52 protein-coding genes and 1 tRNA gene (1 of these 53 only partly in view) are annotated in these 56,844 nt (G+C 54.6%); 21 read left to right on the top strand and 32 right to left on the bottom strand.

What is annotated here, in order from left to right:
- The 4 genes in view from prfA to B5D39_RS04500 are tightly spaced (at most 7 nt apart) and all read left to right on the top strand, a layout consistent with a single transcriptional unit that may run on beyond the window.
- Window positions 1-649, top strand: the 3' portion of a protein-coding gene (gene prfA, locus B5D39_RS04515; protein WP_078789210.1) for a peptide chain release factor 1. It extends 419 nt beyond the left edge of the window; only the last 649 of its 1,068 coding nucleotides appear in the window; its start codon lies off the left edge, out of view; its stop codon occupies window positions 647-649.
- 7 nt (window positions 650-656) lie between these two features.
- On the top strand, window positions 657-1,517 hold the full coding sequence (prmC, locus tag B5D39_RS04510; protein WP_078789209.1) for a peptide chain release factor N(5)-glutamine methyltransferase: 861 nt from the start codon (window positions 657-659) through the stop codon (window positions 1,515-1,517).
- A complete protein-coding gene (locus B5D39_RS04505; RefSeq protein WP_078789208.1) occupies window positions 1,507-2,058 on the top strand; it encodes a hypoxanthine-guanine phosphoribosyltransferase in 552 nt (183 codons plus the stop codon). Before prmC ends, B5D39_RS04505 begins: the two co-directional genes overlap by 11 nt.
- Window positions 2,059-2,061: 3 nt before the next feature.
- Window positions 2,062-3,363: an NCS2 family permease gene (locus tag B5D39_RS04500; RefSeq protein ID WP_078789207.1), complete on the top strand. Its 1,302-nt coding sequence runs from the start codon at window positions 2,062-2,064 to the stop codon at window positions 3,361-3,363.
- Between the two features lie 102 nt (window positions 3,364-3,465).
- Here the strand turns inward: B5D39_RS04500 and B5D39_RS04495 are convergent, their stop codons facing one another.
- Window positions 3,466-4,722, bottom strand: coding sequence for an NAD(P)/FAD-dependent oxidoreductase (locus tag B5D39_RS04495; RefSeq protein ID WP_078789206.1), 1,257 nt, complete (start codon window positions 4,720-4,722; stop codon window positions 3,466-3,468).
- Between the two features lie 163 nt (window positions 4,723-4,885).
- Here B5D39_RS04495 and B5D39_RS04490 point away from each other — a divergent pair, with 163 nt between their 5' ends.
- The 6 genes from B5D39_RS04490 to B5D39_RS04465 all read left to right on the top strand — a co-directional run bounded on the left by B5D39_RS04490 (window position 4,886) and on the right by B5D39_RS04465 (window position 10,122).
- Window positions 4,886-6,118, top strand: a complete 1,233-nt coding sequence (locus B5D39_RS04490; RefSeq protein WP_078789205.1) for an ABC transporter substrate-binding protein — start codon at window positions 4,886-4,888, stop codon at window positions 6,116-6,118.
- A 195-nt stretch (window positions 6,119-6,313) separates the two neighbouring features.
- Window positions 6,314-6,997, top strand: a complete 684-nt coding sequence (locus B5D39_RS04485) for a GTP-binding protein (RefSeq protein ID WP_078789204.1) — start codon at window positions 6,314-6,316, stop codon at window positions 6,995-6,997.
- Between the two features lie 2 nt (window positions 6,998-6,999).
- Window positions 7,000-7,998 (top strand): ATP-binding cassette domain-containing protein, encoded by a 999-nt coding sequence (locus tag B5D39_RS04480; protein WP_078789203.1) that lies wholly within the window; start codon window positions 7,000-7,002, stop codon window positions 7,996-7,998.
- Window positions 7,999-8,021: 23 nt separating this feature from the next.
- Window positions 8,022-8,264 (top strand): hypothetical protein, encoded by a 243-nt coding sequence (locus B5D39_RS04475; protein WP_078789202.1) that lies wholly within the window; start codon window positions 8,022-8,024, stop codon window positions 8,262-8,264.
- 266 nt (window positions 8,265-8,530) lie between these two features.
- A complete protein-coding gene (locus B5D39_RS04470; RefSeq protein WP_078789201.1) occupies window positions 8,531-9,352 on the top strand; it encodes an HDOD domain-containing protein in 822 nt (273 codons plus the stop codon).
- 59 nt (window positions 9,353-9,411) lie between these two features.
- Window positions 9,412-10,122, top strand: coding sequence for a PilZ domain-containing protein (locus tag B5D39_RS04465; protein WP_078789200.1), 711 nt, complete (start codon window positions 9,412-9,414; stop codon window positions 10,120-10,122).
- A 120-nt stretch (window positions 10,123-10,242) separates the two neighbouring features.
- On the opposite strand, the gene B5D39_RS04460 is transcribed toward B5D39_RS04465, so the two are convergent.
- The 12 genes from B5D39_RS04460 to B5D39_RS04405 form a co-directional block, all read right to left on the bottom strand.
- The gene (locus B5D39_RS04460; RefSeq protein ID WP_078789199.1) at window positions 10,243-11,685 is read right to left on the bottom strand and encodes an ammonia-forming cytochrome c nitrite reductase subunit c552; all 1,443 of its coding nucleotides are present in this window, start codon (window positions 11,683-11,685) and stop codon (window positions 10,243-10,245) included.
- Window positions 11,686-11,727: 42 nt separating this feature from the next.
- Complete coding sequence (gene nrfH / locus B5D39_RS04455) at window positions 11,728-12,192, bottom strand: cytochrome c nitrite reductase small subunit (protein WP_078789198.1); 465 nt, start codon at window positions 12,190-12,192, stop codon at window positions 11,728-11,730.
- 105 nt (window positions 12,193-12,297) lie between these two features.
- A complete protein-coding gene (locus B5D39_RS04450; RefSeq protein ID WP_078789197.1) occupies window positions 12,298-12,603 on the bottom strand; it encodes a hypothetical protein in 306 nt (101 codons plus the stop codon).
- Window positions 12,603-13,421: a quinol dehydrogenase ferredoxin subunit NapH gene (napH, locus tag B5D39_RS04445; protein WP_078789196.1), complete on the bottom strand. Its 819-nt coding sequence runs from the start codon at window positions 13,419-13,421 to the stop codon at window positions 12,603-12,605. Before napH ends, B5D39_RS04450 begins: the two co-directional genes overlap by 1 nt.
- Complete coding sequence (locus tag B5D39_RS04440; protein WP_078789195.1) at window positions 13,411-14,073, bottom strand: MauM/NapG family ferredoxin-type protein; 663 nt, start codon at window positions 14,071-14,073, stop codon at window positions 13,411-13,413. The genes napH and B5D39_RS04440 overlap by 11 nt, the downstream gene beginning before the upstream one ends.
- Window positions 14,074-14,179: 106 nt before the next feature.
- Window positions 14,180-16,492 (bottom strand): molybdopterin-dependent oxidoreductase, encoded by a 2,313-nt coding sequence (locus B5D39_RS04435; protein ID WP_078789194.1) that lies wholly within the window; start codon window positions 16,490-16,492, stop codon window positions 14,180-14,182.
- Window positions 16,473-16,742: a chaperone NapD gene (locus tag B5D39_RS04430; protein ID WP_078789193.1), complete on the bottom strand. Its 270-nt coding sequence runs from the start codon at window positions 16,740-16,742 to the stop codon at window positions 16,473-16,475. The genes B5D39_RS04435 and B5D39_RS04430 overlap by 20 nt, the downstream gene beginning before the upstream one ends.
- 222 nt (window positions 16,743-16,964) lie before the next feature.
- Window positions 16,965-18,356 carry a sigma-54 interaction domain-containing protein gene (locus B5D39_RS04425; RefSeq protein ID WP_078789192.1) on the bottom strand — a complete coding sequence of 464 codons (1,392 nt, stop codon included), beginning with the start codon at window positions 18,354-18,356 and terminating at the stop codon, window positions 16,965-16,967.
- A gap of 51 nt (window positions 18,357-18,407) precedes the next feature.
- A complete protein-coding gene (locus tag B5D39_RS04420; protein WP_078789191.1) occupies window positions 18,408-18,839 on the bottom strand; it encodes a PAS domain-containing protein in 432 nt (143 codons plus the stop codon).
- A gap of 44 nt (window positions 18,840-18,883) precedes the next feature.
- A complete protein-coding gene (locus tag B5D39_RS04415; protein WP_078789190.1) occupies window positions 18,884-20,872 on the bottom strand; it encodes a methyl-accepting chemotaxis protein in 1,989 nt (662 codons plus the stop codon).
- A gap of 159 nt (window positions 20,873-21,031) precedes the next feature.
- Window positions 21,032-21,484, bottom strand: coding sequence for a ferritin-like domain-containing protein (locus tag B5D39_RS04410; RefSeq protein WP_078789189.1), 453 nt, complete (start codon window positions 21,482-21,484; stop codon window positions 21,032-21,034).
- 9 nt (window positions 21,485-21,493) lie between these two features.
- Window positions 21,494-21,967 (bottom strand): peroxiredoxin, encoded by a 474-nt coding sequence (locus B5D39_RS04405; RefSeq protein ID WP_078789188.1) that lies wholly within the window; start codon window positions 21,965-21,967, stop codon window positions 21,494-21,496.
- A gap of 239 nt (window positions 21,968-22,206) precedes the next feature.
- Here B5D39_RS04405 and B5D39_RS04400 point away from each other — a divergent pair, with 239 nt between their 5' ends.
- The 3 genes from B5D39_RS04400 to B5D39_RS04390 all read left to right on the top strand — a co-directional run bounded on the left by B5D39_RS04400 (window position 22,207) and on the right by B5D39_RS04390 (window position 27,528).
- Complete coding sequence (locus tag B5D39_RS04400; protein WP_078789187.1) at window positions 22,207-22,569, top strand: ATP-binding protein; 363 nt, start codon at window positions 22,207-22,209, stop codon at window positions 22,567-22,569.
- 34 nt (window positions 22,570-22,603) lie between these two features.
- Window positions 22,604-24,229, top strand: coding sequence for an ammonia-forming cytochrome c nitrite reductase subunit c552 (locus B5D39_RS04395; RefSeq protein WP_078789186.1), 1,626 nt, complete (start codon window positions 22,604-22,606; stop codon window positions 24,227-24,229).
- Between the two features lie 224 nt (window positions 24,230-24,453).
- Window positions 24,454-27,528 carry an EAL domain-containing protein gene (locus B5D39_RS04390; RefSeq protein WP_244161357.1) on the top strand — a complete coding sequence of 1,025 codons (3,075 nt, stop codon included), beginning with the start codon at window positions 24,454-24,456 and terminating at the stop codon, window positions 27,526-27,528.
- Between the two features lie 159 nt (window positions 27,529-27,687).
- Here B5D39_RS04390 and B5D39_RS04385 read toward each other — a convergent pair whose 3' ends face one another.
- The 3 genes from B5D39_RS04385 to B5D39_RS04375 are packed head-to-tail and all read right to left on the bottom strand — an operon-like array spanning window position 27,688 to window position 31,365.
- Complete coding sequence (locus tag B5D39_RS04385; RefSeq protein ID WP_078789184.1) at window positions 27,688-28,371, bottom strand: type 1 glutamine amidotransferase; 684 nt, start codon at window positions 28,369-28,371, stop codon at window positions 27,688-27,690.
- A gap of 6 nt (window positions 28,372-28,377) precedes the next feature.
- Window positions 28,378-29,169 (bottom strand): polysaccharide deacetylase family protein, encoded by a 792-nt coding sequence (locus tag B5D39_RS04380; protein ID WP_078789183.1) that lies wholly within the window; start codon window positions 29,167-29,169, stop codon window positions 28,378-28,380.
- A gap of 15 nt (window positions 29,170-29,184) precedes the next feature.
- Window positions 29,185-31,365 (bottom strand): transglycosylase SLT domain-containing protein, encoded by a 2,181-nt coding sequence (locus tag B5D39_RS04375; RefSeq protein ID WP_208610548.1) that lies wholly within the window; start codon window positions 31,363-31,365, stop codon window positions 29,185-29,187.
- A gap of 114 nt (window positions 31,366-31,479) precedes the next feature.
- On the opposite strand from B5D39_RS04375, the gene B5D39_RS04370 reads away from it, so the two are divergent.
- Window positions 31,480-32,190 (top strand): Fic family protein, encoded by a 711-nt coding sequence (locus B5D39_RS04370; protein WP_078789181.1) that lies wholly within the window; start codon window positions 31,480-31,482, stop codon window positions 32,188-32,190.
- Window positions 32,191-32,357: 167 nt separating this feature from the next.
- Window positions 32,358-35,507, top strand: a complete 3,150-nt coding sequence (locus B5D39_RS04365; RefSeq protein ID WP_078789180.1) for an ATP-dependent helicase — start codon at window positions 32,358-32,360, stop codon at window positions 35,505-35,507.
- Here the strand turns inward: B5D39_RS04365 and dinB are convergent.
- The 8 genes from dinB to surE all read right to left on the bottom strand — a co-directional run bounded on the left by dinB (window position 35,428) and on the right by surE (window position 42,048).
- Entirely contained in the window at window positions 35,428-36,714 is a 1,287-nt protein-coding gene (gene dinB / locus B5D39_RS04360) for a DNA polymerase IV (RefSeq protein ID WP_078789179.1), read from the bottom strand. The genes B5D39_RS04365 and dinB overlap by 80 nt on opposite strands.
- 69 nt (window positions 36,715-36,783) lie before the next feature.
- Entirely contained in the window at window positions 36,784-37,518 is a 735-nt protein-coding gene (locus B5D39_RS04355) for a DUF4197 domain-containing protein (RefSeq protein ID WP_078789178.1), read from the bottom strand.
- A 74-nt stretch (window positions 37,519-37,592) separates the two neighbouring features.
- Complete coding sequence (locus tag B5D39_RS04350) at window positions 37,593-38,864, bottom strand: Hsp70 family protein (RefSeq protein ID WP_078789177.1); 1,272 nt, start codon at window positions 38,862-38,864, stop codon at window positions 37,593-37,595.
- A gap of 111 nt (window positions 38,865-38,975) precedes the next feature.
- Window positions 38,976-39,052, bottom strand: a tRNA-Arg gene (locus B5D39_RS04345).
- Between the two features lie 21 nt (window positions 39,053-39,073).
- The gene (locus B5D39_RS04340) at window positions 39,074-39,589 is read right to left on the bottom strand and encodes an adenine phosphoribosyltransferase (protein ID WP_078789176.1); all 516 of its coding nucleotides are present in this window, start codon (window positions 39,587-39,589) and stop codon (window positions 39,074-39,076) included.
- A gap of 22 nt (window positions 39,590-39,611) precedes the next feature.
- Window positions 39,612-40,574 carry a sigma-70 family RNA polymerase sigma factor gene (locus B5D39_RS04335; RefSeq protein WP_078789175.1) on the bottom strand — a complete coding sequence of 321 codons (963 nt, stop codon included), beginning with the start codon at window positions 40,572-40,574 and terminating at the stop codon, window positions 39,612-39,614.
- Window positions 40,575-40,583: 9 nt separating this feature from the next.
- On the bottom strand, window positions 40,584-41,207 hold the full coding sequence (locus tag B5D39_RS04330) for a protein-L-isoaspartate(D-aspartate) O-methyltransferase (protein ID WP_078789317.1): 624 nt from the start codon (window positions 41,205-41,207) through the stop codon (window positions 40,584-40,586).
- 94 nt (window positions 41,208-41,301) lie between these two features.
- Window positions 41,302-42,048, bottom strand: coding sequence for a 5'/3'-nucleotidase SurE (gene surE / locus B5D39_RS04325; RefSeq protein WP_078789174.1), 747 nt, complete (start codon window positions 42,046-42,048; stop codon window positions 41,302-41,304).
- Between the two features lie 169 nt (window positions 42,049-42,217).
- On the opposite strand from surE, the gene B5D39_RS04320 reads away from it, so the two are divergent.
- Genes B5D39_RS04320 through B5D39_RS04310 form a run of 3 tightly spaced genes read left to right on the top strand, consistent with a single transcriptional unit; the run spans window position 42,218 to window position 44,901 of the window.
- Entirely contained in the window at window positions 42,218-43,204 is a 987-nt protein-coding gene (locus B5D39_RS04320; RefSeq protein ID WP_078789173.1) for an NAD(P)H-quinone oxidoreductase, read from the top strand.
- A 3-nt stretch (window positions 43,205-43,207) separates the two neighbouring features.
- The gene (locus B5D39_RS04315; protein ID WP_078789172.1) at window positions 43,208-43,729 is read left to right on the top strand and encodes a YkgJ family cysteine cluster protein; all 522 of its coding nucleotides are present in this window, start codon (window positions 43,208-43,210) and stop codon (window positions 43,727-43,729) included.
- Window positions 43,726-44,901, top strand: coding sequence for a class I SAM-dependent rRNA methyltransferase (locus tag B5D39_RS04310; protein ID WP_078789171.1), 1,176 nt, complete (start codon window positions 43,726-43,728; stop codon window positions 44,899-44,901). Before B5D39_RS04315 ends, B5D39_RS04310 begins: the two co-directional genes overlap by 4 nt.
- A gap of 131 nt (window positions 44,902-45,032) precedes the next feature.
- Here B5D39_RS04310 and B5D39_RS04305 read toward each other — a convergent pair whose 3' ends face one another.
- Complete coding sequence (locus tag B5D39_RS04305) at window positions 45,033-46,691, bottom strand: mucoidy inhibitor MuiA family protein (RefSeq protein ID WP_078789170.1); 1,659 nt, start codon at window positions 46,689-46,691, stop codon at window positions 45,033-45,035.
- A gap of 261 nt (window positions 46,692-46,952) precedes the next feature.
- Between B5D39_RS04305 and B5D39_RS04300 the strand changes: the two genes are divergently transcribed.
- Entirely contained in the window at window positions 46,953-47,129 is a 177-nt protein-coding gene (locus B5D39_RS04300; RefSeq protein ID WP_078789169.1) for a zinc-ribbon domain-containing protein, read from the top strand.
- An 88-nt stretch (window positions 47,130-47,217) separates the two neighbouring features.
- Here B5D39_RS04300 and B5D39_RS04295 read toward each other — a convergent pair whose 3' ends face one another.
- Genes B5D39_RS04295 through B5D39_RS04285 form a run of 3 tightly spaced genes read right to left on the bottom strand, consistent with a single transcriptional unit; the run spans window position 47,218 to window position 51,735 of the window.
- A complete protein-coding gene (locus B5D39_RS04295) occupies window positions 47,218-48,789 on the bottom strand; it encodes a YiiX/YebB-like N1pC/P60 family cysteine hydrolase (RefSeq protein ID WP_078789168.1) in 1,572 nt (523 codons plus the stop codon).
- A 30-nt stretch (window positions 48,790-48,819) separates the two neighbouring features.
- On the bottom strand, window positions 48,820-51,531 hold the full coding sequence (locus B5D39_RS04290; RefSeq protein WP_078789167.1) for a DUF2339 domain-containing protein: 2,712 nt from the start codon (window positions 51,529-51,531) through the stop codon (window positions 48,820-48,822).
- Window positions 51,532-51,534: 3 nt separating this feature from the next.
- Window positions 51,535-51,735, bottom strand: a complete 201-nt coding sequence (locus B5D39_RS04285) for a hypothetical protein (RefSeq protein WP_078789166.1) — start codon at window positions 51,733-51,735, stop codon at window positions 51,535-51,537.
- 170 nt (window positions 51,736-51,905) lie between these two features.
- On the opposite strand from B5D39_RS04285, the gene B5D39_RS04280 reads away from it, so the two are divergent.
- Window positions 51,906-53,405 carry a sigma 54-interacting transcriptional regulator gene (locus tag B5D39_RS04280; RefSeq protein ID WP_078789165.1) on the top strand — a complete coding sequence of 500 codons (1,500 nt, stop codon included), beginning with the start codon at window positions 51,906-51,908 and terminating at the stop codon, window positions 53,403-53,405.
- On the opposite strand, the gene B5D39_RS04275 is transcribed toward B5D39_RS04280, so the two are convergent.
- The 4 genes from B5D39_RS04275 to B5D39_RS04260 all read right to left on the bottom strand — a co-directional run bounded on the left by B5D39_RS04275 (window position 53,381) and on the right by B5D39_RS04260 (window position 56,361).
- Window positions 53,381-54,019 (bottom strand): lysophospholipid acyltransferase family protein, encoded by a 639-nt coding sequence (locus tag B5D39_RS04275; RefSeq protein WP_078789164.1) that lies wholly within the window; start codon window positions 54,017-54,019, stop codon window positions 53,381-53,383. The genes B5D39_RS04280 and B5D39_RS04275 overlap by 25 nt on opposite strands.
- Window positions 54,016-54,657, bottom strand: a complete 642-nt coding sequence (locus B5D39_RS04270) for a lytic transglycosylase domain-containing protein (protein WP_078789316.1) — start codon at window positions 54,655-54,657, stop codon at window positions 54,016-54,018. Before B5D39_RS04270 ends, B5D39_RS04275 begins: the two co-directional genes overlap by 4 nt.
- Window positions 54,658-54,793: 136 nt before the next feature.
- The gene (locus B5D39_RS04265) at window positions 54,794-55,729 is read right to left on the bottom strand and encodes a phosphatidate cytidylyltransferase (RefSeq protein ID WP_078789163.1); all 936 of its coding nucleotides are present in this window, start codon (window positions 55,727-55,729) and stop codon (window positions 54,794-54,796) included.
- Window positions 55,726-56,361: a CDP-alcohol phosphatidyltransferase family protein gene (locus B5D39_RS04260; protein ID WP_078789162.1), complete on the bottom strand. Its 636-nt coding sequence runs from the start codon at window positions 56,359-56,361 to the stop codon at window positions 55,726-55,728. Before B5D39_RS04260 ends, B5D39_RS04265 begins: the two co-directional genes overlap by 4 nt.
- 247 nt (window positions 56,362-56,608) lie before the next feature.
- Here B5D39_RS04260 and tnpA point away from each other — a divergent pair.
- A partial coding sequence (tnpA, locus tag B5D39_RS04255; protein WP_139366673.1) for an IS200/IS605 family transposase occupies window positions 56,609-56,844 on the top strand: 236 nt, incomplete at its 3' end.

The following is a 56,844-nucleotide window of genomic DNA, read 5'->3' as shown; positions in this document are numbered from 1 at the left end:
GAAGGTGGAGATGCTCTCCTGTTCCGAGTCAGAGCGGGGCGGCTACAAAGAGGTGATCGCCTCCATTGAGGGGCAGGATGTCTTTGCCAAGCTCAAGTATGAATCCGGTACCCACCGAGTTCAACGGGTGCCTGAAACCGAGGCCCAGGGCAGGATTCATACCTCTGCCTGTACCGTGGCGATTATGGCTGAGGCTGAGGATGTTGATATTGATATCAGGCCGGATGACCTGAAGATCGACGTCTACCGCTCCTCCGGCGCCGGTGGCCAGCACGTTAACACCACCGATTCCGCGGTGCGGATTACCCATATCCCCACCGGCACCGTGGTGGCCTGTCAGGAAGAACGTAGCCAGATCAAGAACCGGGCCAAGGCGATGAAGGTCCTGAAAACCCGCATTCTGGACAACATCCTGCAGGAGCAGAATTCCAAAATGGCGGCAGACCGTAAACAGCAGGTTGGTTCTGGTGACCGCTCAGAGCGGATTCGTACCTACAACTTCCCCCAGGGCAGGATGACCGATCACCGGATCGGCCTGACCCTCTATCGGCTGGATTCCATCATGGCCGGTGATATTGAAGAGATCACCGATGCCCTGCGTACCTTCTACCAGATGGAAGCACTGAAGGCTCAATCAGAGGGAGCATAACTCCCCCATGTCTACTGAGGCAGAGACCTGGACCACCCTTAAGGTCCTGACCTGGACGGTCGGTTACCTGACCGAAAAAGGGGTGGAGAATGCCCGCCGTGAGGCAGAGTGGCTGCTGTGTGAGGCCACCGGTCTGGACCGGATCGGGCTCTACCTGAACTTTGACAAGCCGCTGCAGGATGGTGAACTGGCCGCTTACCGCAGCATGGTGGCCCGCCGTGGTAAGCGTGAACCGCTGCAGCATATCCTGGGCAACCAGGAGTTTGACGGACGTGAGTTTGTTGTTACCAAAGATGTCCTGATCCCCCGCTATGATACTGAAACCCTGCTGGAAGAAGCGGTCCGGCAGGCCCCCCAGGCCCGCACGGTGCTGGATATCGGCACCGGTTCCGGCTGTATTGCTATCTCACTGGCCCATCGTCTGCCCCAGGCGCAGATCACCGCCGTAGACCTCTCCTCTGATGCACTGGCCATTGCCCGACTCAATGCTGAACGGAATAATGCAGCGGTAGAGTTTCTGCTGGGCTCGTTTTTCCAGCCGGTTACCGGTCGACGTTTCGATCTGATTGTCTCAAATCCCCCTTACATTACCCGTGCTGATCTGGACACCCTCCAGCCAGAGGTGCGTGATTTTGAGCCCCGTCTTGCCCTTGATGGTGGTGTTGATGGCCTTGATGCCTATCGGGCGCTTGTCTCAGAGGCTCCAGGCTACCTGGAACCCGGCGGCTGGCTGCTGTTTGAGATAGGGGCAGGTCAGGACAAAGATCTGGCAGGACTGCTTGCAGATGCCGGATTTGGTGCTATCGTAACCGTACCGGACAGCGCCGGTATTATCAGGGTCGTGGGAGGACAATGGCATGCAGTATGATCAGGCGTTAAAGGTGCTTGAGGAGGCTGATTGTCTGGCTGACCGGACAGCGGTTGAGGCGGCTCTTGACCGGATGGCCGATGCAATTACGGCCAGTATCGGCAAAAAGAATCCGATGGTCTTCTGCATCATGAACGGCGGTTTGATTGTCACCGGCCAGCTTCTAACCCGGCTCACCTTTCCACTTGAACTTGGCTACCTGCATGCCACCCGCTATGGCCATCAAACCAGTGGCGGCGATCTGGAATGGAAGGCTCTGTTTCATGCAGATGTTGAAGGTCGTACGGTACTGTTGGTGGATGATATTCTGGATGAAGGGGTCACGCTCAAGGCGCTGGCTGATGAATGCCTTGCCCGTGGTGCCAAAAAGGTGCTGACCGCCGTGCTGGTGAACAAGCAGCATGAACGTAAAGTCATGCCGGGCTATTGCGCCGATTTCACCGGTCTGGAACTGCCGGATCGCTTTGTGTTCGGGTATGGTCTGGATTATGAAAATATGTGGCGGAATGCGCCGGGTGTTTACGCCGTCAAGGGGCTCTAGGATATGAAGCTCTTCTTCGAGTTTGATCATCACAACACCTCTTACCGCCAGGAGACCCTGGCCGGTCTCACCACCTTTCTGACCATGGCCTATATCATGGTGGTCAACCCTTCCATTCTTGCTGTTGCCGGAATTCCCAAAGATGCCCAGGTCACCGCCACCATTCTGGCTGCAATGATCGGCTGTCTGATGATGGCCTTCTGGGCCAAGCGGCCCTTTGCCATTGCCCCCTACATGGGAGAAAACGCCTTTATCGCCTTTGTGGTGGTGAAGGGGATGGGTTATTCCTGGCAGATTGCCCTGGGGGCGGTCTTCTGGGCCGGTCTGGTCTTTATCCTGTTAACGCTTCTCAAGGTGCGTTCATGGCTGGCTGAGTCAATCCCGATCTCGCTCAAGGCCTCCTTCGCGGTGGGGATCGGATTGTTTCTGACCTTTATCGGCCTGAATGAAACCGGGCTGGTGGTGCTGGGAGTGGCTGGTGCGCCGGTAAGGCTGGGCAATATTGCTCAGAGTTCGGTGCTGCTGGCTGCGGGCGGGTTTTTGCTAACCGTGGTGCTGATGGCAAGGAAAGTAAACGGAGCACTGCTGTACGGCATTGTGGCAACAACCACCGGTTCTGTTCTGCTGGGGCTTACAAAGCTGCCGACCTCGCTGGTCAGCCTGCCTCCCTCGCTTGAGCCGATTTTCCTGAAGCTTGATATTGCCGGAACCCTGCAGCCCGGTGTCTTTCCGGTGGTGCTGGTGATCTTTATGATGGCCTTTCTTGATACCATCGGCACCTTGATCGGCCTTTCCATGCGGGCTGATCTGCTGGATGCAAACGGCAACCTGCCGGAGATTGAGCGGCCGATGCTGGCCGATGCGGTGGCAACGACCCTTGCGCCGCTTTTGGGAACCACCACCACCGGGGCCTACATCGAATCAGCTGCCGGCATTGCCGCCGGAGGCCGCACCGGTTTTACTGCGCTGGTGGTGGCAGTGCTGTTTGGTCTTTCGCTCTTTTTTGCACCGCTCTTTACCATGGTGCCCGGCTATGCCGCCGGTATTGCCCTGGTGGTAATCGGCGCCCTGATGATCCAGTCAGTTACCCGGCTGGACTTTGATGACCTTACCGAGCTGATGCCAGCCTTCCTGACCATCTCGCTGATGATCTTTACCTTCAATATTGGTGTCGGGATGACCGTCGGCCTGTTTTCTTATCCCCTGATCAAGCTCTGCACCGGCCGGGCCCGTGAGGTCTCCGGCGGTATGTGGGTGCTGGCGGCACTTTCGCTGACCTTTTTTGTCTTCATGCCGAAAGGGTAGCCTACTTATTCCAGGCCGCGTTCAAGCTGACACCTTACCACCCCTGGCCCCTCCTAAAATAGGAGGGGCCAGGGGTGGTTGGGTTTAGTGCCCATTTCATCGCTAAAGTGAATCAGATGCCTTACGTCTGGTAATTAAGCGTACTTGCCGTTCATGGAACCAGTAGTACCAGACCCAGTTCAACAGTACCACAATCCGGTTGCGGAAACCGATCAGGTAGTAGACATGCAGCAGCAGCCAGGCCAGCCAGGCCGGGTAACCCTTCAGGTTTAGTCCAAAGGCGGTGGCAACAGCGGTATTACGGCCAATGGTGGCCATGCTGCCCTTGTCGTGGTAACAGAACGGTTCGGGTGTTTCTCCCTGTTCTCTGGCCAGAACAGCCGCACCGGCATAGGCCCCCATCTGCATCGCCACTGGAGCCACCATCGGCAGGATCTTGCCTTCCTGTTCCAGCCAGGCCATGTCACCCACCACATACACCTCCGGGTGATCGGCCAGGGTCAGGTCAGGCTGCACCGGAATACGGCCACCACCGGCATGGGCTGTTTGCAGGGTTGCAGCTAGCGGCGCTGCCTTGACACCGGCTGACCAGATCAGCGTATGGGCTGGAATCACCGCGCCATCGTGCAGCACCACCCGCGTGTTATCCGCATCAACCACCTGGGCATTCAGCAGTACCTCAACACACATACTACGCAGCTTCTGCAGGGTATACATCCCCAGCTCCTGGGGCATGGCTGCCAACAGGCGGTCGGTGGCCTCCACCAGCACCACCCGGGCGGTATGGATGCCCAGCTCAGGATAGTCTTTGGCCAGGACATAGGTAACCAGCTCAATCAAGGCACCGGCAAATTCAACGCCGGTTGGTCCGCCACCCACAATCACAAAGGTCATCAAGGCCCGTTTGCGGGCCGGGTCCGGTTCTGTCACCGCCTGCTCAAAGCAGTTCAGGATCTGATTACGCAGTACCTCCGCATCCTCAAGCTCCTTCAGGTCATAGGCGTACTGCTGCACCGTGGTGAGGCCGAAGAAATTAGTGGCACTGCCAGCGCCGATAATCAGATAGTCATAACCCACCGGGCCGCTGGTGGTCTGCACCTCTCTGGCATCAAAATCCACGCCGGTTACTTCCGTGAGGTGGAAGCGGACATTGGGCCATTGCCGGGCCATGGCGCGGATGGAATAGGCAATTGATTCCTGTTCAAGACCGGCGCTGGCCACCTGATAGAGCAGGGGCTGAAACAGGTGATAGTTGTTGCGGTCAATCAGCAGCACGTCAAGTCCGCTGCCTGCCAGAGCTCGGGCTGCCCGGACGCCGCCAAATCCCATACCGATGACAACTACCCGTTTTGTATGCATAGAAAAAAGTCCTTTCGTTGGTCAACTCCTTGTACCATATCGTACCGGTCAGGCAAGTATTAAAAGAGACAGTATTGGTCTCTTTTGCGTTTTTTTGATACAAGTCAATGTGCAAGAAGATTGATCCGGTTATGGTGATACCAGATTAAACGAGGAGGACGCCATGAGCGCACATCGGATACAGAAGGATATGACCATAAAAGAACTGCTGGAGCAGCACCCGGAAACATTGGAGGTGCTGGTGGCCAACGGGTTTGAGAACTTGAAGGACCCCAAGGTGCTGGCCGGTGTTGGTGGTTTTCTGAAGCTGGAGCGGGCAGCCCTGACCAAGAACTATGATCTGGATAATTTTTTAGGGCTGCTGCAGCAGAAGGTTGATGAAAAGCATAACCAGGTGGATGTCACCATGAAGCAGACCCAGCAGGAGCAGAGCGAGATCAGCATCTCCGGCCTGCTGCCCTGCCCGGTACGGCTGCCGCTTCTGGAAGGATTTGACCGCTTTATCGAACAGTACACCAGGGAGAGCGGTGTTACGGTCAGCTACAAGTTTGAGGCAGCCTCGCTCGGCTCGGCCTGGATGGACGAGCATATCCAGACGGTTACCGCCGCTGACCAACTGCCGGACATCTTTGTCTCAGCCGGTTTTGAAACCTTCTTTGATCCGGCCACCATCGGCAAGTTCAAGGAGCAGGGAGTCTTTGCCGACCTGACCGGCGACGCAATCAACCGCAGCTTTGACGGACTTGAGCTGAAGGACCCCAAAGGCCACTATGGCCTGATTTCAGTGGTGCCGTCTGCCTTCATGGTCAACCATGATGAACTTGGTGACCTGCCGGTGCCCCGTACCTGGGCAGATATCCTCAAACCGGAATTTGAGCAGAAGGTGGCCCTGCCGGTGGGGGATTTTGACCTGTTCAACGCGATCCTGCTCACCATTCACAAGATGTATGGTGATGAGGGGGTCAGGAAGCTGGGACGGTGCATGCTGAAATCGATGCACCCGGCCCAGATGATCAAGAATGCCCAGCGGGTGGCAGAGGAAAAACCACCGGTCACCATCATCCCTTACTTCTTCAGCCGGATGGCTGGCATGGTCAAGAGTCTGGAGATCGTCTGGCCGGAAGACGGCGCCATCATCAGCCCGATCTTTATGCTGGCCAAGGCTGATAAACAGGCTAAGTTGCAGCCGATTGCAGACTTCCTGTGCAGTAAAGAGGTGGGAGATACCCTGACCAACCGTGGGTTGTTCCCGGCTCTGAACCCCGAGGTGGAGAACCAGCTGCCGGAGCAGCACCCCTGGCAGTGGGTTGGCTGGGACTACCTCTACAGCCATGATATCGCAGCTCAAATCAGGTACACGGTAGGGCTGTTTGAAGAAGCGATGAATGCAGATTAATGATAAAAGGCCATGATGATAGCACGCGGATAACGCGGATTGAGCTGATTTACACAGATTTTTAAACATACAATAAAGAAAGCAGATAAAGACAAGGATCAATTCCAAAAACCTTCTTTATCCGCGTTAATCCGCCAAGATCAGCGTCATCCGCGTGCCATTGCCTTTGATTTTTGAAGTACAAGGAGAACAACCATGCACTTTCTAACCGTATCCGGCCCACCATCATCAGGCAAGACTTCCGTAATTCTGAGGGTGATTGAGGCGCTACAGGCCAAACAGAAAAAGATCGGGGTAGTCAAGTATGACTGCCTGATGACGGAAGATGACCTGAGCTACGCCAAGAAAGGGGTGCTGGTCAAGAAGGGGCTTTCTGGCTCCCAGTGTCCGGACCACTACTTTGTCAGTAATATCGAGGCCTGCGTCAGCTGGGGGGTGGAGAACGATTGCGATTTTCTGATCAGCGAATCAGCCGGTCTCTGCAACCGTTGTTCTCCCCATATCAAGGATATTACAGCGGTCTGCGTGATTGATAACTTAAGCGGCATCAACACCCCCCGTAAGATCGGGCCGATGCTGAAATCAGCCGATATCGTGGTGATCACCAAGGGAGATATCGTCTCCCAGGCCGAGCGGGAGGTGTTTGCCTCACGGGTCAAGCAGGTCAACCCCGGTGCCGTGATCATGAACATCAACGGTATTACCGGCCAGGGGGCCTTTGAACTGACCTCTCTGTTTGAAGAGGCCTCGGATATTGAGACCCTGAAAGGGATGCGGCTGCGCTTCTCCATGCCGTCAGCGCTCTGCTCCTACTGTCTTGGTGAAACAAGGATCGGTGATGAATATCAGACAGGAAACGTCAGAAAGATGGAGTCTTGACCATGCACTACCAAGATCTAGTATTACAGCCCTTAAAGCAGTTGCTGGCCGACTATCCCTGGTTGGAGGATTTCTTCGGCTCATTCGGCCTGCAGCTACAGGCCACAGAGCAGACCCTGCAACAGTATCTGGACAGGCTTGACCCGGATCATCTGCTTGATCTGGGGATCAGTCAGGAACAGCTGCAACAGAGCCTGCATGATTTTATGGCCGGTATGCTGGCCCTGGATGAGGCTGCTGAAAAGGTGGAATCACTGACCATTATCGGTGGTTTTGATAAGACCGGTAGTGCTGAACAGCTGGAGCTGACGCTGAAGCCGGGTGAAGTGATCTGTATTGTCGGTCCCACCGGTTCCGGCAAGAGTCGCCTGTTGGCGGATATTGAGTGGGTGGCTCAGGGGGATACCCCCACCAAACGCAAGATCCTGATCAATGGCGGTGTGCCGGACAATAAATGGCGCTTTTCAACCGAGCATAAACTGGTGGCCCAGCTCTCCCAGAACATGAACTTTGTAATGGACCTGACCGCTGAGGAGTTTGTGCGGATGCATGCGGAAAGCCGTCTGGTGCCTGACCCGGAAGAAAAGGTGGCACGGATTCTGGAACAGGCCAATCAGCTGGCCGGTGAGCAGTTTAAACCGGATACACCGGTTACCTCCTTAAGCGGCGGTCAGTCCCGTGCCCTGATGATTGCTGACATGGCGATTTTGAGCAAATCACCGATTGTGCTGATTGATGAGATTGAGAACGCCGGTATTGATCGTAAAAAGGCACTGGAACTGCTGGTGAAGCAGGAAAAGATTATCCTGATGGCCACCCATGACCCGATTCTGGCGCTGATGGGGGACAAACGACTGGTGATCAAAAACGGCGGCATTGCCAAGATCATTGCATCAAGCGACGCTGAACGGAAGAATCTATCCAGACTGGAAGAGCTGGATAATACCCTGCTGGCCCTGCGCAACAGGATCAGGTTTGGGGAAACATTAGAGGAACTATAAAACAGAGAAAAGGAGATACGAACATGCATCAGGGATGTGATGGAAGTTTTGGTGGTGGAGCAGGAGTGGTTGATAAGCTGCGGATGATGGGATACAGCGCAATGGCTATGCCGGTTGAGACCCGGCTGGTCTGCGAAGGATGCGGCACAACCTTCCTGATGAAGACCATGGAAGATCGTTGCCCAGAATGCGGTATGGTCTATGGGGTTACCCCCTGCCATGCCAGTGATCCAGCCAGTATACAGGCAGCCGGGATAGGGTATTGATATACCTATCTGATTTTCAGTAAAAACGGGCAGCTCCAGCAAGGGGGCTGCCCGTTTTTTTTTGTCCTGTGGTTACCAACAGTTTCAGGTAATCTGAAACAACAGGGCATATTTAGTTCACATTACGTGGGATAATAGTGTAATGATATGTTTTGATTCAATTAAACTAGTTTAAAGTGGTTATAATATCTGAGTTTATCAGGCACTGTTGTTTCGGGATCGTGTGGCCAATCTGTCTGGCTGCAGGTCTTCCTAAGGGGATAGATATGGGATTCTCACTTGATCTTCGCTACCAGATCTGCCTGCAGCCGATTGAACTACCGGTATTTAATCCGGTTGCTCTGGAACTGCTCCAGTTGTTGACTGACCCCACCGTAGAGATTGATCGGGTTACTGAAATTATCCAGAAGGACCAGGCGCTTGCCATTCAGGTGCTCAGGATGGCCAATTCATCGGCCTACGTGGGACGTACCCGCTCTGAAACCATTAAGGATGCCGTCAATCGTCTGGGGAGCAAGCAGATCACCAGCCTGGCAATGGCAGCCTCGCAGGCCGCTCTGCATACCTCAGAGCTTTCCATAGTAAATGCGGTCATGCGTGATCTCTGGCTGCACTCCCACGCCTGCGCGCTGGGCTGCCGCTCTCTTGCCATCAGCAGTGGTCATCGTGAACTGGCAGATCAGGCCTATCTGGCCGGCCTGCTGCATGATATCGGCAAGCTCTACCTGCTTAAGGCGATGGAGCGGATCTGGCAAGCCCGGGAGATCGAACTGGATCTTGATCTTGAGACCCTGTTGGATGTGTTTTCAGATATGCATGTGGAGCAAGGGGTCCGCATCATGAATCACTGGGATATCCCTCCCGTGTACTGTGCTATCGCAGCCCACCATCATGCAGATATCTTTGATGCCTCTGATACGCTGCTGGCCATAGTCCGGCTGGTTAATTTCAATAGTATGCAATACAACCTGAACCTCTATCCACGGCTGGTTCAGCCGTCGGATGCGAACTCAGAAATTCTGGCGTTACACATTGATGAAAATGCCCTGATGACGCTTGAAGCAGACATGCAGGCCGCCTGCGCCTAGCAGCTCTTTTACCCTGCTAGAGACTATGATAAACAGCACACTCCGGTAATAGGTATCTCATGACCAGTACTGACCTCTTTAGCACTCGCATTCAGAAAAATTTTGATGATGATCAGGTTGAGATCCTTGCCATTCTGGAGGCAAATATCAAGAAACCCCTTAAACTGATCAATTATTACAAGGGGATTCCGCTTTCCTATCCGGCAACCATCGCCTCCATCAGCAGGGGTGTTGTTGATCTGGATGTGCAGGAAATGCAGGCCTTTACCATTGAACAGGCCCGCTCCACCTTTATTCGCAGTCCACTTTTTAAACATGACCTGTTTGCCCAGGCCCAGTATGTCAATGTCAGGAAAAGGGCCGCAACCTTTGTGAAATTTTCCTACGTAGAGATCATGGCAGAGCGCCGGAGCTTTGTCAGGGTAGAGGTGGATGCTCCGGTGAATGTGGCGATTACCTCATCCCAAGGAGTTGTTGAAGGGAGATTAACTGATCTCTCTCTGTCCGGCTTTGGTGTCGTGATTGACTATACCTGCCCGCTGGAAACAGGTGTAGAAACCACGGCGCAGTTTACCCTGCTAAGCCCTGAAACCGGTCAACCTATCCCAATCAGTATTCCAGCAACGTTGGTCACTATTAACGGGGATCGTTCTCCCTACAGCTACCGGTTTGCCATCAACCCGGAAAAGCTGCTTGAACGTCAGATCTCACAGTATGTCTTTCAGCGGCAGGTTGAGATTATTCGGGAGGTTAAGGAGATCGTGTCTTAGTCTGGTGTGATTGTCTTTTCGCTTTATGATGCCATAGTACAACGGGCTGCCGGAATCATCCGGCAGCCCGTTGTTTCAGGTTAGTGTTGTTGCTTACGCTACCCTGAGCTACTTCAAAAATTACTTCATTTCGCCGTAGGGGTCTTTCAACTCCTGCTCAGGCTTGAACATCAGCTTCTTGGCTCCACGGTTGTTGGTGTACTTGGCCAGCTCCAGATCAATCTTCACCGGCACATCCACACCGGCCTTGGTCAGTGCCTGGCGCAACAGACCGTCGGCCTTGCCGGCAAACATGGTTGCATCACCAAGGATACGCATCGCTTCGGTCGGATTGTGGAAACCGATGGAGTTCTCGGCGCCAAAGAACAGGTTACGATAGAAACCTTCTTCGTAGTAGAACTTGGCTTGGTCGTACAGTTTCTGATCTACCTGCTTGCCTGCTGCCTGCTGCTTGTGGGTCAGTTCAAACAGCTTGGCAACGGTGGCCAGGGCATAGCCGGAGCGGATGTACTGGGATGCAGCACGGTCCTGAATGGTAATAACCTGATTCTTCAACCATTCAGAGGTTTCACTGTGGCACTGCTTGCAGCCTTTAAAGTCGTTCTTGAGCGGGCTCATGATCCGGTGGTCAGAGATCTTCTTGCTGCCCACCTTGGTGTACGGCATGTGGCAGTCTGCACAGGAAACACCAGCCATCCAGTGTACGCTCTGGTTGGAATACATCTCAAACTCAGGGTGACGGATGTAGGCCATCTTGAAACCGGTTACGGCCTGGGTCCACTCTCCGTAGGACTTGTCGCTGCGCATCTTCTTGATGATGTTTTCAATGCTGATCTTGCCCCATTTGCTTTCATCCCAGGGGAAGAAGACATCCTGTGACTTCATGTTGGCATCTTTGGGGATGGTGTAGGTGACGTGGCACTGGGCACAGACCAGGGAGCGCTTGTCCTGGTTGGTCAGCTTGGTCTGATCGACTCCCATTTTGTCCAGGGCCTTGGACAGGGTAAAGCCACGGGAGATCTTCAGGCTCATATCTTTGTTGTTGTGGCAGTCGATACAGGCGACGCCCATCTCCTGATGCTCTTTGGGGATCTGATTGACCGCATCGGCATAGGACTGTGAGAAGTAGGTAACGCCCTGCTTCTGGGCCAGTTGCGGTGCATAGGGGGTTTTACAGGTCAGGCAGGCCCCGCCACCCTTCAGGCGTGAAGGGTCGATCTCTTTCTGGTCCTTCATCATGTGAACGTGGCCGCGTGGCTCGTTGTACTCGATACCAAAGCCCCAACCGTTAAACAGCAGGGCGATAAAGGGATATTCGGACAGCTTGTCATAGACCTTGCCGCCGTCGTTGCCTTTTTTGTATTTACTCTTACCTTCCGGAGTGGCTTCGGCAGTTTTCTTCCAGGTCTCGTACTCTTCAGGGTAGTTTTTACCCCAGACAGCAGGATCAATCGTGCCATCAGGAATCGGGGCGATTGTTGCCTTTTCAGCCTTGGGTGGTGCGCAGGCGGTTGTCATGAAGCCGCACAGGGCAGCTGCCATGAGGGTTGCAAGCAGTTTCATTCTTATTCTCATACTCAATCCTCCTGGGTGGTTGTGGGTGGGTTAGTTGGTCTCTATACTGCCGACACCGGTGTGGGTTATACGGCGGTGACATTTCCAGCAGTCACGCGAGGTATCCATCTGTGACACCAGTGTGCTGTGGCATCTGATGCAGTTGGCCTTGACCACCTTGGCGCCATGCTCAGACAGCGTGATCTTCTCCGGAACCTTGCCGGAGTAGAAGAACAGTACGTCTTTCATGCCGTCGATGGATTTCCAGATGTAGTGCATGGCAATGCCATCGTTGGGCAGGTGGCAATCAACACATTTGTTGCGCCGGTGTGCACCGGAGTGCATGAACGCAGTGTGCTGGGCTTCCATGACATGGCAGCTGGCACAAAAGTCCGGAGATTCAGACTTTGCCAGCAGTTGTGGTGGACCCAACAACAGGAAAACACCAAACAACACTGCGCAGATAGCGGCAATGACAGCAATTTGCAGTCGTTTACCACTTAAAAAAGATCCCATCCCTTCACCCCCCCTCTTACTTGTTAAAATGATATGTCGAAACACCAATCTAGTGGTCTCGATGGATACTCAGCAGCTTTAAAACAGCTCAGCCTGATCGGTCGGTTACTTTTTGTTCCCTTTTTTACTCCCCTTTTTAACCGCCTTTTTAACCTCACCCGGTACGTGGCACTGGGTGCAGTTCAGTCGATCAGGGTGGGGTGCCATCTTCAGGCTGCCGGTATGGCAGCCATTGCAGGTAGCCCCATCGGCATCATCCTGCACACCGTGAGGTATAACCGGTGGATGCTTTTCCGCCTTCACTGCATCGGCAGCCAGATTGGGCTCAGGCTGATCATCGGCATAGACAGGGGTTAAAACCAGCAGCAGCAAGCAGAAAATCAGGGATACAAGCTGTGCAAAGCGTTTCATCATCGGCCTCCTTTGTGGGGGTCTGTTGTGTCTTTTGAACGTGAGTGATAACCAACGGAAATAGTGAGCGCCTTTGACGGACAAGCATCAAGACAGGCCATGCAGCGAGTGCAGTCTCCAGCAGCCACCTGGGGTTGATTCAGTTCCAACGAGGGTTGCAGCACCTCTTCCACCGGACAGACCTTGAGGCAGTCGTTGCAGTGCGTACAGCGTTCAGCAATAAATCCGATCCGTAGCGGGCTTGCTCCTGCTAGCAGACTATAGAATCCTCCCAAAGGGCAGAGTGAACGGCACCAAACCCGCCGGGCAACCAGCAGCTCTGTCAGCAGGATGGCTGCCACCAACAGCAGGGGCAGGAGCGAACCGAAGACAACTGCCCGGTTGATGATCCCGATGGGAGAGACCACCTCAAAAAGCGGAATACCGGTGATGGTCACCACTGCCAGCACCAGCAGTAAGCTCCAGCGATTGAGGTTTAGGGGCAGAACCGTAGCCCCGGTTCCCAGTTTTTTGCGCAGCTTGTCAGCAAGTTCCGTAATCAGCCCCACCGGGCAGACCCAGCCGCAGAATGTTCGTCCACCCAGCAGGAAATAAAAAGCGACCACGGCCAGAGTACTGAGTAGATAGGAAACGACAAAGACCAGTCCACCCAGGGTCGCCTGTAAAAAAGCCAGTGGATCAGCAAGAGGCAATCCCAGCAGCTCTGCAGCTGCCAGGTTGCCCCTGAAGATTGCCAGACCGGCCAAGGGGGAGGCCAGCAGGGCAATCATCAGCAGCTGCACCGTATGACGGGCTATGGTCCAGCGCTTAAAATTCATAGGAATCTTTCTGTTCCTGTATCCGTTTTTGCACCGCAATGACGGGAGTTTCCCGCACACAGACCTTTTCACAGATGCCACAGCCGACACATTTATCCTTGTGGATCACCGGCTCCATAATTGTGTGCTCACCTGTGCGGGTGTTGTGGCGCGGCTCAATGGTGATCGCCTTGTCTATCAACGGGCACTGACGGTAGCAGACCTCACAGCGCAGCCCCCGAATTGAGAGGCATCCTTCACGATCAACAATGACGGCTGTCCCCATCTGTATTTTTTCCACCTCGGTCAGCCGTTTATCCAGCGCCCCGCTTGGGCAGGCCTTGACGCAGGGCAGGTCAGTACAGAGGTAACAGGGGGTCTCCCGTGGGATGATGTGGGGGGTTCCGATTCCGACACCGGCCTCACCCCCAGCCATGATGATTGATTTGTAGGGGCAGGCCTGAGCGCACTTGCCGCATTTGACACAGGCTGCCAGAAAGCGGGTTTCCTGAATTGCTCCCGGAGGGCGAAGATAGAAGCCCCGTGCCTGAGCCGGGCGGAGATACACCGCCGAGATGGCGGCACCACCCAGCGCCAGGGCCAACGGCGTAAGGATGCTGCCCTTCAGAAACAGGCGGCGGCTGATGCCGGAATTTTTTGAGTCAGAATGCATACAAAATACTTTCTTAACGCAGAGACACAGAGATGCAGAGAGAACAGCTGAAAACCGTATTTATTTAATTTTCTTTGCGCCTCTGCGTCTTTGCGTTGAAAATGCATTACGCTTTCTCGATTTTAACCGCGCATTTCTTGAAGTCCGGTTCTTTGGAGATCGGATCAAAGGCATCAATACAGAGGTCATTGATCAACTTGGTTTCGTCAAAGAAGGTGGTAAAGACGTTGCCTTTTTCCGGCTTGCCACGGCCATTAATCTCGGCGGTAAGTACAAGGGAACCACGGCGGGAACTTACCTTGACTTTGTCGCGGTTTTTGATCCCTAAACGGGCGGCATCTTCCGGGTGGATCTCAAGGGTTGCCCCTGGCATGGCCCGACGCAGTTCCGGCACCCGTCCAGTCATGGTGGCGGTATGCCAATGTTCCAGTAGCCGACCGGTGCAGTACCAGAACGGGTACTCTTTGTCCGGGCTCTCTGCTGGTGGCTCGTAGGGGCGGAACCAGACGTTGGCCTTGCCACCTACACCCTTGTAAAACTTCACCCCTTCTCCCTTTTTGACGTAGCGATCATCTACTTCAGTGTAACGCCAGCGGGTTTCCTGGCCATTGCTCTTGACCGGCCAACGCAGGCCACGAACCTTGAAATAGGTCTCATAGGGGGCAAGGTCTTTGCCGGTGCCGACCGTGAATTTGCGGTACTCTTCCCACATCTCTTTGTAAAAATTCTTCTGGCTGTAGGGGAACAGTCCGCCGTGGCCAATCCGCTTGGCAAATTCAATCAGCTGCCAGGTATCTTCCTTGGCCTCGCCAGGTGGTTCCACCATCTTGAACCACTGCTGGGTACGGCGTTCAGTGTTGCCAAAGACGCCCTCCTTCTCGACCCAGCTGGCTGAAGGCAGGATTACATCAGCAACTTCAGTGGATTTGGTTGGATAGATGTCAGAGACCACAATGAATGCCTTGCGGGCCTGGGCCGCCTTGCGGTAGCGGGAAAGGTTGGGCATGGACTGGAACGGGTTGGTGCATTGAATCCAGATGCACTTCAATTCCCCCCGGTCAATGGCGCGGAACATCTCAACCGTATGCAGGCCTGGTTTTGGCGAGATCTTCTTAGGGTCAATCCCCCAGATCTCGGCAGTTTTCTTGCGGTGCGCCTCGTTCATCACCACCATGTCAGCTGGCAGGCGGTGGGAAAAGGTGCCTACTTCACGGGCGGTGCCGCAGGCAGAAGGCTGTCCGGTCAAGGAGAGCGGGTTCTCGCCCGGCTTGCAGATCTTGCCGGTCAACAGGTGGATGTTATAGATCAGGTTGTTAACCCAGGTCCCACGGACATGCTGATTAACCCCCATGGTCCAGAGCGAATTAACCTTGCGGGATTTGTCGCCATAGATATGGGCCAGCTGTTCAATTTTTTTAGCTGGAATGCCGGACAGCTTTTCAGCCCATTCCGGGGTCATCGGCTTCATCAGGGTTTTGTATTCGTCAAAGGTAAGTGGTTTGGGTTCTTCTTTTGCGTTTTCTTTGTCTTTCAGGCCGTAGGGCTGATTTTCTGTGCCTCGTTTGAAGTTGACGTGCTGTTTGACAAAGGCCTCATCGTAGAGCTTGTCCCGCAGGATGACATGGATAATGGCATTCACTGCGGCCAGATCTCCCTGGGGATACATCGGGATGTACTCATCGGCCATCTGGGTAGTACGGGTTTTGCGGGTAGCTATGTCGATAATTTTTACTTTTTTGTTCTTTAGCTTGTTGTCGATCAGACGGGAGAAGAGGACCGGGTGGGCCTCTGCCATGTTGGCGCCCCACAGGATGTAGGTGTCACCAAGATCAAGATCATCGTAGCAGCCCATCGGCTCATCGGAGTTGAAGGTACTCATAAAACCGGCCACGGCGGAGGCCATGCAGAGCCGGGCGTTTGGTTCAATATTGTTGGTGCCGATCCCTCCCTTGAACAGCTTGGATGCCGTGTAGCCTTCAAACACGGTCCATTGACCAGAACCATAGATGGCAACTGAATCAGGTCCGGTCTTGGCGATCGCTTCCTTGTACTTTGAGGCAATCAGGTTAAGTGCTTCATCCCAGCTGGCCTTGACCATCTTGTTGCCTTTACGGATCAATGGATGGGTCAGGCGGTCTTTGCCGTAGAGCGCCTTGGAGAGAAAGTAGCCCTTGATACAGTTGAGTCCCTTGTTGACTGGGCCGGCCGGATCGCCCTTGGTGGCAACGATCTTGCCGTCCTTGACACCCACCAGCACGCAGCAGCCAACGCCGCAATACCGACAGGGGGCCTTACCCCACTTGATCCCTTTGTCATCGGCAGCAGAAGCCAAACGGGGGGCAAGCCCCGGAGCCCCGGCTGCGGCAAAGGCGGCTGCTGCCGCACTGGCCTTCAGGAAATCACGCCTCGTCAGTTCCATCTGCGCCTCCTTGTTGGACGACATCTTCAAAATTATGGTACGCCACCTGCACACTAATGACCCCGTCAAGCTGTTCCAGTTGCGAGGCAAGGTCCACTTCGGTATGTACAGAGGCCGCCTCAATCACGGCAACCAGCTGCCCATTGGGCAATGTCCCATGAACCTCTACGCCAGGCACAAGCCTGGCCTGCTCCGCAACCTCGGCTTCCCTGCCTGGTCTGCAACTTACTACCACCCCTGAAATCGGCATACTCACCTCATGGTCTTGTACGGATACGGTTGTAGGGCGGTACTGGCTCCCTGCGCCCAAGGACAGTCAACAGATTATCTGGATGCTTATACAGAAGACGTGCCAAGGATGAGCAAGGCGTGTAAGGCTCTAATGTCATTCGTTTTTATTTGTGTTTTTGCTGATGAGAGGGATGGTGGGGGTGGATTTGCGTTACCTGCAGGTAACGTTCAGATAAAAACGTTACGACTGGTTAACGAGCTTCATCTTTTCCCAGAGGGTCTTGCGCGAGATATTAAGGAGTTTTGCTGCTTCAGCCTTGCGGCCACCGGTTCGAGTCAGCGCATCCAGAATCAATCGTCGCTCAGACTCTTCACGGGCATTGGCCAGTGTAGGCGGGTCAACATCATCTGGCAGGTACTGCTGAGAGGGGCGAGCTGCCAAGGGATTCTGCCAGTCTGGGCCACCGGCACTCCTGGCCGCCACAAACTGATCAGGCAGATCTGCCGGTGAGATGCAGTCGCCAGGGCAGAGCGCCACAGCCCGCTCAATAGCATGCTCCAGCTCGCGGACGTTACCGGGATACTCGTAGGAAAGCAGGACCGCCCTGGTAGACTCACAAATACTGAGCAAAGGACGCTCCATCCGGTCACTGAATTTTTTCACAAAATATTCAGCCATCGGCAGGATATCTTCGCGTCGTTCCCGCAGCGGCGGAACCGCCAGCAGGATGACATGCAGGCGATAGTACAAGTCTTCCCGAAACAGCCCGTCTTCCACCATTTGCTTCAGGTTGCGATTGGTTGCTGCAATGATCCGCACATCTATCGGAATATCTTTTTCGCTCCCCAGGCGACTCACGGTTCTTTCCTGTAGCACCCGAAGCAGTTTGGCCTGGGCATTCAGCGGCAGGTCACCTACCTCATCCAGAAAGATGGTGCTGCGGTCTGCCTGTTCAAATTTTCCACGGTGATTGCTGATTGCACCGGTAAAGGCCCCCCGCTGGTAGCCGAACAGTTCTGATTCAACCAGATGTTCCGGCAGGGCCGCACAGTTAACGGTAACCATCGGACGTTCCTTGCGAGGGCTGTTTCGATGAATGGCTGCAGCAACCAGCTCCTTGCCGGTACCACTTTCACCGGAAATAAGCACCGTTGATTCAAGACCGGCAACCGCACCAATGGTCTGAAATACCGGCAGCATGCTTGCGCTGATGCTGATAAATCCGCTGAAACTGGCGCAGGCCATCCTTTGCTTCAGAGACAGGTTTTCATTCTGTAACTGTTGATGGTCGGTAATATCACGGCTGATCATCAGCGTTCCCAGGTATGTGCCATCAGGGCCAGTTACCGGGTAGTAGCTGTTTTCAAAATAGCGTCCTTTTACTTCAATTACCCGTCGGGCCTGCTTAAGGGAGCCGTCCCGCATTTTTTCAAGTAAGACTTTTATCCGTTTGGATGTCGTGGGGGAATGAATTGAAAGGATGGTACGGCCGATGAAGTTATGGGCCTTGATCCCTCTGATCTTTTCAGCGGCGGGGTTAACAAAGCTGATACAGTCATTGGCATCGGCAAAAATGATGCCGTCAACCATGTTTTCCAGAATATGCTGGCCGATGCCTGATAGATTGTTCATGGGTATAGTGTTACAAGAACGTAACATTGCTATTGTGATGATAGCTGCATATCATGATTGAGCAGCCTCACAGGCAGCCAGCCGCTGCTTCAGCTCCTTCTCTTTCAGCCAGCGTTCGGTCACATCACGCATGATCGAGGCGCAGCCCTGCATAACGCCCTGTTCATCTTTCAGCAGCACCATGCTGAACTCCAGTGAGACCTGACTGCCGTCCTTGCGGATGCCGGGTGATGAAAGCAGGCCGGTCTTGTATTTAGTCTCGCCGCTGGCCATCACCCGGTGATACCCATCCCAGTGCCGGCCACGCAGCTTTTCCGGGATGAACAGGTCCAGCGATTGCCCGACCGCCTCTGCAGCCGAGTAGCCCAGAATCCGTTCCGCACCGGCGTTCCAGTAGCGGATGATCCCTGCAAGGTCTGCGATCAGGATTGCGTCTTGCGATTCGTCGGCTGCCTGCTGCAGCTGCTGGTTAATGTTGAGCATAGACGGTCACCCCCCCTGAAATCTGCCCAAAAGGGTTTCAGCTGTTACAGTTTAAACCGACCTACCAGGTTTTCAAGGCTCTTTGCCAGGTTAGACAGTTCCGAGGCTGCCCCGGCTGTTTGGTGGGCTCCATTAGCGGTCTGCTGGACCACATCGGTAATCTGATGGATGTTGTTGGAGATCTCACCGGTCACTGCAGTCTGCTCTTCCGCAGCTGTGGCAATCTGATGTACCTGCATGGTTACTTCGTTGATCCCTTCCAGGATCTGCTGCAGCGCGTCACCGGAACGTCGTGAACTGTCCATCCCTTTCTCTACTTCTTTAACTCCCTGTTCCATGGAGGCCACAGCACCACCGGTTTCCTGTTGGATCGCCTTGATCATCTCGCCGATTTCGCGGGTAGCGCGGGTGGTCCGTTCCGCCAGTGCCCGTACTTCGTCAGCAACCACCGCAAAGCCACGCCCCATCTCACCGGCCCGGGCTGCCTCAATAGCTGCGTTCAGGGCCAGCAGGTTGGTCTGGTCAGCAATATCCTCAATGGTGCCTACAATCGCTCCGATCTGGTCTGATCGGGCTCCCAGTGCTTCAACGGTATGGGCTGATTCCCGTACCTTGTCAGCTATGTTTTGCATGCCGGAGATAGTTTCCTGTACCACGCTGGCTCCACCATGGGCCATCTCACTGGCTCGGTTTGCGACATCTGATGCAAGTGTACAGTTGCGGGAAATATCATTTGAGGTGGCAGACATCTCTTCGCTGGCCGTAGCCACGGTCGCTGATTGTGCAGCGACCTCTTCTGCAGCGGTAGCAATCTGCTCGGCAGTACTATTCAGCTGGCTTGAGGCGGTGGCCACCTGTACCGTCGTAGTTGATGCTTGGGAGATAATAGAGTGGATATTGTTAATAAAGCGGTTAAACCAGTAGGCAACCTCGCCGGTCTCATCTTTGCTGCCTTCCGGCAGGCGTTTGGTCAGATCTCCTTCACCTTCGGCAATATCTTTCAGCATCAGTACCAGTGACTGAAGCGGACTGGTAATGCTTTTCATAATAACAATTCCAAACAGAATGGTCACTGCTGCCAGTATTGTCGTAAGCAAAATGCTAAGGCTGACATCCCGTTTGGCGGCGAATGCTTTTGTTTCGCTTAGTTTGATCAGGCTGGCTGCCAACTTGTCTTCAATAGTCTTTTGATGGTTGATCTTGGTGGTAATGGTACTGAACCATGTCTCAGCTGGTATACCAAAACCGTTGCCAATCCCCTTGTCCAAAATCGTCTGGAGCATTTCAGTTGTCTTCTGAAAGGCGGTTTCCTTCTGGGCTATCTCCTTGTATTCCTTGACTACAGCTGGATCAGCATAGCGATCAAAGTTGCTCATCCGGTTTTGTTCACTTGCCGCAATTCGTGATATCCGCTGCGTGGTGGCCAGATCACACGTGTCGGCCGAAAGTACGCCGTTGATCGTGGCGCGCAGTTGACCGGTTGACTCTTTGGCTCCCTGAAAGGCGACATAACCGAAGGCTGCCAGTGAGGTTTCCGGTTCACCTGCCTTGCCCACTACGGCAAAACCGATTTCGAGGCAGTTACTGATCAGACCGGTGTAGTAGCCAAGAGCGGCTTTCGCATCAAGAGACTGACTGTCTATTGCTGAACGGGTCTCCTTCAACTTACTGATCTTTTCTGCAACCGCATCCAGTGCCTTTTTAATGGCCTCGGTTTTGCCTGCCTGGGCAGCAACGGTTTCCTGCATTTTGCTTGCTATACCATCCACTACCAGACGCTGCTTCTGTAGTTCATCGCCGTTTTTTGCGCCTTTTGACGCAAGAAAACCAGAGGTGAGGCCCCGTTCTTTCTGTAATTCATGAATCAGGTTGCCGGATGCAACCGAGACAGCCACCAGTGCTCGGGTGGTCTGCATATTGTTAAGGGTGGACAGATTGTCCATCAGGATTCTAGCTGCAAAAAATGCCATGCCGATAATGGGGATAATCAGGAGCAATAATAGCTTCGGTGCTATTTTCAGGTTTTTAAACATGCGTTCCCCTTTTCTTAACCAGGTTTTCTTCCATTGCACTCTAGCAATCTATTTGTTGCAGGGATTTGACGGAAGTCAAATCAAAGTGATTCGTAATGCACAAAAAAAGCGCCATGGCAAAGCCGTGGCGCTTGTGAAACCGGAGAAAGGATAAGTTGATTACCCTTCTGTCAGTACCTTTTCTTCGTACAGTGCCTCAATCTTACGGCGGTGGCCCAGTTCAACTTCAGCAAAGGTCAACAGGGTTTTCTGTAATCTGGGGTCTTCGGTCATGCCGGCGGCAGCCTTGTAGAGCTGGTAGGCATTTTCTTCTGCCTTCAGGGCAAAGGTCAGGATCTCCTGATAGCCCATATCTGGTCTGAACGGTACTTCTTTCAGGTATTTACCGATGGTTGCTTCTGGTATTTTGCAGACGTTTACTTCTTCAATCTTGTCCGGGTCCACTTTGGAAAAGACCTCTTTGTGGGTGGCTTCTTCCTGGGCCAGTTCTTCAAACATCTTGCGTGCTGCAGGACTTTCGGTTAGTTCTGCTGCCCGCTTGTAGCGCTGGTAAGCCCCTTCTTCCTGCTCAATGGCAAAATCTACAACCTCTTTCAGGGAAATAAAGCTCATTACATCCTCCTATTCGCAGTGAAAATTTTTAATATATTCGAGAACCTGTGATGGGTGTTGATCTGCCTTGGCAACCTTGGTCCAGTGCTTGCGTATGATGCCATCGGCACAGATCAGGACCGTTGAACGAATGACGCCGGATATGGTTTTGCCGTACATCGTCTTCTCGCCATAGGCATGGTAGGCCTTCATGACGCTGGCATCAGGATCAGACAGCAGTACCATATTCAGCTCATGGTTGTCGATGAACCGCTGGTGGGAGACCAGTGAATCTTTGCTGACACCCAGCACGGCAAAGCCAAGCTTTTCAAATTCCGGTTTCAGATCACGGAAACCAACAGCTTCCTTGGTGCAGCCGGGTGTGTTGTCTCGGGGATAGAAAAAAAGCAGCAGCCGTTGCCCGGAGTAGTCTTCAAGACGGTGGCGTTTGCCATCGCTCCCTTCAAGATCAAAGGTCGGAGCTTTCCGGTCAATTAAGGTCATAGTGTGTGTCTGCTCCTGATAAATATACGGATACAAAGCTGTATACACTATACAGTGAAAAAGTCAACATTTGGTAATTTGTATATATTAAAACAGTAGTTTAAAACGAATTTGACTTTGGTCAAACACGCGGTACAAGCTTATCTGTAAGATGCATACATCAGCTTTGCCTGCATCTTGCAATGCTACCCCGCAACAGGCAGCGGGCAGGGTGAGTGAATAGGGAAGGATGGTGTGAGGTGACGCTTTCACGGAAGGAGTTTTTCAGAAAAGGCCTGTTTTCGTTGGGTGATACACTACTGAAGGCATCCGGCATGGTGCAGCAGCCGAACGTGGAAGCAGCTGAAGAGTCTTCTGAGCTACCCTACGGAGATCAGCCGATGGTGGCAGTGCCGCGCAATGAGCGTTGCCTGGCCCGCAACTGCGGCTGTTTCAGTTGTGTTGAAAAATGTGAACAGCAGGCAATTGTGGTGGTGATGGGGGAGGGGATCAGGATTGATGCAACCCGCTGCACCGGCTGCGCTAGCTGTCTGTATGTCTGTCCGGTTACCCCCAAGGCGATTACGCTGCGGATACGCGCTGAAGTGAGTTCAGGCGAATAGTTTCACCAACATCCAGAAGAGAGGAGAATACGGTATGCTGAAACAGAGACTGGCAGTTGCAGCAACTATTGTCGGGCTTGGCGCCCTGCTGGCGATCCCTTCGCTGGCAGCCCCCAAGGCCAAACCGGCAGCCAAGCCTGCCAATGATGGGCGTGAGCAGTGCTACATGTGCCACAGTGAGGTAAAGGCGCTTAAAGAGGCATCCAAACATGCCGCACTGGCCTGTTCGGTCTGTCACGACAAGACCAAGGAGCACCTGGCCAACCCCGGCCCAGACACCAGGCCGGTGACCAAGCTGGACCCGGCGGTCTGTGGTTCCTGTCACAAGAATCAGTATCAGAGCTTCTTTACCCCGCACTATCCTGATGGCGGCTCCCGTAAGGAAAAAGGGGTGCCAACCGGCCGTTCGCCAATGCAGGACAAGCTGCTGGCAGGTCACGGCTTTACCTTTGAGCATGCCGAGCCCCGCGGCCATGCCTTTATGGTGGTTGACCAGTTTGCGGTGGATCGTTTCCAGGGCGGACGTTACCAGTTTAAAGGTGGCTGGAAGAACTATGACAAGGTCGGTAAGACTTGGGATGTGCTGGAGGATAAAGGGGCCAGCGCCAAACTGACCGAGACCGCCATGGCCGGTAATCCGACCTGTATCCAGTGCAAGACCTCTGACCTGATCCTGAAGTGGAAGTATCTGGGTGAGAAGGGGGGCAAGTTTGACCGTACCTCCAATGTGAATGATGTTATGAAGGATGTCCACAACCCGGTCGGCTGTATCGAGTGCCACGACCCCCACGGCACCCAGCCCCGCGTGATCCGTGATGCCTTGATTGCCGCCATTGACAAGGATCCGGCCAAGAATATCTTTGCCAAAAACGGCAAGACAGACCTGAAGGTAGTCTCCTTCCGTGACGGTTTCCGCAAGATCGGCGTGATGGAAAAGACCGATTCTCGCATGATGTGTGCCCAGTGTCATGTTGAGTACAACTGTAACCCCGGTACCCAGTGGAGCGATGGTAAGCCGGTGACCTTTGCCTCAGACCGCACCAACCACTTCCCGCTCAAGAATGCCAAGGAGATCCTGGCCCACTACAAGCAGCTTGATTTCTTTGACTTCAAGCATGCAATAACCGGTGCCCGTCTGATCAAACTGCAACACCCCGAGACAGAGACCTATGCCGGTTCAGTCCATGACAAGGCCGGTGTGCAGTGTCATCAGTGCCATATGCCCAAGCTGAAGGGGAAAGACGGTAAGCCGTACTCCACCCACGGTGTGGTCAAGCCGATCAATATGGCCAAAGAGTCCTGCATCAGCTGCCATAAAGATTCCAGTGTTGAGAAGGCCAAGTGGCAGATCGACACCATCCGTAACTACACCAAAGGCAAGATGCGCAAGGCAGAGTACTGGCTGGGTCAGCTGATCGACACCTATCTGGTGGCCTCCCGTGCCGGTGTTGCCCCTGCAGTGCTGGATCAGGCCCGGGCCAAGCATGAAGAAGCCCATGTGTTGTGGGAGTACTGGACCGCTGAGAACTCTGACGGTTTCCATAATCCGTCACTGGCCCGTGAAACCCTGACCGGTTCCATTGCCGCCTCCAAGGCCGGGGTCAAGATCCTGAATGATGCCCTGGCAGTGGCAAACAAGAAGGAAGAACCTAAAAAGTAGCTCTTTTACGCTGGATCCACAGCACGCAGAGGGCTGTTCCTTAACCGGTGCAGCCCTCTATTTGTATCTATATTCGGATTAAAATTGTCTTATTTGTCCATAGTGGTTGACATTTTATGGAACTAGGGTATTTACCCTATAGATTTAGCTGTAAATGCTTCGTGCTGCAGGACGTGGTGGTTCGGGTAAATGATGACACTATGCGAGGAGTTAACAGGGTGCGCATGAATCGGGACAAGTTTCTTGGACAGTGGGGGGTGCTGCTGCTGGTGTTGCTGCTGCTTGCAGGCTCTATTGTCCATAACCTGTATAAAATCTATACCGATGTCCTGACTGGTGAACAGCAGCGGCTGTTGACTCAGGTACGGGTAGTGAATGCAAACCTGAGCGCTCAGTTGCAGGGAACCGCTCAATTGATGCAGCATATCCGCGATGAATTACGGAACAGTCCTCCTGATACGTGGGGAGATGTGGTTCGTAACAAGGAGCTGGAGTTTGAGGCTCATGGGATTGCAGGGGTACGAACCGTCTTTACGGTTGATCGAACCGGTATTGTCAGGCACTCAAACAGAAAGTTGTTGATCGGCTCTGATCTAAGCAGGGAGGACTGTTTTCAAACGGCCATAAAGAATCCTGATCCTGATGTCTTGTTTGTTACTCATCCCTTTAAAACCAGCTCGGGCGTCTGGGGTATGAATCTTGTGCGGGTTATGCGTGATGCCGGTGGACGTTTTAACGGTATTGTCGCTACAACCCTTGACCCTGAGTACTTCAAAACCCTGCTTGGTTCAATTAACTACAGTCCTGACATGTGGTCGTCACTTGCCCATGGCGATGGGATTCAGTTTCTGATGGTGCCGGATCGACCAGGGCAGCAGGGCTTGAATCTTGCAAAGTCCGGGTCCTTCTTTACCCGTCATATCACCAGCGGCAAACGCGAAAATGTCCTGAGCGGAACGGTCTATGCGACCGGCGAGAAGCGATTGATGGCTATTTATTCAATTCAGCCGGCCGGGCTGAACATGGATAAAGCATTGGTAGTAGCTACTGGACGAAACAGTGCGGCCATATTCAGGGGGTGGCGGTCTCATGCGATAAGTCAGGGGATTACCTTTGGCGTTATCGCGCTGATTGCAATAGGTGCCTTGGCCGGTTTTCAACGGTTTCAGCGGGAACAGCTGCATCTGGCGCTTGATGCAGAGCAGGCCTTGTTGAGTACCAAGCAGCAACTAAGAGATATTATTGATTTTCTTCCTGATGCTGCCTTTGTTATCGATAATGACAAAAAAGTGGTGATCTGGAACCGCGCCATGGAAAAGATGACCGGCGTTTCCAAGGAAGATATGGTCGGCAAGGGGGATCATGAATACACCATTCCCTTTTACGGAGAACGTCGAAACCAGCTGCTTGATCTTCTGGATATGGATGATGAGCAACTTGCCGCCAAATACACGCAGGTACGACGCACCGGTGAGATCCTGGATGCCGAAACCTTTTGCCCGGCCCTGCATGGTGGTAAAGGGGCATACGTTTGGGCTACCGGGGTGCCGCTCTATGATGCTGCCGGGCAGCGGGTCGGTGCGATTGAATCAATCCGGGATATTACCGAGCGTAAAAAGAGTGAAGATTTTCTGCGTAAACTGACCCATGGGATTGAAAACAGTGCCAGCGCGGTGCTGATCACTGACGTGCATGGTGCGATTGAATATGTTAACAAAAAATTTACCCAGCTGACCGGTTATACCCCTGAGGAGGCGATCGGCAAGAATCCGCGTATTCTCAAGTCCGACGTAACCCCCCGTGAGGTGTTCGACAATCTCTGGAGGACAATTCTTTCAGGCGAGGAATGGCGGGGGGAACTGCTCAACCGCCGTCGGAATGGCGAGGTCTACTGGTCCATCGCCTCCATCAGCCCGTTGCATAATGAAGATGGCGAGATAACCCACTTTATTGCCAATGTGGAGGATATCAACGAGCGCAAAAACGCTGAGGCCACCATTGAACGTCTGGCCTACTATGATCCGCTGACCGATCTTCCCAATCGTCGCATGCTGCAGGACCGTCTTGATCTTGCCCTGCGACGCAGCCGTCGTCAGGCAATTGGCGCCGCACTGCTCTATCTTGATCTGGATAGCTTCAAGCATATCAATGACAGCATGGGGCATCCGGCAGGCGACAAACTGTTGCGTGAGATGGCCAGCCGTTTTACGAAGACCCTGCGGGATGATGATGTTGTCTGCCGGTTGGGCGGGGATGAATTTGCCGTGATATTGCATGATATCCGCCATGATCAGGACGTGGTGCCGATAGCACAGAAACTGGTTGACGTTGCAGCAGAGCCGATGCAGCTGGAAGGGCGTGAGGTGGTGGTGACCTCCAGTGTCGGTATTGCGATGTATCCCAAAGATGGTGCTGATGCCAAGGTGCTGGGCAAACATGCCGATATCGCGCTGTACCATGCCAAGGCCGAGGGGAAAAATACCTTCCGCTTCTTTTCGGAAGAACTTAATAACAGTTTCCGCGACCGGATCGCCATGGAGCATGGCTTGCGGCATATACTTGATCGAGGAGAGCTGGAGCTGCACTACCAACCCAAGGTAAGTGTGGCAACTGGTCAGGTGATTGGTGTGGAGGCGCTGCTGCGTTGGAACAGCCCGGAGTTCGGGATGGTCTCACCAATGCGTTTTATCCCGTTGGCTGAAGAGACCCGTCAGATTATCCCGATTGGCGAGTGGGTGCTGCGTACTGCCTGTCAGCAACAGCTGCTATGGCAGCAGCAGGGTATTCAGCTGAGCATGGCGGTTAACCTTTCTGCGGTACAGTTTAAGTCACCGGCCTTGATTGAGCGGATTGCTGCGCTGATTGATGAAACCGGTATTCAACCGGAAAATCTGGAGCTTGAGCTGACTGAAAGCGCTCTGGTGGATAAACCTGATGATGCGGTACGGGTGTTGGAACAGCTCCGTTCATTGGGCTGCGGGATATCCATTGATGATTTCGGAACCGGCTACTCATCCTTAAGCTATCTGAAGAACTTCCCGGTGACGATCCTCAAGATAGACCGCTCCTTTGTCAGGGATCTGGCCCATAATTCAGGAGATCGGGCCATTGCGCAGTCAGTGGTAAGTCTTGCCACCAACCTGGATATGAAGACCGTTGCAGAAGGGGTGGAAGAGCAGGAACAGCTGGAGATTCTCCAGCAGATCGGCTGTACCTATATTCAGGGCTTTATCCATTCCCGTCCGGTGCCGGCTGATCAGATTCTGGCAGTGGTGAAGAGATTAGGCGGGGCAGCGTAGTTATTTAGTCTGAAAACGGCAATTTTTCACGCGGAGCCGCGAAGCTCGCGGAGAAAATCAGGTGGTTACCTAATGGTAAGGAATAGCCCGGCTGATTAAAAATACAAATAATTGCCTGATTTTGTTCTTCGCGTCTCTGCGTCTCCGCGTGAGAAGTTTTTAGGATTGAATTGTCTGCAGGAAGTTCTGCAGCATCCGTTTGGCAGTCTGTTGATACCCGCTGTGTGCAGCCTGAAAGTCAGCCACCAGCAGTTCGGTACGGCAGGCGGTGGCCGGGTCCCAGGCGGCCCAGGTGCGAATAATCTGCTCATCTACCTCCGGGTGAAACTGCAAACCCCAGGCGTTGCTGCCGAGCCTGAAGGCCTGGTGGGGGCAGGCGGGTGATGATGCCAGCAGTACGGCACGGTCTGGTAGATCAAAGCTGTCATGGTGCCATTGGAAGGTGCTAAAGGGGGAGGGGATGCCGTGGAAGAGCGGGTCTGCCTCCCCTTTGTGCGTCAGGCTGACCTGCAGGGTGCCCAATTCTTCCCAGCGACAGGAAACCACCGGACTGCCGGAAGCTGCTGCCAGCAGCTGTCCGCCCAGACAGATCCCCAGATAGGGGATCTCCTGTTCAAGACAGCTGCGGATCAACTGTCTAAGCGGTGAAAGGAAGGGGAAACGATCATCGTCATTGGCTCCCATGGCGCCCCCCAGCACAATCAGGGCAGTCATAGCAGCCGGGCTGGGCAGCGCCTCACCACGGTAGATCTGGTGGAGCTGGAAGGGTACTCCCAGATCAACCAGGTTTTCAGCAAGGTTACCGGGTGGGACCTCTGGATCGTTTTGGATGATATGGAGCATTGACACCTACTTCATCGGGTAGTCCGACAGTTTGACAAATTTGAAGCCACGCTTCTTCAGCTCCGGCATGGCGGCGATAATCCCTGCGCCGGTACCTGCCTCCGGGTGGTTCATATGGGCGATGATGATATCGCCTGGTTTAGAGGTCAGCAGGGCGGTCTTGACCTGGGCTGCGCTGTAGCTGGCACCGGCATCACCCAGCACAGAAAATCCGATTACGTCATGTCCCAATGCCTGTGAAACCTGCACGGCAAATTCATCGTAATAGGCGGTGCCGGAACGGTAGAAGCGTGGGCGCTTGCCGGTCAGTCCTTCAATCTTGCGGGCGTTCAGCTCTATTTCCTGTACCAGTTCAGATGCATCTTTTGTGCCTGCTATACCGTAGATGGATCGGCCATTGACTGAGGCCGGTTTGTGCCACATACCGTGGTTGGCAATCTCAAACAGCGGGTTGTTTGCCAGCTGCTTAAACAGCTCCGGGTTGGCATCAATCCAGCGGGCATTGATGAAGAGCGTGGCAGGAATCTGCTGCTGTGCCAGAAAATCAATCAGCTTCTGATCAACCCCTTTACCCTTGGGGGAACCGCAGGCATCCAGGGTCAGGGCCAGCACCTTGTCTGAGGTGGCAAGCCGGGTGCGCACGCCGGGCACGTTTTCACCCCATTGGGTCGGCTTGGCGGTCTTGAATCCGGCTGCAATCCGCTCGGTCAACTGTTGCATTGATTCTGCCGGACCGGCCTGGCTCAGGGTCGATATCAAAAGCAACAGCACGATGCTGAACAGGGCTAGTTTGGTCATCTGTTCCTCCTCCTGCTATTGGATCCGGTATAGGGAACGGTAAACGCCCATGTAACCAACAATCTTTTTAACGTAATCGCGGGTTTCCTGGTAGGGGATGTTTTCTACAAACTCATCCCGTGGCAGTTCGCCAAAGGATTTGCGCCAGCGGTTGACTGCTCCGGCCCCGGCATTGTAGGCCGCCAGGGTGTAGACCGTGTCCTGGTGGTACTGGTTCAGCAGTTCACGCAGATGCTTGGTGCCCAGCCGGATATTGTACTCAGGGTTGGTCAGCGTCAGCGGGTTGAAATTTTTAGGTTTTACGCCAGCGGTCATGCGGGCCGTTGCCGGCATCATCTGCATCAGGCCAATGGCGCCAGCATGGGACTTGACATCGGCCCGGAAGCTGCTTTCTGCCTTGGCAAGGGACAGTACCAGCGCCTCGGAAAGCCCGTTTGTTACACTGTGACGGCTGAACTGTTCTGCATAGGGACGGGGATAGCCCAACGCCCAGAACGCCAGGTTGCTGCGATCAACAATGGCAGGCCGATTCTGGTGAAAGGTCATGATTGAACCATGCAGGTCACCAGCCAGCTGCTGCAGACGGGAAAGTCCGGGGGCTGCAGTTTTATCAGTGTTTTTCAGCTTGAAGGCAGCCAGCTCTGTCCTGGCTTCTTCCAGCATTCCCAGGGATGCCAGCTCCTGAATCCGTTGGCTTCCATCGGGGAACGGCGGCTCAGGAATCCCGTTGGGTAACGGCATCCAGCCCGTTGGTTTGTTGGTATGCAGGCGGTGCCAGGCAGCGTAAAAACCATAGGGGAAATCATTCAGCAACTGTTTGTAGCTGCGCTCGGCCTCAGATGGTTTGTTCTGCTTTTCTTTGGTGCGGGCATGCCAATACAAGGCCCGTTCACGATAGACGTTATCTTTGAAAAGACGCTGCAGGCTCTCCTCGGCAGCTGAGAGATTGCCTGCAAGATACTGCCCCCAGGCCAGTTCCCATCCGGCGCGTGGTTTCAGGTCAGATGCGGGAAACTCTTTGATCAGTCGTTGCAGAATCTGGGCGGCATCGTTGAAACGACCATTATGCTTGTTGATCAACGCCGCCTCCAACAGGGCATCGTCAGCCAATATTCCCCGTTCTGATGCCAGGGACAACAGGCGGGCCAGTGCCTTGTCAGAAGCCCCCTGCCTTTCTTCAAGGCGGGCCAGCATCAAACGGGCCTCATCACGGGTGCTTTGTGTTTTTGAGGTTAGTGCCCGTTTCAGAAACGGCTCGGCAAGGGAGTAGTGGCGCTGTTTAATGGCGGCCTGTCCTGATTTAAGCTCGATTCTGGCCAGCAGTTCATCGGACAGGTTGGTGCGCGGGATACCGGCAAAGGCCCAGGCAGCTGCATTGGGCTGATTGTTTGCCAGCAGCAGCAAGCCCCGCTGGAACTGTTCTTCAGCCGTAAAGCTGGTTGCCTCTTTTCGCCCTTTCTTCTCCAGCGACTTTAACTGCTCAAGCGCCTTGGGTGCTGCGGAAGCGGCAGGGTGCTGCAGGTGGATGCTACGGTAGCCCTGTATGGCCTGGGGCAGATCCCCCAACTGCTCCTGACAGAGTGCAGTTTGAAGCTGTGCATCAACCGAGTCTTTGCCCAGGCTGTGGCGAGCCGTGAACTGGCGGTAGGCTGCCAGGGCGGCCTTCAGATCCCCTGCTGCAAACAGTGCATCGGCAGCCAGTTTTTCCATCCTGCGGCTGATTGCCGGTGTTGCTGAAAGTTTGGCAGCAGCGCTGGCTGCAGCAGCCTCACGATACTTTTTCTGGCCATACAGCGCATCGGCCTTCAGGCTGGCAGCAATATCAGCCAGTAGCGGATAGCTGCGTTCTGCATCTGCCAGGTAGCGGACCGCCTCATCGTACCGTTTCAGGCGCAGGGCAGCTTCGCCAGCCACCAGATTGCGGGGGCCATCTGCCGGGGCAGCAAGTGCCGCCTGCAGTGCCTCCTGATTCTGATTGTTACGCAGCAGACCGGAAGCTTTGCGGAGCTGTTCATTGCTGCTGTTTGCGGCACCGGCACAGGTCAGGGTAACGGCGAGCATGCAGATACCAAGGGATGTTGTGAAAAGACGTGATAATTGAAAGGTCATGGCAGTACGGTAGTTCCTAATGATCTGAATCTGATTTGGATTGTTGCGTAGGCTCTTTTCAGTACCATTCTGGAGCTGATAGGTCAATGCTGCGGAAAGATACCAGGTCTTCAAATCAGTACTTTCGACCGCACTGAATAACATGGTATGGTGCGATATCTTGCCGACTTTCTGTGATTATTTGCTTAAAAGGACCAAACCATGCAACCCACACCCATAGAAATTCAAAAGCGCTACTGCATCGCCTTTGCAAAAAAACAGCTTCAAGAAATTGTCTACAACTTCTCTGTGCAGGAGAATCTGCCCTTTACCTTTCCTGAGATTCAGACCCTGCTGGAAGGGATTACCGTTGGTGGCAGGCGGCTGGAAGAACAGGATATTGTGCGCAGTCTGAAGGAGGCCATTGACTACCTGTTCAGCTGCGTTGAAGCAGGGGGCCTTCTGGTCTCAAAAGCGACTGCCGTGGAGATAAACAGGCTTGTTGCACGTAACGAAGCCCTTGAAGTAGGGGCATTCCGTCATTCGCAGGTTTTTATTTCCGGCACTGAGTACCGGCCTCCTGCGGCTGAAGAGTTGGAGAAGCTGTTTGAAGAGCTGCTGGCCAGCTATCAGGTCGGTACAGAGGATCGCGAGATGCTGCTGTTTCTGACCATGGCTCGTAATCAGTTCTTTTTTGACGGTAACAAACGCACCGGTCAGCTGATGATGAACGGTGCCCGGTTGTCAGCAGGGCTGCCTTGGCTGTCAGTACCGGCAAAAGAACGCCTTCGGTTTAATGAAACTATGCTGGCTTTTTATGAATCAGGTGACCCGGCAGCGATGATCAGTTTTTTAAAGGAGATAGAAGCTCCGTTATTAGAACTGGTTGCCGAATCATCCCGTAAATACCTTGAAAAACAGGCTGACCGGTAGTCCTTAAAACGGCAGTTAGTCACAGAGAAATACAAGATTTTTTTAGTGCATCACCAAAAAGGAAACAGGTCGTTTGTTATATCTTCTTGTTTTTCCTCTGAGAACTCTGTGACCTCTGTGGCAAATGTTTTTTCTAGGGTAGTTATCAGTAAGCAGCAAGGAACCCCATGAACAAACTGACAACTGATTTTAAGGCGGTCTATCAGCGGCTGAACCAGGCCCAGCGCAGGGCGGTGGACACGGTTGAAGGTCCGGTGCTGGTAATTGCCGGTCCCGGCACCGGCAAGACCGAGATCCTGGCAGCCCGGATCGCCAATATTTTGCTGACCACCGATGCCCTGCCGGAGAATATCCTCTGTCTGACCTACACCGATGCCGGTACGGTGGCCATGCGCTCGCGGCTGCTGCAGTTCATCGGCCCCAACGCCTACCGGGTGGATATCTTCACCTTCCATGCCTTCTGTAATCTGGTGATCCAGGAGCAGGCCGATCACTTCGGTCTGCGTAACCTGACCACCATTTCCGAGTTGGAACAGTTCCGCTATGTGCGGGAGATTATCGATGCCTTTCCCCATGATCATCCCTTAACCCGCTCCACCGGCGACCTGCATTTTGAGGCTGATCGCCTGCTGGCCCTCTACGAGATCATGAAGAAAGAGGACTGGAGCAGTGCCTGGCTGGCAGAGCGGGTGGATGCCTATGCCGCAACCCTGGCGGATAGTCCTGAATTTCTCTATAAGCGTCAGACCAAAGGACCGGATGGCACGGTCTACAAAAAGGGGGATCTGAACGAGCGCAAACTGCGGGAGGAGCTGCGTAAGCTGGAGCAGGTCAAGGCTGCCGCTGCCAGTTTTGACGACTACCAGCGGTTGTTGCAGGAGCGGGGGCGTTACGACTTTGCCGATATGATCCTCTGGTGCATTGCCGCCTTTAAGCAGAGCAGCGACCTGCTGGCCACCTATCAGGAACGCTACCTCTACCTGCTGGTGGATGAGTTTCAGGATACCAGCGGTTCCCAGTTTGAGCTGCTGCTGCAACTGGCTGATTACTGGGATGCCCCCAACCTGTTTGTGGTGGGGGATGATGATCAATCCATCTTCCGTTTTCAGGGGGCCAGCGTTGAAAACATCCGCCGCTTTGCTGCCCGCTATCAGGAATCACTTGCTACTGTCACCCTGACTGACAACCACCGTTCATCCCAACTGATTCTGGATGGTGCCGCCGGTCTGATCAGCCGTAACCTGGAGCGCCTGAGCAGCGACAAACAGCTGGTTGCCATGAACCCTGAAGTGGCCACGCTGCCTGAGCCGCCGGAACTGGTGGGGTATGCCACCACAGCCCATGAAACCGTGGCAGTGGCCAACCGGATCGCCGCGCTGTTGGATCAGGGGGTGTTGCCGGAGCAGATCGCCGTGATCTACCGCAACCATAGCCAGTCGGACGAGATCATCCGCTTTCTGACCAGTCGCGGGGTGGCGGTGCAGACCCGTCGCAGGGCTGATATCCTGCAGGAGCCCTTAATTCTCAAGCTCTTGACGGTCCTGCGCTATCTGGCTGCCGAGCTTGAGCGGCCCCATTCTGGTGAACGGCTGCTGTTTGAGATCCTGCATGAAGCCTGGTTTGAGGTGCCCCCTCTGGCTCTGGCCCGTCTGTCAGTTGAAATAGCCCGACAGCGGACTGAGAAGAAGCCCTGTTACTGGCGGGAACAGTTACCAGTCCGGGGGATGGACAGGGGACAGCAGGGGCTGTTTCCTGCCAGCGATGACCTGCATCTGCGCCGGGCAGGGGAGACGGTTGAAGAGCTGCTGCGGGATGCGGCCACCATGACCCTGCAGGAACTGCTGCACCATGTCATTACCCGGCTGGGGATTCTGGCCCAGGCACTGTCAGCCCATGAACGGGTCTGGCACCTTGAGCTGCTGAATACCCTGTTTGACTTTGTGCGGGAAGAGACCGCCAAGGTGACCATGTCTTTATCAGAGCTGCTGGCCATGCTGGCTGATATGCAGCAGCAGGGGATCTCGCTGCCGGTGGAAAAGTTGAGCTATACCGGTGCCGGGGTCAACTTTCTGACCGCCCACGGTTCCAAGGGGCTTCAGTTTGACTACGTCTTCATGCTGGGCTGTACCCGCAGCGTCTGGGACAGCGCCTCCCGTAACCGGACCTATAAGCTGCCCCCCACGGTCTGGTCCGGCCCGGCAGGCAGTGAAGAGGAGGAATCCCGGCGGCTGTTTTATGTGGCCATGACCAGGGCGCGCAAACAGTTGCTGGTCTCCTGGCCGGAGCGGGACAACAAGGAAAAAGAACTGGAAAAGAGCCGCTTCGTGGCAGAGTTGGCCGAAGGTGGCGTGGCTGGCCTGCAGCAGGTGGTTCTGGCCGATGAAGAACTGCTGGCCTTTGGCAGCAGCGTGCTGCAGGCTGCCCCGGCACGGCTGCCAAGCTCTTTTGTTGATGACAGTTTTGTGGATAGCCTGCTGCAGAAATATTCGTTAAGTGTGACCCACCTGAACAGCTACCTGCGCTGTCCGGTCTCCTTCTATTTCAATACCCTGCTACGGGTACCGGCCCCGATGAGTGCAGCCCTGACCTTTGGTTCAGGCGTCCACCATGCCCTGGAGCAGATCTTCCGCAAGATGAAGAACGACCCGGCCCGGCGGTTCCCCGGTGTTGCCACCTTTGTGGATGACTTCCGCTGGTTTATGCAGAAGCATGAGGCAGGCTTTACCCCGGCAGAGTTTCGGCGCAGACTGGAGTACGGCGAGGCGATCCTGCCCGGTTTCCATGAGGCCCACCATCGAAGCTGGAAACATGATGCGCTGGTGGAATACCCCTTCCGCAACATCCTGATGGATGGTGTTCCGTTGAACGGCAAGCTGGATATGCTGGAGTTCTCCGGCAGCCATGTCACGGTGGTGGACTACAAGACCGGCAATCCGGTTAAGGCCCGCAAGAAGCTGAATCCCCCTGATCCTGAGAAGGTGGAAAAGGCGCTGGCAGAAGGTAAGGAACCGAGCGATGATGACCTGTTGGGCGGTGATTACTGGCGTCAGGCGGTGTTCTACCGGATTCTGGTGGAACATGAACCGCGCCGTAACTGGATCATGTCAGCTGCCCGCTTTGAGTTTGTGGAGCCGGAGAAGGATACTGGCGAGTACAAAAGCGCCCGTTTTGAGGTCTCTGATGATGAGGTGGCGCAGGTCAGACAGCAGATCAAAGAGGTCTATGCAAAGATTCAGGCTAAAGAGTTTCATGTCGGCTGCAACAAGCCGGAGTGCGAATGGTGCAGCTTTGTGAAGCGGCTAGCCCCATGCTCCTGATCCCCTCAGGTCGCCAGGCCGGTGAAATAACGTGTGATCCCTTTTCTTCAGTATCCAGCATACTGCCAAAGGTGACCTTGAAATCACCAAAGCGATCATTGACCGCATCCATCGCCCTGGCCAGCTGCTCTTGCCTCCGTTCCTCCGCAAACAGGGACGGTTGCTGTTCCTGATATTCCAGATTGCTTAGGCAGACCCCCAACAGCCTGACCGGTTGGCTGATCTCCATGCCATCCAATAGTCGGACTGCTGTCTTGTAGATCGCGCCACTCTGGTTGATGTGGCTGTTGAGAGTAGTCTGCTTCTGGATGTTGGTAAAAAAGTCGGCAAAGCGTACGTAGATGCTGACGGTTCGTCCGGTAACACCGTAGCGCCGCGCCCGTCTGCCCACCATCTCTGATAGTTGCAGCAGATAGCGCAGGATCTCTTGTCGTGTGTCAATATCCTTACCCAGCGTCATGGAGTGGCCGATACTCTTGACCTGCTCATCACCTTCAGTCGCTACCACCGGGCTGTTGTCGATCCCTTGCCCCATCTGTCTGAGTCTGGGGCCGATGATACCGAATTTCCTGCTGAGAATATCTGCCGGAAAACGTCCCAACTGTCCACATTTTTTGATCCCCAGCAGGTTTAGCTGACGTTCCAGCTTCCTGCCGATGCCGCAGAGATCGCCGATGGTAACCGACTCCAGCACCTCCTTGATCCGATCCGGCGCTATTACGGTTAAACCATCCGGCTTTTGCATATCGCTGGCCAGCTTGGCCAGCAGCTTGTTCGGGGCAATGCCGACAGAGCAGGTCAGCCCCAGCTCATCCCTGATCCGTGTTTTCAGCTGATGGGCGATGGTTTCAGCAGTGCCAAACAGGGCGTAGGAATGGGTTACATCGAGAAAGGCCTCATCAATGGAAAATACCTCCACCAGTGGGGTGTACTGCCGCATCATGGCAATGATCTGTCGGGAGGCGTCGGTGTACTTTTTATTGTCCCCAACCACGATGATCAGTTCAGGACAGGCCCGTTTTCCCTCCCAGATGGCCATGCCGGTCTTGACGCCAAAGCTGCGGGCTTCGTAGGAGGAGGTGGTGATGACTGTGCGATGGCCCGAGCCGACAACCGCAACCGGTTTGCCCCGCAGGTCAGGATTTGCCTGCTGTTCCACCGAGGCGAAAAATGCATTCATATCGATATGAAGGATAACCCTGTCCATGGAACAGAGGTTACCAAATGACTACCATTGCAGGTCAAGCATGAATCTGGTTTGAGATTGTGGCAGGAGCTATTTTCCGCCAAAGACCTTGCGCAGCAGGTCGGTGGTTCGGGCTGCCGGGTCTTTTCTGATCTTCTTTTCCTCTTCTGCCACCATCAGAAACAGGCCGTCCAGGGCCTTGTTGGTGACATACTCATCAAGGTCAAGGGAAGGTTTGCCTGAAAAGGCTGCCAGAGGTGTGGCTTCGTACTTGCCAATCAGTTCCTTGTAGGCCCGGGCAGTGCCTACCTGGTTCATTGCTGTGGTAACACTTGGCTTAAACGCCTCAAACAGTTGTGCGCGGGTCTTTTTCTCAAAAAAAGTAGTGGCAGCCGTATCACCACCATTCAGAATCTGTTTGGCATCCTCAACCGTCATCTGACGAATGGCATTGCCAAAATAGCGGGCTGCCTGCGGTGCTGCCTTCTCTGCAGCCCGGTTCATGCTCAGGACAAACGTATCAACCTGTTGCTGAAAGCCGATCTGGGCTGCCACGTCTGCCACCTGCTGGATTTTACGCGGCAGGAGGATCTTGATCAGCTGGTTGCGGAAGTAGCCATCGGGCCGTGAAACCGCTGCCACAGCCTTTTCAGTGCCGGTGGCCAACGCTTCCTTAAGCCCTTTGACGACAACGTTGGTATCAAGGCTACTCTGCTGTTTTGATGGTGGCAGGATCTCTTGGGAAAGGCTGTCCAGAAAGCCGGCCTGACAGGGGGCCTGCAGTACGAACAGGGCAATGAAAATGAGACAGGGTGTGCGTTTCATGGACAACCTCCATCTGTGGTGCAGAGTAGTTGCATGCAAGTATGAATCATTTGCCGATATCTGCAAGTGATCTTTCAGAAAAACAACGGCACGCTGGAGCCAAGTCCATGGACAACGCTGGTAAAGGCATCCCTGCTTTCCAGCTTCTCTCTGCCAAAACGCTGGGCGAACAGGGACTGGATATAGGGGATACGGGAGGTGCCTCCGGTAAGAAAGACTGAATCTATTTGGGTTGGTAACAGCCCGGATCGTGCCACCACATCATCAATACAATCTGCGATCTGCTGAAAGTTATCCTGATTGATGGTCTCAAACTCCAGCTTGCCAATCTCCTCGCTGATACACAGATCTCGCTCGGTAAAGCTGATAGTGGCCTGTTCTAGGTCGGAAAGTGTACACTTGGTACCTTCTATCGCCTGAAACAGGAAAAAGCCAAAGTTGTCGTCAATAATATTTTCTAGGTTCTGGATCGCCTGTCGGTCATCGGTGCTGCCTTTGATTACCCGGATATGCTCTCTGGTCTTTCGCGCCCGTAAAAGCGGGATACGGTGCCATTGACAGAGGGTGTAGATAATGCTGCGGGGCACCGTGATCCAGTCATCCTTGCCCAGCGTTTTATAGCGGGCGGTCCGCCCAAAATAGTGCGCAACCTTGTCCCACATAATCTGTGAATCAAACTTGTCTCCAGCCACATAGACACCGCCCAGTGAGAGTACGTCACTGCGACGATTAGAGCGGCCAAAGGCGCCACCTTTGACCCGTATTACCGAGAAGTCCGATGTCCCTCCACCGAAATCGCCAATAAATACGATCCGTTCCTGCCCGGCCTGTAATGACTCTTCAAAGGCCAGTGCTGCTGCCACCGGTTCGTACTGGAACCAGATCTGTTTAAATCCGGCCTTGCGGGCAGCCTTTTCCAGGCGCTGCTCAGCTACGGCATCCTTAGTTGCATCGGTTGAAAAGACAACCGGACGTCCCAGCACTACACTATCAACAGGGCAGCCCAGATACGCCTCACCCCGTGCCTTGATCTGCCTGAGAATTATCGCCACCAGGTCATCGATGCCGTAACGTTTCCCAAAGATCTCGGTACTATCGAAACTGGTGTTGGGCAGAAATGTTTTGATTGACTGCATAAAACGCCCGGCAGCCCCGTCACCAACATACTGTCGCACCGCTTCGTTTCCGGCGAAAATCTCATTTTCTTCGTTAAAATAGAGCACTGAGCGCATCAGTTCTCCGGCCCGGTCATTGCCGTCAACAGCGACAACCTTAACCGTGCCGTTTTGATAGACTGATAGTGCTGAATTGGTGGTACCAAAATCGATACCGAATACAGGCTGCATGTACTGATTACCCCCGGGAAGATGCGTGCAGAAGACTAACGTAGAGTCGCACTGGCTTACCGCAACAAAAGAGGGTCACTTTTCCGAATGAAAAGTGACCCTCGTAAAATTTGGCGTCCCCGAGACGATTCGAACGTCCGGCCCCTTCCTTAGGAGGGAAGTGCTCTATCCAGCTGAGCTACGGGGACATAAAACGGACAATTCTTTTATCAGAATTGTAGCAGAGAGTAAACCTTTCCTTCCGGCAATTTCTTGCGACCATCAAGAAACAGTAGCTCTGCCATAAAGCAGCATTCAGCAATATCCCCACCCAGCTGTTGCACCATATCCACGACAGCTGCCATGGTGCCGCCGGTTGCCAGCAGGTCATCGGCAATCAGGATTTTCTCGCCTGGCTTGATAGCATCCTTGTGCATTTCAAGGGTATCGGTGCCATACTCCAGGTCATAGGTCTTGCTGAAGGTTTCGGACGGTAATTTGCCCGGTTTGCGGACCAGTACAACGCCTGCACCCAGCCGGTAGGCCAGGGCTGCGCCGATCAGGAACCCCCGCGCTTCAACGCCTACTACCTTTTCAATCCGCTGGCCAATGTAGCGGTTGGCTATCGTGTCAATCATACGAGCGAATGATTTTGCATCCTGTAGCAGGGTGGTAATGTCTTTAAAGATGATCCCTTTTTTCGGGAAATCAGGGATGTCGCGAATGGTGAGTTTCAGGTCTTCCATGGGGTAATTCTCCTGGCGCAAGTTAATGGCTGTTTTTTGTAAAGTTTTTCAGCTTTTCAAGGGATTTTGCTTCTATCTGACGGATTCTTTCACGGGTGACGCCAAAACTCTGGCCAATGGTGTCCAGGGTCTGAGGGTCTTGATCATCAAGACCGAAGCGAAGTCCCAGAATGGTTTTCTCACTTTCACTGAGCTTGTCAAAATGTTCTGCAATGAGTTCATAACGGTTGATGTTTTCAAGTAGTTCTGATGGTGATACCGCAGATGAATCTTCTATGGTGTCCACCAGAAAGAAGTCATTGCCGTCGCCGATGGGGGTGTCGATGGAGCAGGTGCGCTTGAGTAGAATCATCAGCCTGCGGACATGCATCGGTTTGATCTGCATGGTTTCAGCAAGTTCCTGAACTGATGGTTCTCTGTGCAGTTCTTGTGAAAGCTGACGGGATACCTTGAGCATGCGACTTATATCGTCAGACACGTGGACCGGGAGCCTGATGGTTCTTGATTGGTTGACCAGAGCCCGTTCGATTGATTGACGGATCCACCAGGTCGCATAGGTTGAAAAACGACACTCCTTTTCAAGGGAAAACCGTTCCACTGCCTTCATCAGGCCAAGGTTGCCTTCCTCAATCAGATCAAGAAACGGTAGCCCGCGATTCAGGTAACGCTTGGCAATTTTAACCACCAACCGCAGGTTGGCTTCAATCATCTTATTGCGGGCAGCACGATCTCCCTGCTCAACCTTGCGGGCCAACGCCTTCTCTTCTTCTGCATTCAGCAGCGGGGTGCGCTGGATATCCCGCAGGTAGATCTTGACCGGGTCATCAAGGGGAATCTGCTCTACCAGGGCCGGTAGATCATCAACTTCCAGTGTCGTGCCTTCCTCTGCTTCAATGGCAGCAACAAAGTCAACCGGTGGTTCCTGATCATCATCCAGGCCTGGTGTATCCAAAAACGGTTCCTGGTGGGGTGTATCAAGAGACATGAAACCTCCTCAACTGTTGAGCTGCCAGCCCTGCTGGCCAATCAGGGGGACAAAACGGCAGCCGATACCGGTTTCCTGTGACAGGGTTCCATCTGCTGCCTTACGAATCCGAAGCAGGGTCTGGTTTGCTTCATCACCAACCGGTATGACCAGCCGGCCTCCCGGCACCAGCTGGGCGGCCAGTGTTTCAGGGATTGCAGGGGCGCCGGCAGTGACCAGTATGGCGTCAAAGGGGCCTTCTTCCGGCCAGCCCAGGGTGCCGTCACCCACCTTGATGTTGACGTTCAGCAGGTGCAGGGTGTCGAGTACTTTTCTGGCCTGCATGGCCAGGGGGCGAATCCGCTCAATGGTCCAGACCCGCCTGACCAGGCTGGCAAGAATGGCGGTCTGATAGCCTGAACCGGTGCCGATTTCAAGCACATGATCCTTACTGGTCAGTTCCAGCAGGTCGGTCATCAAGGCGACAATATAGGGTTGTGAGATGGTCTGTTTTTCGCCGATCGGCAAAGGGCCGTCACTGTAGGCCTGTACCGCCATGGCCTCCTGCACAAACAGGTGGCGGGGGACCTTCTGAAAGACGTCAAGAAGACGAGGGGTGGTAATGCCGCGACCAACGAGCTGTTCCTGTACCATTCGTTTGCGGGCGATTTCAAAATTTACCAAGACAGGCTCCCCTACGGAAGATTAACGGCGGCACGATACCAGAGTAGGCCGCGGTTGTCCAGCATCAGGCAATCTGCCATTGCTTCAGGGCTTCCATGGCACGGTGGTTGGTCAGGTCCAGATGCAGTGGGGTGAGGGAGGAATGCCCCTTGCCAACCGCATTGAAGTCAGTTCCTTCATCATCCAGAAAACTGGGTTCTTCACTGCCGATCCAGTAGTATTTACGACCTCTGGGGTCGGTCTTGTCCACGATCTTGCCCACAAATGAGCGTTTGCCCTGGCGGGTGATCAGCGGTGCTTTAATTTCTGAAAAAGGCAGGTTAGGGACATTCAGGTTCAGGAAGGTGTCAGCGGGCAGGCCTTGTTGGATCAACATTCGTGCCACCTGAACCGCTACTTTGGCTGCATCAGGGAAATGTTCGGTGGGGCCAAAGGTGGCCAGCGATACCGCCAGGGCCGGTATGCCCATCAGGTTGGCCTCCATGGCAGCGGCAACGGTGCCGGAGTAGGTGATGTCATCCCCCATGTTACCGCCGTGGTTAATCCCTGAAACCACCAGATCAGGCGGCGCTTCAAGCAGGCTGTGGATGCCCATATTAACGCAATCAGTGGGGGTGCCATCCACGGCAAACCAGCGGTCACGCAGTTCAAAGACCCGCAAGGGGGAGTGCAGGGTCAGGGAATGTCCGGCAGCGCTCCGTTCGCGGTCCGGGGCCACTACCGTCACCGTGCCCAGTTCTGTCAGTGCTTCAGCCAGGGCCTTGATGCCCGCTGCTCCGATGCCGTCGTCGTTGGTGACCAGAATATTCATTGCTGTACCATCCAAGTCTTGGTTTGGTTGTTTGCTGCGGCCCGTTTATGGCAGAAAAAAGCCCTTAAATCAAGGGTTCATGGGTGGTTTTCGGTTTACAAAAGCGGTCCAAGCAGGTAGATTAGCCCCTCGCATTTTTCAAACACTATCTCATTTGGGAGGGGGTCCTATGAAGGCTGTATTGATGGAGGGTTTTGGGGGCGTGGAGGTATTGAAGGTGGGTGAGGCTGCAAAGCCAACCCCTGCTGAAGGCCAGGTGTTGGTCAAGGTGATTGCTACCACTATCAATCGTCCTGATCTGGTGCAGCGTGAAGGCAAATATCCACCACCTCCCGGCGATTCTGAAATCCTTGGTCTTGAGGTGGCAGGTACCATTGAAGAGCTTGGTGCCGGTGTTGAGGGCTGGCAGGTGGGTCAGCGGGTCATGTCGCTGGTGGGCGGCGGTGCCTGTGCCGAGTATGCCGTGGCCTATGCCAGCCACCTGATGCCGATCCCGGAGTCCATGTCCTTTGAAGAGGCTGCCTGCGTCTGTGAATCCTACATCACCGCCTTTTCCAACCTGTTTATGATCGGTGGCCTGAAGGACAAGAACACCGCTATCATCCATGGCGGCGGCGGCGGGGTCAACATGGCCGGTGTGCAGCTCTGCAAGGCGCTGGTGCCGGAGACCAAGCTCATTGTCACCTCCCACCCCAGCAAGATTGAGCGGGTCAAGGCGATGGGGGTTGATCTGGTGGTTGACTTCACCACCACCCCTGATTTCTCTGAGGCAGTCAAGGAGTTCACCAACAAGAAGGGTGTGGATGTGATCCTGGACCATGTCGGTGCCAAGTACCTGGCCCCCAATATGGCTTCGCTGGGCTATGCCGGACGTCTGGTGATCATCGGTATTATCAGCGGTATCAAGGCAGAGCTGAACCTGGCACTGATGATGGTCAAGCGTCAGCAGATCATCGGTTCTGTCCTGCGTTCCCGTCCGGTCAAGGATAAGGCCGGTATTGTGGCTGAATTCACCAAGACGGCCCTGCCCAAGTTTGCTGATCGTACCATTGTGCCGATCATTGAGAAGGTCTTCTCAATTGATGAAGTGGTTGAGGCGCACCGGATGATGGAAGAGGATAAACATTTCGGCAAGATCGTGCTGAAGATCCAGTAACTGATGTCACAACCGCTGGAAAACTATCACCGCCTGCTGGACAAGGTGGATCAACTTTGTGAGGGTATCACCACACTACTGGGTGATGCCCTCACCTGTCATGCCGGTTGTTCCTCCTGCTGCATCAGTATCTCGGTCTTTCCGGTGGAGGCAGCGGCGCTGATTGAGGCTGCCGGACAGTTGCCGCCGGAGCAGTATCAGCAGCTGAAGCACCAGTTGTCCAACCCCCTGGATGGGGATCGTTGTCCGCTCCTTCTTAACGATTGTTGTCTGTTGTACCAGGCCCGCCCGATTATCTGTCGCACCCATGGACTGCCGATCCTGATCACTGAGGAAGCGGGCCGCCGGGTGGATGTCTGCCCGCTTAACTGCAAAGGGATGGAGCGGATACCGGGTGGCGCCCTGATTGATCTGGAGCGGCTTAATGCGTTGCTGGTCTCGGTCAATGTGCTGTATCTACGCGAGTTCGGCATCAAACTGCCGGATCGCATCCCCCTTGCCTCCCTTGGAGAAATGTTGCCGTGACAAGAATCAGCCTGAAAAAGAACGAAGACCGTCGGATCAAAGGTGGACATCCCTGGGTGTTCAGTAACGAGATCGGCCGGATAGAAGATGCCTCAGAACCGGGCGCTGCCTGTGAACTGTTTGATGTCAGCGGTAATTTTATCGGCACCGGCTACCATAATGCCCATTCGCTGATTGCAGTACGTCTGCTTTCCCGGAAGCAGGAGGATATTGACTCGGTCGGTTTCTTTGAAGAGCGGATTGCCGCTGCCCTGGCCCATCGTCGCAGCCTCTACCCCCAGCTGGAGACCTTCCGGTTGATCTATGGTGAGTCTGATTTTCTGCCCGGTCTGGTGGTGGACAAGTATGGCGATTACCTCTCGTTGCAGCTGCTGTCTGCCGGTATGGACCGGCGGCGTGGCCTGATCCTGGAGGCGCTGCAGCGTCTGTTGTCTCCCAAGGGGATTATTGCCCGTAATGATGTGGCGGTGCGCACCATGGAGGGGATGACAGAAGAGGTGGAGCTGCTGCAGGGGAGCATCCCGGATGCTGTTCTGATGCAGGAAAACGGCCTGACCTTTGAGGTGGATCTGCGTAATGGCCAGAAGACCGGCGGTTTTCTGGATCAGAAGGAAAACCATCTGCTGCTGCAGGGAATCTCTAAATACAAGGATGTGCTGGACTGTTTCTGCTACAGCGGCAGTTGGGCTGCCCATGCCGGTTTCTTTGGGGCCAGATCTGTGTTGGGTCTGGATATCTCTGAACGTGCCGTTGCCCTGGCAGGCAGGAATGCTGCCTTAAACGGCCTGTCTGATCGGGTCAGCTTTGAGGAGTGCGATGCCTTTGATCGGCTGCGCTCTCTGAAGCTGGAAGGGCGCAGCTTTGGCGTGGTGGTGATGGACCCACCTGCCTTTGTTAAAAACCGCAAGAACCTGGCCGAGGCCACCAAAGGATACATCACCATCAACCGCCGTGCCCTGGAACTGCTGGAGCCGGGCGGGTATCTGATCAGCTGTTCATGCTCCTACCATATGGGACGGGAACCGTTCCGAGAGATGCTGGCCACCTCTGCCCGTCAGGCCAAGCGTGAGGTGCGGCTGGTGAGGGCCTGTTCACAGTCCCCGGATCATCCTGTCTTGCTGAACTTCCCTGAATCTGAATACCTCAAGTGCGTGGTGTTGCAGGTGGTTTGATCAAGTAGTAGGTTAAAACCTTTAACGCAGAGCCGCAGAGTGGCAGAGATTTTGTCTGTTGTAACCAGTACCATATCTCTGCAACTCTGCGGCTCTCTCTTGTTACTCTGCGTTAAAAAGGATTTTTGTTGTTACAGTCCCGTCACTTCCCGGTCCTTGGGGTACTCTACCACGATCTCGTAACTAAACACCTTCTTTTCACCCGCTGCCAGTTTCATCTTCCAGATCAGTGTGCCATCATCTTTTTTCTCGGTCGGCTGCAGGGTGGCCTCTTCCAGGCTGATCTTGATCTCGCTGTCGCCCGCTAGCGGCAGTTGATCCTTGACGCTGATTGTCTGGGCCTCTTTGCGGAAGTTGGTGACAGTGACCGTTGAACGGTAGCCCATCCGGTTTTTGCCGAACATGCCTGCCTCTTTATGCTGCTTTAACTCTTCCCGCTTGACCGTAATCTGATCATCACTGCCAAAGGGGAGGGTGAATTTCTCGCCCGAGGCCACCTGCTTCATATCAGCACTACCCACAAAGGTGTTACCGCTGAAGATCTTAACGGTGCCGGGCATCAGCGGCCAGCCAGCCTTGTTGACCAGCTCGGCGGTCAGGTAGGCAACCGGTGACAGCTTGGGTACGGTGCCATATTCAGTACTGACCGGCAGTTTTTCCAGCGCAATCACGGTGCTGTGACGGGTGTTGTCAGAGGGGATGTCCACCGGTTTTGGAATCTTGAAGGCGATTGAGGTGCCTTCTGCAGCTGCCTGGGCGGTCTGGAAGGCTGCAGGTGCGGGTTCTTCTTCCTCCATTGCCATATCAGCTTTTGTGCTTTCAGCCATCACCGGCATTGCTGCCTTTTTATAGCTCCTCATCGGTGCAGCAGCAGGCATGGCCATCGGCATGGGACGGTAGAAGGAAATCCGCCAGGGATAGAGGGTAGGAGGAGCGCCGCCGCTGGCCGGGCGGGCTGTGGAAAGGGTCAACGGTACATTGTTCCAGTCTTCGCCGGTCTGCTGACGGACCTGAGCGCGATAGGTCAGTTCAGCACTGGTGCCATCCAGGGCAAGGCGTACATCGTAGCTGGGCTCCCAGGTGGCCTGGTTGACCACGCCGGACAGGTCCAGAGTCAGTTTGCCTTCTTTGGCAGTCTCCACCGCCACTTCAACGGTCTTGCTTTCCTTGCGGTAGGAACCGGTGGCCTCTTGTTTCTTCCGTTTCAGGGCATCCATCTGCTCTTTGATGGCCTGCTTTTCCTGCTCAATATCACGCTGCTGATCTTCAACCTTAACGGTATTGCTGCCCACAAACCCCATCGCTTCGTTCAGTTCAGTGGTGGTCGGCTTACCAACGGCCAATTGCTGCGAGATCCGCTCACCCCAGGCCACCTTGATCGAGTCAACAAAACCCTTCTGGGCAGCCAGTCCGGCCTTTCTGGCATCAAGACCACCCAGCTTGCGTTCCAGCTGTTTCAGTTCAGCCTCAATCTCCTTGATCCGCTTGTCTGCGGTCTGGGTCAGAAAGCTGCGCTTGACCTCAATACCGGTAATGGTGGCCCGTGCCGTCCCTTTGGCATCAACCCGCACTGAATCGTCCTGCAGCAGCACCGGTAATCCTTCAACCGCAATGATCTGGCTGCCCGGCTTCAATGGGACGGTTACGCTGCGGGTAACCTGGGCCCGGTCTTGATAAACCGTAACCGCGCTGATTGTGGCCTGGGCCGGTATACGTGTCGGTGGCGCGGCCAGTGCTATACCTGGGCAAAGGCAGGTGCAAAACAGCATAAACAGGTGACGTAATGACATAGAGACCTCCTGATCATTGGTAAGTAAGTGCTGCTCAGTATACCAGAACTTTTCTGCTTGTCTTGGGAATCCTGCTACGCAGTGAGTGCATGTCTGGATGACGGTTTTTGTCAGCTTGTTGTGTTTTTGAGCTGCAGGGAATGATTCTTGTTGCTGCTAAACTATTGATGTTGTGTGATTAATTCAGATTTGTGTATGATTGCCACGTATCTTGCAGAGGGAATACAGCACCAATGAACGTATGTTCTGAGGAGGTTTCCCATGGCTATGATTCGTGTATCGTGCCCTCATTGTTCCTTCAGTCGTGAAGTTCTGGATAGCCAATTGCCGGATCAGCCGGTGAAGGCTCACTGTCCCAAATGTAAAAAGAGCTTTGATTTCTTTAAAGGCGCAGTTCCTCCAGCAGCATCTTTTGAAATTGAACATACCTCAGCGTAACGCCATACTTGTAAGAGGCTTTACGCACAAACAGCATCCAATGTTCACTGGATGCTGTTTGTGGTGTTAAAACTATCAGGCAGAAACCTTAGCGCGCTGCAGACGCCTGGACCTGTTGCTCCATCAGGCTTGCCATCCGCTCCAGCGGTGCCTGCTGTACCTGCTTGCCGTTGTGGTAAAACAGTACCAGCCTGAAATCACCGGCCAGGGCGCGGTTAGCCACATCATCCGGGGTAAAGGTGGTGCGGCCCAGTGACTTCTTGGTGGGCCATTCCACGCCGCTGTAGGTCAGGTAGACCAGCTTTGAACAGTAGACCCGCTCCTTTGATTCCACATCAAAATTGAAATCATACGGCTTACCCACCTGCCGCAGAGACTGCAGGATAACCCTGACCCGGTCATCCCTGCTGATGTTCTGTTTGCGTAGGACCCCCACACTGTCAATATTCATAAACTGATCCAGCGGGTTCATCTCAACCCCGGAGCGCAGCGCCTCAACCACGCCGCGTCCCTGGTGAATCTGATCATGGTAACGCTTGACCAGCGGATTGTCCCAGATGCCCAGCTCCCGCAACTCCTTTTCTGTGCCGATCCAGACCGCTGCGTGGCCCCAGTAGCCGGGGATCAGTTTGTCAGTCAGTCGGAAGGGGGTTTTTTCCAGCAGTACATCACCTGCCTGCAGGGTTCCTGTCAGCTGCTCCCGGATCGGTTGTTTGCGGTACAGCTTGCCCTTGCGGGTCTCCACCAGCCCCACCGCATTACCAAAAACCATGCTGAACAGGCTGATGCCGTGGCGCTCCAGCCCGGAAAGGGTGTCCTCGGTCACACCGCCCAGAAAGCCGACTTTGCGGCCCACCACATAGAACGGTGACCAGGTCCGCACCATGGAGTAGGAAGGGCTCTGCTTGATCAGCAGATTGATGTAGGCGGTCTCCGGGTTGGCATCCACCGATTGATTAAACCGCTTTGCCTCACGCTCATAGAATTTGATCGCCCTGCGGGCCCGGCTGCGGTTGTTGATGGAGTTGTAGGAAAGGGTCACCTTGGCAAGGGCGGCGCTCTTGACCGCGTAGCCGGGATCGGCCTCATTCAGTAGACGGCGCAGCTTGGCATCCCCCTCAAACAGCGAAACCGCCAGCAGGTAGTTGTCGTACAACAAGAAGGCGGATGAGAGCGACATCATCACCCCGTTCAGACGCGCTTCCGGGGATACGCCCCGGGCAATCCACTCCTGCTCGGTTCCATCCAGCCAGCATTCGTGGGATTCAGCAACCTCCATCAGCTCCTTGCGCAGCTTCAGATGTTCAGTAATGCCGATATTCATGATCTCCAGATCGTCGCCGGACAGCGGCTTTTTCTGCTCCAGCTGGGTCTTGATCCGCCTGCCCACTGAAATGGTCTCGGCCCGCAGCATCAAGGCCTGCTCTGCCAGGGTGCGAAAATGGGCCAGTTCCTGCTGTAACCCTGCATCCACCTGCTGTCGGGTAACACCATGGGCCTTCAGCAGATGGTTACGGCATTTGCCCGGCAGCGCTGTGGTTGATGATGAGGAAAGCTGCTCTTGCACTTCATCAGTCGGTGCTGCCTGGGCCTGTTGTGTAGTGATACACAGCAGACCAACCAGTATCAGGTGCAGGGCTTTTTTGAACAATGACGACATGATCTTCTCCCTTGTGATGGATGATCGGGGCTATTCCTGTTTCGGAGGTACTGGTGCAAACCAGCCGATTACCAGCAGCAACAGTCCCACGGCAACAAATGATACGATCCTGGCCACAGTACCGTGACCTGCAAGATCTACCATAAACAGCTTGGCAACCACAACCCCCAGGAGCGATGCCCCGCAGATCCAGATCAGGCGATGGCCGTGGCGGACCGCATACAGGGTGGCAAGCAGTGCCAAAAGGCTCCAGAAGATGGAAAAGGATGCCTGGGCCAGGGGTGAGTGCAGCATGCCGTGGGCCGTGAACGGCACCTCTCCCCAGTAATACAGGCTGCGGGCCAGCATGCCGTTTAGCCAGATAAAGCAAACGGCGCTGAAGACGGCAGTGATCGTAGGCTGCAGCTCATGCAGCAGTTCCTGAAATGCAGGTTCTGCATACAGGCTGCGGAGCCAGAGTGCTGACACGGCAATGGCAGCCAGGATGGTCAGGTCAAACTGATTCAATAGTGGCAGCCAGGGTAGCGGACTGCTGTCGCCACTGCAGATAAGGGAGCTGATCACCACCCAGCCCAGAGACCAGACCGCAAACGGCAGGGCGATGATCCCCTGATAGGTAATCCGCTCCTGTCTAAAAGGCCAAACGTTGGTTTTGTTGCCGATCTGCAGCAGCCCAAGCAGGCTGATCGGCATTAACACCTGGCTGATCTCCTGCCAGCTACCCTGCTGCAGCATGGCAAAGGATACCTGCCAACCCAGCTCAAGGGTGCCCAGCAGTGCCAACAGCCAGACCAGCAGGGCATGGGGATATGGTTTAAGCGTGGCAGGCAGCAATTGGTCATGGGAATACAGCAACCACCAGCTTGCGCTAAAGGCGATCGGCCAGGCAAACCAGCCGCCATGGGCCAGGGGATGAGCAGGGAACCAAGCCACTGCGGCTGCAGGCATCAGCGCTAGCAAAATCAGGCTGGTCCAGCCAAAGTTCTGCCACTGTAGCTTGCGTGCTACGAAGCGGATCAGCAGGGCTGAGAGAGCAGCGCACAGCAGGATCGCACCATACAAGAACTCTTTGTCCACTGTCTGTTCCAGCTCACGCAGGGCACCGCCGGACCACCAGCAGAGTCCCCAGGCGATCAGCAGGTACTCCAGCGGTTGTTCCCATTCCTGACTCTGATGCGTATGGCGATGCAGCAGAAAGGCACTGTACAGGCCGGACAGGCTGATCAGCAGGCAGCCCAGATAGAAGCTGTTCAGTAGCGGCATGCTTCCGCTGGTGTGGGCCACGCCAAAGGCAAAGGCAAGACCGGACAAAAGCTGCAGCAGGTAGCCACTGCCCCGTACCAGTTGACGTTCTGTCCTGAAACCCAGCCAGACCATGGTTGCCCCTTCCAGTGCCCAGGCAGCGGAGGTCCAGCGGCCATCAAAGGCCAGTGGTATGGTCAGGGTGAGCAGTATGCCTGCCAGTGCCAGAAACGATTCAGCCAGCGGGCGCAATTGTAGGCCCCGGTTCCAGAGCAGGCGGCAGCAGGCAAGGTAGCAGAGTCCGGCAACCAAGCTGCTCCAGGCCATGCCGTAGCGAAAATCGCTGACCAGTGCTGATTGCAGAGCAAAGGCAGCCAGCGGTGTACCGAATATGATGGTTGCATCAGGCATGCCGCGCAGCTCGGGCGGTTGCCTGAGTGCAAACAGCAGGGCAACCCCCAGGTAGATCAGAAAGAACAGGATCAGGAACGGCTCAACCGAACTGAAATAGGCAGGTTTGTAGTAATGTGTCCCCCAGATTCCACTCAGCAGGAAGGTGGCAATGAAACCGGTCAGGTTGAGGGAACGCCATGAACGGAACCAGGCGATGCCGATCACAACAAGATTGAGCACGGTGTAGTAGCCGAACAGCAAAGCCGGATCGCCGATTCCCACCGAAGCCAGAAACGGCGCCGCAAAGCCGCCGATAATACCGAACAGTGCCATGGTGCGTGATTCTTGCAGCAGTGCCAGTGCAGCACACAGGCCGGAGATAGCCACCAGCAACCCGAAGGAAGGCAGTGCAGGGATCAGCCCGTACAGTCTGAAGGCCCCGTAACTGACTAGATAGAGGATGCCGATGCCGCCACCCTGCAGGGCCAGGGCATACTCGGCCCGCTTGGTGCGCAGCTTCCAGCCGGTTGCCAGCAAGGCCACGCCTCCGGCAGCAGCGCTCATCAGGCGCAACTCAAGAGGAAACATACCACGCTGTGCTGCATACTTGACCAGAAAGGCGATGCCGCAAAACAGGATCAATACCCCCAGTTTTACCAGCAGGTTTTCACCGTTAAAGATGGCCTTCAAAATGTTTTCCAACGCTGATGGTTCGGCTAGGGTTTCCGGCACGGGGGTGTATCTGAAGGTATAGGCAGGCTCGCTTTTAGCGGTTGCGGCCACGGTGGTTTTGGGTGCTGCCTGTTCCTGCTGCCAGGCCGGTTGGGTCGGCATTGGCCGCGCCAGCGGAACTGGGGTGACCATGGCTGCAGGTTCCGGCTTGGGTGCCTGATCCGGCTCAGGCGTTGTTTGCTCAGGTTCACCCCGCAGATGTGTGGACAACCGTGATCTCAGCCACTCCAGCTCCTGTTGCTGCTTGTTCTGGCGGCTGTGCAGCAGCTGCAGGCTGGAATAGAACCAGCCGATGATCCCACCTGAAACTGCGCCGGGGAACTGAAACAGCATACCGCCTGCAATGATACCGATGCAGATACTTAAGAGTGTCATGGCCTACCTCGTGGAGCTGGAGTTAAAGGTGTTGATCAGGTTGCTGTAACTGCCGTTAAGTGTTTCATCAGCAGGCTGGGACTGGCCTGTTGTTGCAGCGCGACGATGCTCAATGGTGCGGAAAATACCGTTTGAGATCACGATGGTCAGTGCAAAGGCGATAATCGGGACGATGGTAAAGATCCGTTTATTGATGCTTTTCATGACTTCCTCCCTGCTGCGTTCGTTTCTGCTTTGCTAAAACCAATTACAGGGATTGTGCCAAGCTGGATATAATTTGATTTGCTAATAATATAAGCTGTTTGTGTTGGTGAAAGTTGTTAGTGCAATCAAATGTATTGACATGGATTGTACTGGCTCTGTACATTCTGTGCATGAACAAGCCCCTGACCCTGACAGCTGTGGACCGAGATTTCTTCCGTGCGGTGGCCCTGGCCGCCTTTGCCAATCCGTTCAGCCCGGAACGGGAGGCCCTTGACCGCCAGATTATTGGTGATGACCTGCGCTGCTCGCGGGATGAGCTGATTGATCTGGTGGTGGACCGGGTCACGGCTCGGCTTGAAGGTCTGCGCCGCAGTGGCAAGGGTGATCCGGTGCTGTATCGTGGCGAAGATCGCAGCCTGCTGCAGACCGCCTTCCAGTTTGATATCTACCACCGTTACCGCGCCCCCTTTGATGCCTTTATCCTTGACCAGCAGCGGGCTGGCGACCGGCCGATCAAGGTGCCGTTTGCTGGTGAAGTGCTGGATCAGCTGGAACGTCTGGGCTACAGCAGGCCGGACTGCCTGCGCTACCTGGAGATCTTCTACCAGATCCGCCGGGCCTTTTATTTTATCGACACCGCCCTGGTGGGGCTGTCTCCCTCCATGCATACCCTGCGGCTGCAGCTCTGGAACAACATCTTTACCTGCGATATCAATCTGTATGATCAGCGGCTCTGGGATCGGATGGAGGATTTCTCCACCCTGCTGCTGGGTGAAACCGGTACCGGCAAGGGGGCCGCCGCTGCTGCCATCGGGCGCTCCGGCTTTATCCCGTTTGATGACAAAACCGGCTGTTTCAAGGACAGTTTTACCCGTACCTTTATCAGCCGCAACCTGTCCCAGTACCCGGAATCGCTGCTGGAGTCAGAGCTGTTCGGCCATCGGAAAGGGGCCTTTACCGGCGCCATTGATAACCATGAAGGGGTGTTTACCCGCTGCTCTGCCCACGGTTCTATTTTTCTGGATGAGATCGGCGATGTCTCAATACCGGTGCAGATCAAGCTGTTGCAGGTGCTGCAGGAACGGACCTTTGCGCCGGTGGGCAGCCATGACCGGCTGCGTTTTAATGGTCGGGTGATCGCTGCCACCAACCGCCCGCTGGATGAACTGCGGCGGGAAGGGCAGTTTCGGGATGATTTTTATTACCGGCTCTGTTCAGATCAGATCATTGTGCCGCCGCTTAGGCAGCGGGTGCAGGAAGAATCCTCCGAGCTACCGGCCCTGGTTAAAAACATCCTGCAGCGGATGCTGGGACATGAATGCAGCGCCATGGCCGCAGAGATCAGTGAAGGCTTACGCATCACGCTGGGGCCGCACTATGCCTGGCCCGGCAATGTGCGTGAACTTGAGCAGGCGGTGCGCAGGATGTTGCTGACCCGTCGCTATGAAGGGGATCGTCTGGTTGTTGGCGGCGGAGGTCTGCAGGATGCGCTGGTGGCCGGTGTCAGCCAGGGCAGTCTGGATGCGCGGGGGCTGCTGGCAGGCTACTGTGGCCTGTTGTACCAGCGCCTGGGTAGCTATGAAGAGGTGGCCCGGCGCACCGGGCTGGATCGTAGAACAGTGAAGAAGTATGTCATGGCTGAAACTCAGGAAGAGGCAGCATCAACCTGATCTTCCAACTGCTGCATGGTTGCTGCCAGTTCAGCCGTAAATAGCTTGGTGTCACCGCTGAAACAGCGCGGTTCAGCAACCGCTGCCTTGCCGCAAAACGGTACCAGTACAAAGCTGCCCCGTGGCAGGCTTTTGCCTAGGTTACGCATAAAGATCGGCACCACCGGCACTGCGGGAAACCGCTTTGCCAGATGGGCCACCCCCGGCTTTATCTGGCCCAACTCCTCTGGTTTACCCCGGCTCCCCTCAGGAAAGATGATCACAATCTCACCTTGCTCCAGCGCTGCTGCAGGCCCGGCCAGCGGATCAGCATGGAAGCTGCTCCGTTTTCGTTCCAGGGGAATAATCCCCAGGAAAGTGCTGGAAAGCCATGAAGTAATCGGCGTGCTGCAGAAGTAGTCGGCTGCTGCCACCGGCCGCAGCAGCGCCAGCGCCTTCAGCGGCATCAGGGCGATCAGGTAGAGGATATCCAGATGGCTGTTGTGGTTGGCTGCAATAATGGCCGGGCCACTGACCGGCAGATGCTCGCGCCCCTTGATGCAGCGTCCCAGCAACAGTGACACCAGCGGTCGCACACAACAGGCCAGAAAGATGATCCTGATCAGACGTTTCATTGCCACGGTACCGGAACCGGTGCAGACGGCTCACCTGCAGGTGCTGGCGGTGGTTGATGCAGTTTTGCTTTGGGTAGCCGCGTATAGGGGACAAACTTCAGCACTTTCTTCTTGGGTACCTTGCGTCCTTCCTGTGTCGCAGCCGCCAGTTCCAAAATATGGGCCTCAATTGCCGCTTCAACCTTGCTATCCAGAGGTTGCGGTTCCTTGCCGTTTTTCAGCCGCTCCAGCTTTTCAAAGACCTTCTTGGCGTAGATCTCACTCTTTTCCGGTGTCTGGCTGTTGTAGCAGCCAACCGCCCGCCAGTTGTAGCCGTACTTGCTGATGCAGGCTGCCAGAATCCAGGCCCCGGTTTTGGTGTTGTAGCAGGCATCCCCCAGATGCTTCCAGCGTTCCTGCCCCAGGGTGCTTTTCCAGATGGTGTTGATCTGCATCAGGCCCACATCATAACTGCCATTGGTGTTCTTACCCACGGCATCCGGCTTGTTGCCCGATTCCACCCCGGCAATGGAGCGCAGCACCATCGGGTTGATACCGTACAGCTGCCCGGCCTCTTCAAAACAGTAGGCATGGGCGTTGCTGCTGAAGAGAAGGCTGACAGCGCTGAGAACGTAGATTATGAGGTGTTTGGATATCATGCTTCTCATTTCCATGGATGCCTTTTTAACCACCCCCGCCCCCTCCTTGTCTAAGGAGGGGAGTACAAGAGCAAATCCCCCTCCTGATTCAGGAGGGGTTAGGGGGGGTGCATTTCGCCTTGAGTTGAAGTTGACCTCAATGAAACAGATACCAGGTCAGATGAAAAAACACCGGCGCAGTGTAGGTCAGGCTGTCCACCCGGTCAAGTATGCCGCCATGTCCCGGCAGGCTGGTGCCGGAATCTTTGACACCGATATCCCGCTTGACTGCTGATTCCACCACATCGCCAATAAATCCGCAGCAGGCCAGCAGTGCGCCGACTCCGGCACCGGCCAGATGGCTGTAAGGGGTAAGCAGCGGCAGCAGGAAGGCCGCCAACAATGCGCTGGTTCCCATTCCCCCCAGAAAGCCGGACCAGGTCTTGCCGGGGCTAACTTTGGGGATGATCTTTGGTCCACCCAGCAGTTTGCCCCAGATAAATTGAAAGACATCATTCAGGGCGGTCATGATCACCAGCGATAGCACATAGCCCAGGCCATGCCCTACGTCAACCACCGGCAGTTGCATCAGATAGGCAACATGGCTTAAGGAAAAGATGGTCATCATCGCCACCCAGTTGATCACCCCGGCAGAACGGATAAAACCTTCTGTTTCTTCGGCAATCACCAGCCTAAGCGGAATGAACAGGAACAGCCAGACTGGGATAAAGATGATGAACATGCCGTACCACTGCATTCCCACCCAGAAGTATTGGATGATAATGGCAGGAAACAGCCAGAACAGGGCGCCTCGATCAGCCGGGCGGGTCTCCAGCAGGGTGATGAACTCACGCAGGGCCAGAAAACTGATAAAGCCGAACAGCCAGGGGGCAAAGCCGGGTCGCCAGGTGCCCAGGCTGAACAGGGCGATGATCAACAGCCAGGTGCGGGAGCGGATCAGTACCTCGTTACTCTTCAGCATCAGGCCAGCCAGCATACCGACCACTGCGCCGCCAATCATCAGCCCCAGCACCAGAAAACCGTGGGGCAGGGTGTTATAGCTGGAGCCGGCAATCCACTGGTGCAGGTTCATGACCGTGCCTCCTGAATTCCTCGGCGCACCCGGTTGATGATGGTGATCAGTGCCAGCAGGCTGGCGATCAGCATCGCCCAGTTCATGACAATGCCGTGCAGTTGCTGCTTGTTTTCAAATACCGCCCAGGCAGTAAAAAGGCCCAGTGCGCCAAAGAAGACTGCCCGGTCGCTCTTGCCAAAGGGGCCATCGTAACGGCGGGAAGCACCAATGGTCTTGCCCTGCAGCCCCACAAACTCGGTCAGGCAGCAGAGGCCGATCATCAGCACCCAGCCCATCCCATGCCCCATCAGATCCAGAAAAGGCAGGTAGAGGGCAGCATCGGAAACCACATCACCCACCTCATTCAGGTAGGCCCCGAACAAGGATTGCTGGTGATGTTCACGGGCCAGCATGCCGTCAATGGCATTCAAGGCCATACGGATAAACAGGAACAGCCCTAGAAACAGGAACGGATACGGGTTGGGGCCGTGGGTGGCAAAGGGTTGGTAGATCCAGATGCCATAGGCGATAGAGCCCAGCATGGCAGCCAGGGTGACCATGTTGGCGGTGACGCCGATGCGGGCCAGCAGCTTGACCAACGGACGGAGCAGGTTCTGGAATTTGGGTTTCAGGTCATAGACCGATGGCATGGATTGATTCCTTTCAAGCGAAAATAGCAAATTGCCGCAAAAGATCTCAGAGAGATAAAAGAAAAACAGGCAGATAAAAAATGTTCAAAACATCCTGCGGGTTGGTTTTAAACCTGTTCTAAGGTTTTTAATTGAAGGTTTTCAGTAAACCACCGGCTCTGCCGGTGAGACTTGAAAAGGCTCTGCCGTTCCAGCGATAGTTCCTCCTGAGGAAAGCCCCTAAAGGCAATCAACAGGAGGAACTGCCATGCGAGAGTGGCAAAGTTTAGCCCATGTAAAATGGGAGTGCAAATATCATGTTGTGATCGTGCCGAAATACCGTAAGAAGGTTCTTTACGGCAGGCTTCGAGGAGAAGTTGGCAAAATCATCCGTCAGTTATGTCGGCAGAAGGAAGTTGAACTTATCGAGGGTCATGCCATGCCTGACCACATCCATCTGGTGTTGAGTATTCCACCGAAGTACAGTGTTTCGATGGTGATAGG

The sequence above is a fragment of the Trichlorobacter thiogenes genome, assembly GCF_900167465.1.
Taxonomy (GTDB): domain Bacteria; phylum Desulfobacterota; class Desulfuromonadia; order Geobacterales; family Pseudopelobacteraceae; genus Trichlorobacter; species Trichlorobacter thiogenes.
This window is presented reverse-complemented; position numbering and strand designations above follow the sequence as displayed.

What these genes read in the sequence shown, in the direction of transcription:
- B5D39_RS04390 (WP_244161357.1), top strand. Translation starts at nt 24,454, where the DNA reads ATGAATCGGGACAAGTTTCTTGGACAGTGGGGGGTGCTGCTGCTGGTG.
- B5D39_RS04505 (WP_078789208.1), top strand. Translation starts at nt 1,507, where the DNA reads ATGCAGTATGATCAGGCGTTAAAGGTGCTTGAGGAGGCTGATTGTCTG.
- B5D39_RS04305 (WP_078789170.1), bottom strand. Translation starts at nt 46,691, where the DNA reads ATGTCATTACGTCACCTGTTTATGCTGTTTTGCACCTGCCTTTGCCCA.
- prmC (WP_078789209.1), top strand. Translation starts at nt 657, where the DNA reads ATGTCTACTGAGGCAGAGACCTGGACCACCCTTAAGGTCCTGACCTGG.
- B5D39_RS04300 (WP_078789169.1), top strand. Translation starts at nt 46,953, where the DNA reads ATGGCTATGATTCGTGTATCGTGCCCTCATTGTTCCTTCAGTCGTGAA.
- B5D39_RS04420 (WP_078789191.1), bottom strand. Translation starts at nt 18,839, where the DNA reads ATGCTCAACATTAACCAGCAGCTGCAGCAGGCAGCCGACGAATCGCAA.
- napH (WP_078789196.1), bottom strand. Translation starts at nt 13,421, where the DNA reads ATGAATTTTAAGCGCTGGACCATAGCCCGTCATACGGTGCAGCTGCTG.
- B5D39_RS04425 (WP_078789192.1), bottom strand. Translation starts at nt 18,356, where the DNA reads ATGAACAATCTATCAGGCATCGGCCAGCATATTCTGGAAAACATGGTT.
- B5D39_RS04415 (WP_078789190.1), bottom strand. Translation starts at nt 20,872, where the DNA reads ATGTTTAAAAACCTGAAAATAGCACCGAAGCTATTATTGCTCCTGATT.
- B5D39_RS04355 (WP_078789178.1), bottom strand. Translation starts at nt 37,518, where the DNA reads ATGAAACGCACACCCTGTCTCATTTTCATTGCCCTGTTCGTACTGCAG.
- B5D39_RS04395 (WP_078789186.1), top strand. Translation starts at nt 22,604, where the DNA reads ATGCTGAAACAGAGACTGGCAGTTGCAGCAACTATTGTCGGGCTTGGC.
- B5D39_RS04275 (WP_078789164.1), bottom strand. Translation starts at nt 54,019, where the DNA reads ATGAAACGTCTGATCAGGATCATCTTTCTGGCCTGTTGTGTGCGACCG.
- B5D39_RS04475 (WP_078789202.1), top strand. Translation starts at nt 8,022, where the DNA reads ATGCATCAGGGATGTGATGGAAGTTTTGGTGGTGGAGCAGGAGTGGTT.
- B5D39_RS04500 (WP_078789207.1), top strand. Translation starts at nt 2,062, where the DNA reads ATGAAGCTCTTCTTCGAGTTTGATCATCACAACACCTCTTACCGCCAG.
- B5D39_RS04465 (WP_078789200.1), top strand. Translation starts at nt 9,412, where the DNA reads ATGACCAGTACTGACCTCTTTAGCACTCGCATTCAGAAAAATTTTGAT.
- B5D39_RS04270 (WP_078789316.1), bottom strand. Translation starts at nt 54,657, where the DNA reads ATGATATCCAAACACCTCATAATCTACGTTCTCAGCGCTGTCAGCCTT.
- B5D39_RS04330 (WP_078789317.1), bottom strand. Translation starts at nt 41,207, where the DNA reads ATGGTACAGGAACAGCTCGTTGGTCGCGGCATTACCACCCCTCGTCTT.
- B5D39_RS04260 (WP_078789162.1), bottom strand. Translation starts at nt 56,361, where the DNA reads ATGCCATCGGTCTATGACCTGAAACCCAAATTCCAGAACCTGCTCCGT.
- B5D39_RS04490 (WP_078789205.1), top strand. Translation starts at nt 4,886, where the DNA reads ATGAGCGCACATCGGATACAGAAGGATATGACCATAAAAGAACTGCTG.
- B5D39_RS04285 (WP_078789166.1), bottom strand. Translation starts at nt 51,735, where the DNA reads ATGAAAAGCATCAATAAACGGATCTTTACCATCGTCCCGATTATCGCC.
- B5D39_RS04410 (WP_078789189.1), bottom strand. Translation starts at nt 21,484, where the DNA reads ATGAGCTTTATTTCCCTGAAAGAGGTTGTAGATTTTGCCATTGAGCAG.
- B5D39_RS04315 (WP_078789172.1), top strand. Translation starts at nt 43,208, where the DNA reads ATGTCACAACCGCTGGAAAACTATCACCGCCTGCTGGACAAGGTGGAT.
- B5D39_RS04350 (WP_078789177.1), bottom strand. Translation starts at nt 38,864, where the DNA reads ATGCAGCCTGTATTCGGTATCGATTTTGGTACCACCAATTCAGCACTA.
- B5D39_RS04450 (WP_078789197.1), bottom strand. Translation starts at nt 12,603, where the DNA reads ATGAAACGCTTTGCACAGCTTGTATCCCTGATTTTCTGCTTGCTGCTG.
- B5D39_RS04370 (WP_078789181.1), top strand. Translation starts at nt 31,480, where the DNA reads ATGCAACCCACACCCATAGAAATTCAAAAGCGCTACTGCATCGCCTTT.
- B5D39_RS04335 (WP_078789175.1), bottom strand. Translation starts at nt 40,574, where the DNA reads ATGTCTCTTGATACACCCCACCAGGAACCGTTTTTGGATACACCAGGC.
- B5D39_RS04280 (WP_078789165.1), top strand. Translation starts at nt 51,906, where the DNA reads ATGAACAAGCCCCTGACCCTGACAGCTGTGGACCGAGATTTCTTCCGT.
- B5D39_RS04320 (WP_078789173.1), top strand. Translation starts at nt 42,218, where the DNA reads ATGAAGGCTGTATTGATGGAGGGTTTTGGGGGCGTGGAGGTATTGAAG.
- B5D39_RS04385 (WP_078789184.1), bottom strand. Translation starts at nt 28,371, where the DNA reads ATGCTCCATATCATCCAAAACGATCCAGAGGTCCCACCCGGTAACCTT.
- B5D39_RS04440 (WP_078789195.1), bottom strand. Translation starts at nt 14,073, where the DNA reads ATGCATTCTGACTCAAAAAATTCCGGCATCAGCCGCCGCCTGTTTCTG.
- dinB (WP_078789179.1), bottom strand. Translation starts at nt 36,714, where the DNA reads ATGGACAGGGTTATCCTTCATATCGATATGAATGCATTTTTCGCCTCG.
- B5D39_RS04430 (WP_078789193.1), bottom strand. Translation starts at nt 16,742, where the DNA reads ATGCCGATTTCAGGGGTGGTAGTAAGTTGCAGACCAGGCAGGGAAGCC.
- B5D39_RS04460 (WP_078789199.1), bottom strand. Translation starts at nt 11,685, where the DNA reads ATGAAACTGCTTGCAACCCTCATGGCAGCTGCCCTGTGCGGCTTCATG.
- B5D39_RS04290 (WP_078789167.1), bottom strand. Translation starts at nt 51,531, where the DNA reads ATGACACTCTTAAGTATCTGCATCGGTATCATTGCAGGCGGTATGCTG.
- B5D39_RS04435 (WP_078789194.1), bottom strand. Translation starts at nt 16,492, where the DNA reads ATGGAACTGACGAGGCGTGATTTCCTGAAGGCCAGTGCGGCAGCAGCC.
- B5D39_RS04480 (WP_078789203.1), top strand. Translation starts at nt 7,000, where the DNA reads ATGCACTACCAAGATCTAGTATTACAGCCCTTAAAGCAGTTGCTGGCC.
- B5D39_RS04495 (WP_078789206.1), bottom strand. Translation starts at nt 4,722, where the DNA reads ATGCATACAAAACGGGTAGTTGTCATCGGTATGGGATTTGGCGGCGTC.
- B5D39_RS04295 (WP_078789168.1), bottom strand. Translation starts at nt 48,789, where the DNA reads ATGTCGTCATTGTTCAAAAAAGCCCTGCACCTGATACTGGTTGGTCTG.
- B5D39_RS04485 (WP_078789204.1), top strand. Translation starts at nt 6,314, where the DNA reads ATGCACTTTCTAACCGTATCCGGCCCACCATCATCAGGCAAGACTTCC.
- B5D39_RS04380 (WP_078789183.1), bottom strand. Translation starts at nt 29,169, where the DNA reads ATGACCAAACTAGCCCTGTTCAGCATCGTGCTGTTGCTTTTGATATCG.
- B5D39_RS04405 (WP_078789188.1), bottom strand. Translation starts at nt 21,967, where the DNA reads ATGACCTTAATTGACCGGAAAGCTCCGACCTTTGATCTTGAAGGGAGC.
- nrfH (WP_078789198.1), bottom strand. Translation starts at nt 12,192, where the DNA reads ATGGGATCTTTTTTAAGTGGTAAACGACTGCAAATTGCTGTCATTGCC.
- B5D39_RS04340 (WP_078789176.1), bottom strand. Translation starts at nt 39,589, where the DNA reads ATGGAAGACCTGAAACTCACCATTCGCGACATCCCTGATTTCCCGAAA.
- B5D39_RS04265 (WP_078789163.1), bottom strand. Translation starts at nt 55,729, where the DNA reads ATGAACCTGCACCAGTGGATTGCCGGCTCCAGCTATAACACCCTGCCC.
- B5D39_RS04470 (WP_078789201.1), top strand. Translation starts at nt 8,531, where the DNA reads ATGGGATTCTCACTTGATCTTCGCTACCAGATCTGCCTGCAGCCGATT.
- B5D39_RS04365 (WP_078789180.1), top strand. Translation starts at nt 32,358, where the DNA reads ATGAACAAACTGACAACTGATTTTAAGGCGGTCTATCAGCGGCTGAAC.
- surE (WP_078789174.1), bottom strand. Translation starts at nt 42,048, where the DNA reads ATGAATATTCTGGTCACCAACGACGACGGCATCGGAGCAGCGGGCATC.